This is a genomic window from Citrobacter sp. Cpo126 (assembly GCF_030332445.1).
GTDB lineage: Bacteria > Pseudomonadota > Gammaproteobacteria > Enterobacterales > Enterobacteriaceae > Citrobacter > Citrobacter portucalensis.
Genome location: NZ_JAOWHT010000037.1, coordinates 1 through 57,671, shown reverse-complemented (window position 1 = coordinate 57,671; position 57,671 = coordinate 1). Strand labels below are relative to the sequence as shown.

At 52.2% G+C, this 57,671-nt stretch carries 54 protein-coding genes (1 of these 54 running past the window's edge); 20 read left to right on the top strand and 34 right to left on the bottom strand.

What is annotated here, in order from left to right:
- On the bottom strand, positions 1 to 151 hold the start of the coding sequence (locus tag OGY17_RS16935; RefSeq protein ID WP_286607859.1) for a YidR family protein. Its footprint begins 1,076 nt before the window's first position; the window shows 151 of its 1,227 coding nt (coding positions 1–151); it begins with the start codon at positions 149 to 151; its stop codon lies off the left edge, out of view.
- Between the two features lie 99 nt (positions 152 to 250).
- Here OGY17_RS16935 and cbrA point away from each other — a divergent pair, with 99 nt between their 5' ends.
- Positions 251 to 1,396 (top strand): colicin M resistance lipid reductase CbrA, encoded by a 1,146-nt coding sequence (cbrA, locus tag OGY17_RS16930; protein WP_008786537.1) that lies wholly within the window; start codon positions 251 to 253, stop codon positions 1,394 to 1,396.
- Here the strand turns inward: cbrA and OGY17_RS16925 are convergent.
- The 8 genes from OGY17_RS16925 to dnaA form a co-directional block, all read right to left on the bottom strand.
- Complete coding sequence (locus OGY17_RS16925) at positions 1,385 to 2,512, bottom strand: DUF4056 domain-containing protein (RefSeq protein ID WP_286607857.1); 1,128 nt, start codon at positions 2,510 to 2,512, stop codon at positions 1,385 to 1,387. The genes cbrA and OGY17_RS16925 overlap by 12 nt on opposite strands.
- Positions 2,509 to 3,639: a BamA/TamA family outer membrane protein gene (locus OGY17_RS16920; protein ID WP_008786539.1), complete on the bottom strand. Its 1,131-nt coding sequence runs from the start codon at positions 3,637 to 3,639 to the stop codon at positions 2,509 to 2,511. Before OGY17_RS16920 ends, OGY17_RS16925 begins: the two co-directional genes overlap by 4 nt.
- Positions 3,636 to 4,646 (bottom strand): hypothetical protein, encoded by a 1,011-nt coding sequence (locus OGY17_RS16915; protein ID WP_020996043.1) that lies wholly within the window; start codon positions 4,644 to 4,646, stop codon positions 3,636 to 3,638. Before OGY17_RS16915 ends, OGY17_RS16920 begins: the two co-directional genes overlap by 4 nt.
- Before the next feature lie 171 nt (positions 4,647 to 4,817).
- A complete protein-coding gene (gene yidA / locus OGY17_RS16910) occupies positions 4,818 to 5,630 on the bottom strand; it encodes a sugar-phosphatase (RefSeq protein WP_008786541.1) in 813 nt (270 codons plus the stop codon).
- Positions 5,631 to 5,840: 210 nt separating this feature from the next.
- Positions 5,841 to 8,255, bottom strand: coding sequence for a DNA topoisomerase (ATP-hydrolyzing) subunit B (gyrB, locus tag OGY17_RS16905; RefSeq protein ID WP_071444540.1), 2,415 nt, complete (start codon positions 8,253 to 8,255; stop codon positions 5,841 to 5,843).
- A 28-nt stretch (positions 8,256 to 8,283) separates the two neighbouring features.
- Positions 8,284 to 9,357 carry a DNA replication/repair protein RecF gene (gene recF / locus OGY17_RS16900; protein ID WP_038635725.1) on the bottom strand — a complete coding sequence of 358 codons (1,074 nt, stop codon included), beginning with the start codon at positions 9,355 to 9,357 and terminating at the stop codon, positions 8,284 to 8,286.
- A complete protein-coding gene (gene dnaN, locus OGY17_RS16895; RefSeq protein ID WP_003023863.1) occupies positions 9,357 to 10,457 on the bottom strand; it encodes a DNA polymerase III subunit beta in 1,101 nt (366 codons plus the stop codon). The genes recF and dnaN overlap by 1 nt, the downstream gene beginning before the upstream one ends.
- A 4-nt stretch (positions 10,458 to 10,461) precedes the next feature.
- A complete protein-coding gene (dnaA, locus tag OGY17_RS16890; protein WP_003827078.1) occupies positions 10,462 to 11,865 on the bottom strand; it encodes a chromosomal replication initiator protein DnaA in 1,404 nt (467 codons plus the stop codon).
- Positions 11,866 to 12,087: 222 nt separating this feature from the next.
- On the opposite strand from dnaA, the gene OGY17_RS23360 reads away from it, so the two are divergent.
- The 10 genes from OGY17_RS23360 to OGY17_RS16845 all read left to right on the top strand — a co-directional run bounded on the left by OGY17_RS23360 (position 12,088) and on the right by OGY17_RS16845 (position 20,131).
- Positions 12,088 to 12,243, top strand: a complete 156-nt coding sequence (locus OGY17_RS23360) for a hypothetical protein (RefSeq protein WP_418657320.1) — start codon at positions 12,088 to 12,090, stop codon at positions 12,241 to 12,243.
- Between the two features lie 228 nt (positions 12,244 to 12,471).
- The gene (gene rpmH, locus OGY17_RS16885; RefSeq protein WP_003023858.1) at positions 12,472 to 12,612 is read left to right on the top strand and encodes a 50S ribosomal protein L34; all 141 of its coding nucleotides are present in this window, start codon (positions 12,472 to 12,474) and stop codon (positions 12,610 to 12,612) included.
- A gap of 17 nt (positions 12,613 to 12,629) precedes the next feature.
- Positions 12,630 to 12,989 carry a ribonuclease P protein component gene (rnpA, locus tag OGY17_RS16880; protein WP_003844432.1) on the top strand — a complete coding sequence of 120 codons (360 nt, stop codon included), beginning with the start codon at positions 12,630 to 12,632 and terminating at the stop codon, positions 12,987 to 12,989.
- On the top strand, positions 12,953 to 13,210 hold the full coding sequence (gene yidD, locus OGY17_RS16875) for a membrane protein insertion efficiency factor YidD (RefSeq protein WP_003023846.1): 258 nt from the start codon (positions 12,953 to 12,955) through the stop codon (positions 13,208 to 13,210). Before rnpA ends, yidD begins: the two co-directional genes overlap by 37 nt.
- Before the next feature lie 2 nt (positions 13,211 to 13,212).
- Entirely contained in the window at positions 13,213 to 14,859 is a 1,647-nt protein-coding gene (yidC, locus tag OGY17_RS16870; protein WP_003827058.1) for a membrane protein insertase YidC, read from the top strand.
- A 105-nt stretch (positions 14,860 to 14,964) separates the two neighbouring features.
- The gene (mnmE, locus tag OGY17_RS16865) at positions 14,965 to 16,329 is read left to right on the top strand and encodes a tRNA uridine-5-carboxymethylaminomethyl(34) synthesis GTPase MnmE (protein WP_032945460.1); all 1,365 of its coding nucleotides are present in this window, start codon (positions 14,965 to 14,967) and stop codon (positions 16,327 to 16,329) included.
- Between the two features lie 182 nt (positions 16,330 to 16,511).
- Positions 16,512 to 17,693, top strand: coding sequence for an MFS transporter (locus OGY17_RS16860; protein WP_048215234.1), 1,182 nt, complete (start codon positions 16,512 to 16,514; stop codon positions 17,691 to 17,693).
- On the top strand, positions 17,662 to 18,621 hold the full coding sequence (gene yidZ / locus OGY17_RS16855) for an HTH-type transcriptional regulator YidZ (RefSeq protein WP_003827051.1): 960 nt from the start codon (positions 17,662 to 17,664) through the stop codon (positions 18,619 to 18,621). The genes OGY17_RS16860 and yidZ overlap by 32 nt, the downstream gene beginning before the upstream one ends.
- A gap of 166 nt (positions 18,622 to 18,787) precedes the next feature.
- Positions 18,788 to 19,534, top strand: coding sequence for a 4'-phosphopantetheinyl transferase family protein (locus tag OGY17_RS16850; protein WP_060683000.1), 747 nt, complete (start codon positions 18,788 to 18,790; stop codon positions 19,532 to 19,534).
- A 30-nt stretch (positions 19,535 to 19,564) separates the two neighbouring features.
- Complete coding sequence (locus OGY17_RS16845) at positions 19,565 to 20,131, top strand: NADPH-dependent FMN reductase (protein WP_008786548.1); 567 nt, start codon at positions 19,565 to 19,567, stop codon at positions 20,129 to 20,131.
- 56 nt (positions 20,132 to 20,187) lie between these two features.
- Here the strand turns inward: OGY17_RS16845 and adeP are convergent, their stop codons facing one another.
- Positions 20,188 to 21,525, bottom strand: coding sequence for an adenine permease AdeP (gene adeP, locus OGY17_RS16840; RefSeq protein ID WP_003827042.1), 1,338 nt, complete (start codon positions 21,523 to 21,525; stop codon positions 20,188 to 20,190).
- A gap of 167 nt (positions 21,526 to 21,692) precedes the next feature.
- Between adeP and yieH the strand changes: the two genes are divergently transcribed.
- A complete protein-coding gene (yieH, locus tag OGY17_RS16835; RefSeq protein ID WP_003827040.1) occupies positions 21,693 to 22,358 on the top strand; it encodes a 6-phosphogluconate phosphatase in 666 nt (221 codons plus the stop codon).
- A 121-nt stretch (positions 22,359 to 22,479) separates the two neighbouring features.
- Here the strand turns inward: yieH and phoU are convergent, their stop codons facing one another.
- The 20 genes from phoU to asnC all read right to left on the bottom strand — a co-directional run bounded on the left by phoU (position 22,480) and on the right by asnC (position 42,992).
- On the bottom strand, positions 22,480 to 23,205 hold the full coding sequence (gene phoU / locus OGY17_RS16830) for a phosphate signaling complex protein PhoU (RefSeq protein ID WP_003023824.1): 726 nt from the start codon (positions 23,203 to 23,205) through the stop codon (positions 22,480 to 22,482).
- Between the two features lie 14 nt (positions 23,206 to 23,219).
- Complete coding sequence (pstB, locus tag OGY17_RS16825; RefSeq protein WP_003023821.1) at positions 23,220 to 23,993, bottom strand: phosphate ABC transporter ATP-binding protein PstB; 774 nt, start codon at positions 23,991 to 23,993, stop codon at positions 23,220 to 23,222.
- A gap of 46 nt (positions 23,994 to 24,039) precedes the next feature.
- A complete protein-coding gene (gene pstA / locus OGY17_RS16820; RefSeq protein ID WP_003827037.1) occupies positions 24,040 to 24,930 on the bottom strand; it encodes a phosphate ABC transporter permease PstA in 891 nt (296 codons plus the stop codon).
- Positions 24,930 to 25,889 (bottom strand): phosphate ABC transporter permease PstC, encoded by a 960-nt coding sequence (gene pstC, locus OGY17_RS16815; RefSeq protein WP_008786549.1) that lies wholly within the window; start codon positions 25,887 to 25,889, stop codon positions 24,930 to 24,932. Before pstC ends, pstA begins: the two co-directional genes overlap by 1 nt.
- Positions 25,890 to 26,032: 143 nt before the next feature.
- On the bottom strand, positions 26,033 to 27,073 hold the full coding sequence (gene pstS, locus OGY17_RS16810; protein WP_003827033.1) for a phosphate ABC transporter substrate-binding protein PstS: 1,041 nt from the start codon (positions 27,071 to 27,073) through the stop codon (positions 26,033 to 26,035).
- A gap of 334 nt (positions 27,074 to 27,407) precedes the next feature.
- The gene (gene glmS / locus OGY17_RS16805; protein ID WP_003827031.1) at positions 27,408 to 29,237 is read right to left on the bottom strand and encodes a glutamine--fructose-6-phosphate transaminase (isomerizing); all 1,830 of its coding nucleotides are present in this window, start codon (positions 29,235 to 29,237) and stop codon (positions 27,408 to 27,410) included.
- Between the two features lie 224 nt (positions 29,238 to 29,461).
- On the bottom strand, positions 29,462 to 30,832 hold the full coding sequence (gene glmU / locus OGY17_RS16800) for a bifunctional UDP-N-acetylglucosamine diphosphorylase/glucosamine-1-phosphate N-acetyltransferase GlmU (protein WP_008786550.1): 1,371 nt from the start codon (positions 30,830 to 30,832) through the stop codon (positions 29,462 to 29,464).
- 676 nt (positions 30,833 to 31,508) lie between these two features.
- Positions 31,509 to 31,928, bottom strand: coding sequence for a F0F1 ATP synthase subunit epsilon (locus tag OGY17_RS16795; protein ID WP_003023809.1), 420 nt, complete (start codon positions 31,926 to 31,928; stop codon positions 31,509 to 31,511).
- Between the two features lie 20 nt (positions 31,929 to 31,948).
- Complete coding sequence (gene atpD / locus OGY17_RS16790; protein WP_003023806.1) at positions 31,949 to 33,331, bottom strand: F0F1 ATP synthase subunit beta; 1,383 nt, start codon at positions 33,329 to 33,331, stop codon at positions 31,949 to 31,951.
- 26 nt (positions 33,332 to 33,357) lie between these two features.
- A complete protein-coding gene (gene atpG / locus OGY17_RS16785) occupies positions 33,358 to 34,221 on the bottom strand; it encodes a F0F1 ATP synthase subunit gamma (protein ID WP_008786551.1) in 864 nt (287 codons plus the stop codon).
- Positions 34,222 to 34,271: 50 nt separating this feature from the next.
- A complete protein-coding gene (gene atpA / locus OGY17_RS16780) occupies positions 34,272 to 35,813 on the bottom strand; it encodes a F0F1 ATP synthase subunit alpha (RefSeq protein ID WP_003827026.1) in 1,542 nt (513 codons plus the stop codon).
- A 12-nt stretch (positions 35,814 to 35,825) separates the two neighbouring features.
- A complete protein-coding gene (atpH, locus tag OGY17_RS16775) occupies positions 35,826 to 36,359 on the bottom strand; it encodes a F0F1 ATP synthase subunit delta (protein ID WP_003827024.1) in 534 nt (177 codons plus the stop codon).
- Positions 36,360 to 36,373: 14 nt separating this feature from the next.
- Complete coding sequence (gene atpF / locus OGY17_RS16770; protein ID WP_003827022.1) at positions 36,374 to 36,844, bottom strand: F0F1 ATP synthase subunit B; 471 nt, start codon at positions 36,842 to 36,844, stop codon at positions 36,374 to 36,376.
- 59 nt (positions 36,845 to 36,903) lie between these two features.
- Positions 36,904 to 37,143 carry a F0F1 ATP synthase subunit C gene (atpE, locus tag OGY17_RS16765; RefSeq protein ID WP_003023794.1) on the bottom strand — a complete coding sequence of 80 codons (240 nt, stop codon included), beginning with the start codon at positions 37,141 to 37,143 and terminating at the stop codon, positions 36,904 to 36,906.
- Positions 37,144 to 37,189: 46 nt separating this feature from the next.
- Positions 37,190 to 38,005 carry a F0F1 ATP synthase subunit A gene (gene atpB / locus OGY17_RS16760; protein ID WP_003023792.1) on the bottom strand — a complete coding sequence of 272 codons (816 nt, stop codon included), beginning with the start codon at positions 38,003 to 38,005 and terminating at the stop codon, positions 37,190 to 37,192.
- A gap of 7 nt (positions 38,006 to 38,012) precedes the next feature.
- On the bottom strand, positions 38,013 to 38,393 hold the full coding sequence (gene atpI, locus OGY17_RS16755; protein ID WP_003827019.1) for a F0F1 ATP synthase subunit I: 381 nt from the start codon (positions 38,391 to 38,393) through the stop codon (positions 38,013 to 38,015).
- A gap of 614 nt (positions 38,394 to 39,007) precedes the next feature.
- On the bottom strand, positions 39,008 to 39,631 hold the full coding sequence (gene rsmG / locus OGY17_RS16750) for a 16S rRNA (guanine(527)-N(7))-methyltransferase RsmG (RefSeq protein ID WP_191215301.1): 624 nt from the start codon (positions 39,629 to 39,631) through the stop codon (positions 39,008 to 39,010).
- A 102-nt stretch (positions 39,632 to 39,733) separates the two neighbouring features.
- Positions 39,734 to 41,623 carry a tRNA uridine-5-carboxymethylaminomethyl(34) synthesis enzyme MnmG gene (gene mnmG / locus OGY17_RS16745; protein WP_003827014.1) on the bottom strand — a complete coding sequence of 630 codons (1,890 nt, stop codon included), beginning with the start codon at positions 41,621 to 41,623 and terminating at the stop codon, positions 39,734 to 39,736.
- 372 nt (positions 41,624 to 41,995) lie between these two features.
- Positions 41,996 to 42,445: an FMN-binding protein MioC gene (gene mioC, locus OGY17_RS16740; RefSeq protein ID WP_111466311.1), complete on the bottom strand. Its 450-nt coding sequence runs from the start codon at positions 42,443 to 42,445 to the stop codon at positions 41,996 to 41,998.
- A gap of 88 nt (positions 42,446 to 42,533) precedes the next feature.
- On the bottom strand, positions 42,534 to 42,992 hold the full coding sequence (asnC, locus tag OGY17_RS16735; RefSeq protein WP_003023780.1) for a transcriptional regulator AsnC: 459 nt from the start codon (positions 42,990 to 42,992) through the stop codon (positions 42,534 to 42,536).
- Between the two features lie 151 nt (positions 42,993 to 43,143).
- Between asnC and asnA the strand changes: the two genes are divergently transcribed.
- Positions 43,144 to 44,136 (top strand): aspartate--ammonia ligase, encoded by a 993-nt coding sequence (asnA, locus tag OGY17_RS16730; RefSeq protein ID WP_204558705.1) that lies wholly within the window; start codon positions 43,144 to 43,146, stop codon positions 44,134 to 44,136.
- A gap of 3 nt (positions 44,137 to 44,139) precedes the next feature.
- Here asnA and viaA read toward each other — a convergent pair whose 3' ends face one another.
- Both viaA and ravA read right to left on the bottom strand, forming a co-directional pair.
- On the bottom strand, positions 44,140 to 45,591 hold the full coding sequence (gene viaA, locus OGY17_RS16725; RefSeq protein ID WP_008786554.1) for an ATPase RavA stimulator ViaA: 1,452 nt from the start codon (positions 45,589 to 45,591) through the stop codon (positions 44,140 to 44,142).
- A complete protein-coding gene (gene ravA / locus OGY17_RS16720; protein WP_191215299.1) occupies positions 45,585 to 47,081 on the bottom strand; it encodes an ATPase RavA in 1,497 nt (498 codons plus the stop codon). Before ravA ends, viaA begins: the two co-directional genes overlap by 7 nt.
- A gap of 329 nt (positions 47,082 to 47,410) precedes the next feature.
- Between ravA and kup the strand changes: the two genes are divergently transcribed.
- The 7 genes from kup (at position 47,411) to rbsR (ending at position 55,357) form a co-directional block, all read left to right on the top strand.
- Positions 47,411 to 49,279 carry a low affinity potassium transporter Kup gene (gene kup, locus OGY17_RS16715; RefSeq protein ID WP_003827003.1) on the top strand — a complete coding sequence of 623 codons (1,869 nt, stop codon included), beginning with the start codon at positions 47,411 to 47,413 and terminating at the stop codon, positions 49,277 to 49,279.
- A gap of 192 nt (positions 49,280 to 49,471) precedes the next feature.
- Positions 49,472 to 49,891, top strand: a complete 420-nt coding sequence (gene rbsD, locus OGY17_RS16710; protein WP_003827001.1) for a D-ribose pyranase — start codon at positions 49,472 to 49,474, stop codon at positions 49,889 to 49,891.
- A gap of 7 nt (positions 49,892 to 49,898) precedes the next feature.
- A complete protein-coding gene (gene rbsA / locus OGY17_RS16705) occupies positions 49,899 to 51,404 on the top strand; it encodes a ribose ABC transporter ATP-binding protein RbsA (RefSeq protein WP_003023764.1) in 1,506 nt (501 codons plus the stop codon).
- Positions 51,405 to 51,409: 5 nt separating this feature from the next.
- Positions 51,410 to 52,375 carry a ribose ABC transporter permease gene (gene rbsC / locus OGY17_RS16700; RefSeq protein WP_003826999.1) on the top strand — a complete coding sequence of 322 codons (966 nt, stop codon included), beginning with the start codon at positions 51,410 to 51,412 and terminating at the stop codon, positions 52,373 to 52,375.
- Positions 52,376 to 52,399: 24 nt separating this feature from the next.
- Complete coding sequence (gene rbsB, locus OGY17_RS16695; RefSeq protein ID WP_003023760.1) at positions 52,400 to 53,290, top strand: ribose ABC transporter substrate-binding protein RbsB; 891 nt, start codon at positions 52,400 to 52,402, stop codon at positions 53,288 to 53,290.
- A gap of 141 nt (positions 53,291 to 53,431) precedes the next feature.
- Entirely contained in the window at positions 53,432 to 54,361 is a 930-nt protein-coding gene (gene rbsK / locus OGY17_RS16690; protein WP_191215296.1) for a ribokinase, read from the top strand.
- Positions 54,362 to 54,364: 3 nt separating this feature from the next.
- Positions 54,365 to 55,357 (top strand): ribose operon transcriptional repressor RbsR, encoded by a 993-nt coding sequence (rbsR, locus tag OGY17_RS16685; protein ID WP_003023757.1) that lies wholly within the window; start codon positions 54,365 to 54,367, stop codon positions 55,355 to 55,357.
- On the opposite strand, the gene mdtD is transcribed toward rbsR, so the two are convergent.
- Complete coding sequence (mdtD, locus tag OGY17_RS16680) at positions 55,323 to 56,750, bottom strand: multidrug transporter subunit MdtD (protein ID WP_008786557.1); 1,428 nt, start codon at positions 56,748 to 56,750, stop codon at positions 55,323 to 55,325. The genes rbsR and mdtD overlap by 35 nt on opposite strands.
- A gap of 1 nt (position 56,751) precedes the next feature.
- Positions 56,752 to 57,456, bottom strand: a complete 705-nt coding sequence (locus tag OGY17_RS16675; protein WP_100271716.1) for a FadR/GntR family transcriptional regulator — start codon at positions 57,454 to 57,456, stop codon at positions 56,752 to 56,754.
- Positions 57,457 to 57,671 lie beyond the last annotated feature (215 nt).

Sequence of the window (57,671 nt, the reverse complement as noted above, 5' to 3'; positions counted from 1 at the left end):
CGCCAGTATGGATATTGACGCGCTCAATTGTTTCACCGGCAAAAGAGGCGCCGGAAGGGCGCACATCAAAGACCAGCCACTGGCTGTCCGGTGTCCAGGTATTGATATTGGTAAGCTGATGATTACGCGGCGTAAAGGTGATTTGCTTCATGAGATGCCCTGATACAAGACGATTAAAACAATCATACTTCACAAGCACTTCACTTTCAGGCTTTAGCGTATCGCCATCTTCATTTTTGCGGACAGAAAGATGGAACATTTTGACGTAGCGATTATCGGTTTAGGTCCGGCAGGCGCAGCGCTGGCGCGACAGTTGAGCGGAAAAATGCGCGTGATTGCGTTGGATAAAAAACGCCAGTGCGGCAACGAAGGTTTCACTAAACCCTGCGGCGGTCTGCTGGCCCCGGACGCCCAGCGTTCGTTTATCCGCGACGGGATAACCTTACCCGTTGATGTTATCGCCAACCCGCAGATTTTTAGCGTTAAAACGGTTGATGTTGCCGCTTCTTTGACGCGTAACTACCAGCGCAGCTACATTAATATCAACCGCCATGCTTTTGATTTATGGCTTAAATCTCTCATCCCTGATGATGTGCAGGTGTATCACGACAGCCTGTGTCGGAAAATCTGGCGCGAGGGCGATAAATGGCATGTTATCTTCCGCGCCGACGGTTGGGAGCAGCAGATCACTGCACGTTATCTGGTGGGGGCAGACGGTGCGAACTCACTGGTGCGCCGTCATCTCTATCCACAGCACCAAATCCGTAAATATGTCGCTATTCAACAATGGTTTGCGGAAAAGCATCCCGTACCGTTCTATTCCTGTATTTTTGATAACGATGCAACTGACTGTTATTCCTGGAGTATCAGCAAAGATGGCTATTTTATCTTTGGTGGCGCCTACCCCATGAAGGACGGACAGGCACGCTTTGACGCGCTGAAAGAGAAGCTGGAAGCGTTCCATTTCCAGTTCGGCAAACCGGTGAAAAGTGAAAAATGTACGGTGCTATTCCCCTCACGCTGGAAAGACTTCGTCTGCGGCGAGGACAACGCATTTTTGATTGGTGAAGCGGCCGGTTTTATCAGCGCCAGCTCGCTGGAAGGGATTAGCTATGCGCTGGACAGCGCGGAGATCCTCAAATCGGTACTGCTGCGGGATACGCCAGATATGAATCACGCTTACCGTAAAGCCACCCACAAGTTACGTCTCAAACTGTATGGCAAAATCCTGAAAAGCCGGGCCCTGACGTCGGCATTTTCCCGTAAATGGATTATGCGTAGCGGCGTTGCGCATATTCCCTTGGCAAAATCAGAAAACCGCCCGCCAGTGAAAGAAAAACGTGAGAGAAAACGTAGTAAGGCAATGACATTGTGGCGCGTTTTCTTAAGGGACTGAGTTCACCTCGCTGTCACGGCATTGTGCCACTGTAGCCAGCGCGGGAAAGTTGGCGACGGTGTACCAGGAACCTGGCGTAGGCAGCCGCTCCATTGTACGGCCAGGCCAAAGTTCGAGTTGTGCCAACGCATCAAGGGAATATTCTCGCCAGTGATGTGGCAACATCAGTCTCAATGGCGAGGCTTGTTCACCCGGTACCGGCGTCGGTAAACGCGAGTCACTCACATCATAGTTTCTGTGCAGAACCAAATATTTCTCTGGTACCCGACGCTTGCTGTTCCACCATTTGCCATCCAGCATATCAAACTGAAAGCGGGTGATTTTTTCCGGTTTTGCCCCCAATTGCATCAACGCCTGGCGCAGCGCGTTGTTCATCGCCGCATCGTACATTTCCGTTGTTGCCAGTTGCCCATTGAGGATCAGCGATACCGCAATTCTGGTACCCAACAAATTTGAGTAGAGATCTTCCGGGGAAAATGCAGAAACCTCCTCCGAAAATCCTGGAACAGACTCAAAACCATACCATTGCGCAATTTCATGCCAGGCAGCGAGCTGAAACGCCAGATGCGCGGCCATCCATGCCGCCAGCGCGTAACGATCAGCAGGCTCTGTGGGGGGTGTGAAAGCGTTAAATACGACATGCCGTTGCGCAAGCTCATCATCCAGACGCAGCGTAAATGATTGACCAAGCCGTGGAAGAAGATGGCTAAAGAGCCAGGCCGTCATGTCTGCGGTATCACGGACATGTGCGGTATCAATGAAGCCACCGCGAGCGGTATACACTATGCCGTTATTCTCATGCCCGATCCCTGCCAGATTCGCTAGCCCTAACAGTAGGCTATCGTTATAGCGGTGCTCGCCGATGCTATCGATCGTGACAACATTATCAAGTTCATAAAATGGCACTGGCATATGCAGTACCTGTGCGTGCAGGTCGTAGCCAAACGCGCAGCACGGACGTAATCCCTGAGGTGCAGGGAGGGGTGAAACTACCGGCCAGGCAGTACCCTGGGCCTTATTCTCTGTAGAAACGAGCTGCAAAGTTACAGGTATTGCCGCACGGGCTATCGCCGTTGCCAGCCATAAGAGCGCTATTAACACCACCTTATTGATCAAAATGCCTCTCCAACCTGAAAATAAAAACCGCTGCTCCCTTTGCCAATCCCGTAATCAAGACGCACATTCACCCGGGGCTTAAATTCAAAGCGGTAGCCCACACCGGCGGACGGTAACCAGCGTCCATCGTCCAGCGCATGAAAAGAGGGTCCCATCGTGCCCGCACCGAGCCAACCAACCACACCATGCCGCCAGTCAAGTTTCCGCCGATACTCCAGTTGCCCGCTGACGGCGTTTTTATCCCGATAGCGCCCTTCGTAATAACCGCGCATACGCTGATTGCTGCCAAGCAGCGGCATCATGCTCCACGGCACATCGCCCTGGGTAAACGCGCCGTCCATCTCCCAGGCAAGCACATTGTTCTCGTCCAGCGAGTGATAGCGGCTGTAGTGCAGTTGATATTCATCAAATCGCGTATCGCTTCCCACCTCTGGTGTGAATCGGGTATAGCGCACATCGGCATACTGTCCTTTACGCGGGTTGGGAACGAAATCACGATCGTCCCAGCTGAGTTCGACACTACTTCCGGAGCTGAGAACCGACGCCCCCTGCCCGGTATGCTCAATGTTGGGCGGATCGTTATCGTCCATTTGGGTAGCGTGCTGGGCGTTCAGCGACCAGCCAAGCCCCAGATAAACATTGGGTGCCAACTGGCGATACAACGTTGGACGCAACTCCAGAACCTGAGCGGTGTATTGCTGTTTTTGGTTATCTTTATCCCCAGCGCTAAAACCTTGCCCCCAGTAGTAGGTTGGAGTATCCGTTAATGCGCCATTGAGAAAAAATCGCCACCGATCGTCGGCAAAAAATGCGTAATTTTGCATCGTGATACCAAATGCGCCAGTTGAGCTAAAATAGCCGCTGAGCGTCAGCGTCGAGTTTTGGCTTACCGTATCATTCGGATCAGGGCGATACATCCCCACCACCGCTGTACCGATCCCTAACCCCAGCTCCGGGGTATAAAACGGTCCCGGCATTACGCCCCAGTCAATGCCTTTGCTGGCGTCAAAGCTATCACTGGCACCCAACTTATTTAGCCAACCGTCAACTTCGCCTCGGCTTGGCAACGCTGCCCGCACTGTACAGGAGAGCATGTTGAACAGCAGGAAGAGGGTAAGACGGCTCAAAAGCGATACTCTCCCGCCATGAAGAAACTGTTACGTTCAGCAAAGCCGATTTCGGTCGTGACGTTGAAGTTCCGGGTAATTTCATACTGTGCGCCCACCAGCACGTTCCAGGGGGATTGCAGATGCTGTTTAACGTCAAAGCGACCATTACCGTCTTTGTTGGCAATATCAACGAGTCTTTGCAGCGTTTCAGACGGCATGGTGAGGTCGTTAAGGCTACCGCTAAATTCTTGCTGCACGTCCTGGTACATACTGCCAACCCATAGATTCAACTTTCCGGATGGCAGGTGCAGCGCATCCACACTGGGGGTGGTAAAGCGATATCCGATGCGCGGAGAAAGAGTTAAGGCGTCAATACTCCCATCCAGAATATCGAACCGCGTCTGGGTGTAGTTGGCATCAAAAGCAGTAAACCAGTTGCCTACACCGCCGACCAACGTCGTCCCTACGCCGTAGGTGGTGCCTTTAAAATCGAGCTGAAACGCCAGATTCTGCAAACTGCTTGGTGTGCGGTCTTTAAGGGGGCCTTTTATCCCGACGCCTATTTGCGAAACGGAGTGGCCATCGGTATAGCCAATCAAGCCATAGACATTCATAAACGGCAGCAGCCAGGCATCCAGCTTCAGCGTTTCGGTTTTACTGCGTTCACGCGTATTGCCGACGCTAATTTTAAACGCGTTATCCAGTGAGCGGCCACCGAGGGAAAGACCGTTGAAGTTAATACTATCCACATTAATATTTTGTCGGATATTCATGTAGTTAATATTCACGCCAAACGGTGCCGGTAGTTCATATCCGCGCTTACGCGCTTCATCGCCTAAAAAGGGCAAAATGGTGTGGTTTTCGGCAGGTTTAACAGTCGTTTTTTCCGGTACAGGCGCAGACAGACCGTCATCCTGATAGCCAAAGAGAGGTGTAATAGTTGAGCTGGAATCCGTCGCGGCACTGGCATGAAAAACCAGACAGGAAGACGTTATCAACACCACGCGGATGCTTGTGTTTGTCATAAGAAAGTTTAGTAGCAGGCAGGAATTGCCCAGATATAAAAGAAGAAGGGAGAGTATAGAAGTTACGTACTATGTGGAGGTATTAATGTGCGGTTTCACATCTGATAATATAAATATATGTTTTATAACATCTTAATGTTATTGCCCAGCCGAGGCCAGGCATAATACGCATCAGGAAAGGACGTATTTCTCTATCGCCCAGGCGACGCCATCTTCAAGGTTAGATTTCGTTACGAAGTTGGCGATTTCTTTGACTGATGGAATAGCGTTATCCATAGCAACGCCCACCCCTGCGTATTCAATCATCGCGATGTCGTTTTCCTGATCGCCAATCGCCATCACCTCTTCGGCTTTAATGCCTAACGCATCAGCCAGCGATTTTACGCCCGTCCCTTTATTGACGCGTTTATCGAGGATTTCGAGGAAATACGGCGCACTTTTCAGCACGGTGTACTTCTCTTTTACTTCCGCAGGTAGACGAGAGATAGCTTTATCGAGGATCTCCGGCTCGTCAATCATCATCACTTTCAGGAACTGGGTTGCAGGATCCATTTTCTCGGCTTCACAAAACACCAGCGGAATGGTCGCGACAAACGATTCGTGCACCGTGTAGTAGCTGATATCACGGTTCGCGGTATACAGCGTATTGCGATCGAGGGCGTGGAAATGCGAGCCAACTTCCCGGGAGAGCTGCTCCAGGTAACGATAATCATCATAGCTCAGCGCGGTTTGCGCCACGGTACTGCCATCCCCTGCTTTCTGCACCAGCGCACCGTTGTAGGTAATGCAGTAGTCACCGGGTTGTTCCATATGTAATTCTTTCAGATAGCTGTGAACGCCGGCATACGGGCGTCCCGTGGTCAGCACCACATTCACGCCACGCGCGCGTGCCGCGGCAATCGCCGTTTTGACCGCTGGTGAAATGGTGTGATCGGGCAGCAGAAGTGTGCCATCCATGTCGATAGCAATAAGTTTGATAGCCATGAGTTCCCCGGATTAAATGAGTCCGTCCTCATGCTAACGCGATTCCGCTCAAAAAACAGCTACGAAAAGGGGGATAGAAAGGGGAATCGAGATTCCCCTTTTTGTAGATTGGTTGTCGTTTGTAGGTCTGATAAGCAATGCGCCATCAGGCACAATACAACGTCTTGCCGGATGGCGGCGTAAACCGCCTTATCCGGCCTACAGATTGGCTTAAATATCGATGTTCGCCGCTTTCAGGGCGTTTTCTTCGATAAATGCGCGACGCGGTTCAACGGCATCGCCCATCAGCGTGGTGAACAGCTGGTCGGCAGCAATCGCATCCTTCACGGTAACGCGCAGCATACGACGGCTTTCCGGATCCATGGTGGTTTCCCACAGCTGTTCCGGGTTCATCTCGCCCAGACCTTTATAACGCTGGATAGCGAGGCCACGACGAGACTCTTTCTGCAGCCATTCCAGTGCCTGCTCAAAGCTGGCAACCGGCTGGCGACGCTCGCCACGTTCGATAAACGCATCGTCTTCGATCAGCCCACGCAGCTTCTCGCCAAGCGTACAAATACGATGGTACTCGCCACCGGTCACAAATTCATGTTCCAATGGATAGTCAGTATCGACACCGTGGGTACGCACCCGGATCACCGGTTCGAACAGGTTCAGTTCAGCATCTTTACGCACGAAGCTATTCCAGGTGCTGCCGTGCATTTCGTTTTCATTAAGCACGTTAACCAACTGGGAAACCCAGGCCGTAACTTTCGCTTCATCAGCCAGATCGGCTTCTGGCAGCGTCGGTTGATAAACCAGCTCTTTCAGCAGCGCTTTCGGGAAACGACGTTCCATACGGCCAATCATTTTCTGTGTCGCGTTGTATTCAGAAACCAGTTTCTCTAACGACTCACCTGAAAGGGCTGGTGCGTTGGCATTGGTGTGCAGCGTTGCGCCATCCAGAGCGATAGAGATCTGATACTGATCCATCGCTTCGTCATCTTTAATGTATTGTTCCTGCTTGCCTTTTTTCACTTTGTACAGCGGTGGCTGTGCAATGTAAACGTGGCCGCGTTCAACGATTTCCGGCATCTGACGATAGAAGAAGGTCAACAGCAGCGTACGAATGTGCGAGCCATCGACGTCCGCATCGGTCATGATGATGATGCTGTGATAACGCAGTTTGTCCGGGTTGTACTCGTCTCGACCGATGCCACAGCCGAGCGCAGTGATCAGCGTCGCGACTTCCTGAGAGGAGAGCATCTTGTCAAAGCGCGCTTTCTCGACGTTGAGGATTTTACCCTTCAGCGGCAGAATCGCCTGGTTTTTACGGTTACGGCCCTGCTTCGCAGAACCGCCCGCGGAGTCCCCTTCCACAAGGTACAGTTCGGACAGCGCCGGGTCACGTTCCTGACAATCCGCCAGCTTGCCCGGCAGACCGGCTAAGTCGAGCGCGCCTTTACGACGGGTCATTTCACGCGCACGACGTGCAGCTTCACGAGCACGCGCAGCATCAATAATTTTGCCGACAACGATTTTCGCGTCAGACGGGTTTTCCAGCAGATATTCGCTCAGCAGTTCGTTCATCTGCTGTTCTACCGCCGATTTCACCTCAGAGGAGACCAGCTTGTCTTTGGTCTGTGAGGAGAACTTCGGATCCGGTACTTTCACGGAAACAACGGCAATCAGGCCTTCACGGGCATCGTCACCGGTAGCGCTGACTTTCGCTTTTTTGCTGTAGCCTTCTTTGTCCATGTAGGCGTTCAGGGTACGGGTCATCGCCGCACGGAAGCCTGCAAGGTGAGTACCGCCGTCACGCTGTGGAATGTTGTTGGTGAAGCAGTAGATGTTTTCCTGGAAACCATCGTTCCACTGCAGCGCAACTTCAACGCCGATACCGTCTTTTTCGGTGGAGAAGTAGAAGATATTCGGGTGGATCGGCGTTTTGTTTTTGTTGAGGTATTCAACAAACGCCTTGATGCCACCTTCGTAGTGGAAATGGTCTTCTTTGCCGTCACGCTTGTCGCGCAGACGAATAGAGACGCCGGAGTTCAGGAATGACAGCTCACGCAGACGTTTCGCCAGAATGTCGTATTCAAATTCAACAACATTGGTAAAGGTTTCGTGGCTTGGCCAGAAACGGACCTGAGTCCCGGTCAATTCTGTTTCGCCGGTTACTGCCAGCGGCGCCTGCGGCACACCGTGCACGTAAGTTTGCTGATGCACTTTGCCTTCACGACGAATCACCAGTTCCAGCTTCTGTGACAGGGCGTTAACGACGGAAACACCCACGCCGTGCAGACCGCCGGAAACTTTATAGGAGTTATCATCGAATTTACCGCCTGCGTGCAAAACGGTCATGATAACTTCCGCTGCCGAAACGCCCTCTTCCGGGTGAATACCGGTTGGGATACCACGGCCATCATCGGTAACGGACACGGAGTTGTCAGCGTGAATCGTTACCACGATATCTTTACAGTGACCCGCGAGCGCTTCGTCGATAGCGTTATCTACCACCTCGAATACCATGTGGTGCAGACCGGTGCCGTCATCCGTGTCGCCGATATACATACCCGGGCGCTTACGCACCGCATCCAGTCCTTTCAGGACTTTGATACTGGAGGAGTCATAAGAATTCGACATCAACGTTTCTCGCTCATTTTATCTTGGGTTAATCCGTTATTTTACCCTTTTCCACGGTAAACATCTTCGAATTTTCATCGGACATGTCTATAACGTGTTCAGCGCTGATTGCGCTGACAAAGACCTGAGATTGCGTGGCTTTTAAGCGGCTGGCCAGCAGTCCGCGACGCGCGTCATCCAGTTCAGAGGCAAAATCATCTATCAGGTACAGGCAGCGCCGCCCGCTTTCACGGGTCAGGAACTCCCCTTGCGCCAGACGTAAGGCGCACATCAGCAGCTTTAGCTGCCCACGCGACAACGTATCTTCCACCGGCGCACCGTCGGCGCGAATGCGGAAATCCGCCTTATGCGGGCCGTGCGCAGTGTAGGTCAACATGCGATCGCGTTCAAAACTGCGTTCCAGCACTTCGGCATAATCAGTCTCTTTCTCCCAGCCGCGCTGGAATGAGAAGGAGAGCGAAAACTCGGGAAGAAACTGCTGGCAGGTATCCGCCATATCCTGCGCGATACCGGCGCTGTACTCCGCGCGCCAGGTGCTGATTTGTTCCGCCAGCGGGATAAGTTCTCTATCCCACGGGCGCAGTTGCTCATAACGACTCACCTGGCGCAGTGCCGCATTACGCTGCTTGAGCAGTCGCTTCAGGTTGCTCCAGGCGGTGAAAAATCCGGCTTCATTGTGAAAGCATCCCCAGTCAAGAAATGCTCTTCTGTATTTGGGGCCGCCGTTGAGTAAAGTAAACCCCTCTGGCGTGATCAGCTGCATCGGCATCAGGTGTGCCAGTTCTGCGACCTTGTGCCCGTCAGTGCCGTCAATGCGCACTTTGCTGTCGCCCAGTTTGTCTTTCGTCAGGCCAATCGACGTCTCACGCTCTTCTCCCTGCAAACGTCCGTGTAAAACAAACGACTCCTGCTCGTGGCGAATCACGCGGCCAATCTGCAAACTGCGAAACGCCCGGCCATGGCCGAGCGTATAGATGGCTTCCAGGACGCTGGTTTTGCCGCTGCCGTTCGCGCCAACCAGGAAGTTAAAGCCAGGGGATAAAGCGAGATCCGCGCTTTCGATATTGCGAAAATCGCGGATCAACAGGCGGGTGAGCGACATTACAGTCTCATTGGCATAACAACATAGGCAGCCGACTGTGATGCGGCATCTTCAATCTGTACGCTCGATACGGAATCGGTCAGCAGAATACGCACGTTCTCGCACTTCAGCGCGTTCAGAACGTCCAGTACGTAGCTCACGTTAAAGCCGATTTCCAGTTCTGTACCAGGATAGGAGACATCCAGAATTTCTTCTGCTTCTTCCTGCTCCGGGTTGTTGGCGGTGATTTTGAGCTGGTTTTCGCTGACATACAGACGCACGCCGCGGAATTTCTCGTTCGAGAGGATCGCCGCACGCGCAAACGCCTGTTTGAGGATATCGCAACCGGCTTCCAGATGCTTGTCCGGATTCTTCGGCAATACGCGGCGATAATCCGGGAAACGGCCATCAACCAGCTTAGAGGTGAAGATGAAGTCACCAACGTGCGCACGAATGTTGTTGCTGCCAATCTGCACGCGCAGCGGGTTATCGCCGCCGTCGAGCATACGCATCAGTTCAATCACACCTTTACGCGGTACGATCACCGAATGGCTTGGCAACGGCTGACCAACAGGCATTGAACAAACCGCCAGGCGGTGACCGTCGGTCGCCACGGTACGCAGCTCTTCCCCTTCGGTTTCAAACAGCATGCCGTTTAAGTAGTAACGTACGTCCTGATGCGCCATCGAAAACTGCGTGGCTTCAATCAGGCGCTTCATCGTCGCCTGCGGCAGGGTGAATTCGACTTCGCTCTGCCAGTCGTCCAGATTCGGGAAGTCGGCGGCAGGCAGCGTAGACAGCGAGAAACGGCTGCGGCCAGAACGCACCAGCATACGGTCGCCTTCCAGTTGAACGGCAATTTCCGCGCCTTCCGGCAATCCACGGCAAATATCGAAGAATTTACGCGCCGGAACGGTGGTCGCGCCAGGTTCATGGGGCTGGATCAGCGCCACGCGCGCCACCATCTCCATTTCGAGATCGGTACCGGTCAGCGAAAGCGTGCCGTCAGCAACCTGCAGCAGCAGGTTTCCGAGAATAGGCAGTGTAGGACGTCCACCCAGCGGGCCGCTGACCTGCTGAAGCGGTTTTAATAAATGTTCACGTTCAACGGTAAATTTCATAGCGTCACGAAGATAATGTTCTGATTAAATTGGAGAAATCTTCTTTAATATCATGGCTTTCTTCACGCAACTGCTCAATCTTGCGGCAGGCATGAAGCACGGTAGTATGGTCACGCCCACCAAACGCGTCGCCAATTTCCGGCAGACTGTGGTTAGTGAGCTCTTTTGCCAGCGCCATCGCCATCTGGCGCGGGCGAGCTACCGAGCGAGATCGACGCTTAGAAAGCAGATCCGCAATTTTTATTTTGTAATACTCCGCCACCGTCTTCTGGATATTGTCGATGGTGACCAGCTTTTCCTGCAAAGCCAGCAGATCGCGCAGCGCTTCACGCACGAAATCGATAGTAATCGCCCGGCCGGTAAAATTGGCGTTGGCGATCACGCGGTTCAGTGCGCCTTCCAGCTCACGTACGTTAGAGCGTAGACGCTTGGCAATAAAGAACGCTACTTCACCCGGCAGACGAATGTCGTTTTCGTCGGCTTTTTTCATCAGGATCGCAACACGCGTTTCCAGTTCAGGCGGTTCGATCGCGACAGTCAGTCCCCAGCCAAAGCGGGATTTCAGACGATCTTCAACGCCGTTGATCTCCTTCGGATAGCGATCCGAGGTCAGGATGATCTGCTGATTGCCTTCCAGCAGGGCGTTAAAGGTGTGGAAAAACTCTTCCTGCGATCGCTCTTTATTCGCGAAGAATTGGATATCGTCAATCAGCAGCGCGTCAACGGAACGGTAGTAGCGTTTAAACTCTTCGATCGCGTTGTTTTGCAGGGCTTTGACCATATCCTGCACAAAACGCTCGGAGTGCATATACACCACTTTGGCATTTGGCTTACGCGCCATAATGCCGTTACCGACAGCGTGCAACAGGTGGGTTTTACCCAGACCCGTACCGCCATAAAGGAATAACGGATTGTAGGCGCCGCCAGGATTGTCCGCCACCTGACGTGCCGCCGCGCGCGCCAGTTGGTTAGATTTACCTTCAACGAAGTTATCAAACGTGTGTTTGACGTTGACGTTAGAACGATAGGTAGGTTCTGCCGGAGCCGGGACGTTATCCCAGCCTGGACGCGCCGCCGGAGCAGCACGTTGCGGTTGCACTTGCTGAGCCACATGGGCGGGCGCAACAACGTTGTTGACCGGCGTTTTCAGCGTTTGCGTGACGGGTTTAGTGCCGACTTCAAAGCGCAGCTGTGGGGCATCCGCTCCACAGAAATTATTGAGTAATCCATTAATATTATTAAGGTATTTATCCCTTACCCAATCGAGCACGAAACGGTTTGGCGCATACAAAGCCAGCGTGTTATCGCTCAGTTCCGCCTGCAACGGGCGTATCCACATACTGAACTCTGTGGCTGGTAACTCATCCTGCAATCGGGCAAGACACTGCTGCCAAAGCGAAAGTGACACGGCGGACTCCACTCGAACAAAAGTCGATAAATGACAAAGGCTGAAACATTCATGATTGTTGACGCACATCGACAAGACCCTATGCAAAGGGTGACGTGCGAATTGCTATCTGCAATTTTTACCCGATCAGGATCCATTGAAACGATCAGGACCGCGGATCATAGCGTAAACTGAGAAAGAGATCTTCTGTTTCTCACAGATTCTTCCCGATTTATCCACAGGATGATCCAGAATCGGCTAAGTGTAAACGATCCTGGAGAAGTGCTGCAGGTTTTAGCGCGCATATTGAAAAAATTAATGAGTAAAGATGCTTTACTGCTTAAACGATCTAATAAAGATCCCGTGCGATCCTTGCGCTTTATCCACCAGCCCGTATAATTCTTACCCCCAGCGAGTAACGGTCGCCTTACGGCGTCAACGCTGCCTGTTTTTTACGCGAAACCATGCGGAAAAAAGCGGGAAATAAGGAAAGAGAATTGACTCCGGAGTGTACAATTATTACAATCCGGCCTCTTTAATCACCCACACTGTGGCGTAAGTCGTTCGAAATTCGTTCGGGTATACGCAAAAGTCAGTGAATTTATTCAAGTTTAGGTAGAAATCGCCATGAAACGCACTTTTCAACCGTCTGTACTGAAGCGCAACCGTTCTCACGGCTTCCGTGCTCGTATGGCTAATAAAAATGGTCGTCAGGTTCTGGCACGTCGTCGTGCTAAAGGCCGTTCTCGTCTGACCGTTTCTAAGTAATAAAAGCTAGCCCCTGAGTGGTTAAGCTCGCATTTCCCAGGGAGTTACGTTTGTTAACTCCCACTCATTTCACATTCGTCTTCCAGCAGCCACAACGGGCTGGCACGCCGCAAATCACCATCCTCGGCCGCCTGAATTCGCTGGGGCATCCCCGTATCGGTCTTACAGTCGCCAAGAAAAATGTTAAACGTGCGCATGAACGCAATCGGATTAAACGTCTGACGCGTGAAAGCTTCCGTTTACGTCAGCACGAGCTTCCAGCAATGGATTTCGTGGTGGTGGCGAAAAAAGGGGTTGCTGACCTCGATAACCGTGCTCTCTCGGAAGCGTTGGAAAAATTATGGCGTCGCCATTGTCGCCTGGCTCGCGGGTCCTGATAGCCCTCATTCGGGTCTATCAACGCCTGATCAGTCCGCTGCTTGGGCCGCATTGCCGTTTCACTCCAACCTGTTCGAGCTACGGAATTGAGGCATTGCGCAGGTTTGGAGTGATAAAAGGCAGTTGGTTGACGGTGAAACGCGTATTAAAATGCCACCCTTTACACCCTGGTGGTGACGATCCCGTCCCGCCCGGACCATTTGATACCAGAGAACACTAACGATGGATTCGCAACGCAATCTTTTAGTCATCGCTTTGCTGTTCGTGTCTTTCATGATCTGGCAAGCCTGGGAGCAGGATAAAAACCCGCAACCTCAGGCCCAACAGACCACGCAGACAACGACCACCGCAGCGGGTAGCGCCGCAGACCAGGGCGTACCGGCCAGTGGCCAGGGGAAACTGATTACGGTTAAAACTGACGTGCTTGATCTGACCATCAACACCCGTGGTGGTGATGTGGAACAGGCTTCACTGCCAGCTTACCCGAAAGAACTCGGTTCTACCGAACCGTTCCAGTTACTGGAAACTACGCCACAGTTCATCTACCAGGCACAGAGTGGCCTGACAGGTCGTGACGGCCCGGATAACCCGGCTAACGGCCCACGTCCGCTGTACAACGTCGATAAAGACGCGTTTGTACTGGCTGACGGTCAGAACGAACTGCAGATCCCGATGACCTATACTGACGCAGCGGGTAACACATTCACTAAAACGTTTGTTCTTAAGCGTGGTGAATATGCTGTCAACGTTAACTACAGCGTGCAGAACGCCGGCGAAAAACCGCTGGAAATCTCCACCTTTGGTCAGCTGAAGCAATCCATCAATCTGCCATCTCATCGCGACACCGGTAGCAGCAACTTTGCGCTGCACACCTTCCGTGGCGCGGCGTACTCCACGCCGGATGAGAAGTATGAGAAATACAAATTCGACACCATTGCTGAAAACGAAAACCTGAACGTCAATGCTAAAGACGGCTGGGTCGCAATGCTGCAACAGTATTTCGCAACGGCATGGGTTCCGCGTAACGACGGCACCAACAACTTCTATACCGCTAACCTGGGTAACGGCATTGCCGCTATCGGCTATAAATCACAGCCGGTACTGGTACAGCCTGGCCAGACTGGCGCGATGACCAGCACCCTGTGGGTCGGCCCGGAAATTCAGGATAAAATGGCGGCCGTTGCACCGCACCTGGATCTGACCGTGGACTACGGCTGGTTGTGGTTCATTTCTCAGCCGCTGTTTAAACTGCTGAAGTGGATCCATAGCTTCCTGGGTAACTGGGGCTTCTCCATCATCGTTATCACCTTTATCGTTCGTGGCATCATGTACCCGCTGACCAAAGCGCAGTACACCTCCATGGCGAAGATGCGTATGCTGCAGCCGAAGATTCAGGCTATGCGTGAGCGTCTGGGCGATGACAAACAGCGTCAGAGCCAGGAAATGATGGCCCTGTACAAAGCTGAGAAGGTTAACCCGCTGGGCGGCTGCTTCCCGCTGATCATCCAGATGCCAATCTTCCTGGCGTTGTACTACATGCTGATGGGCTCCATTGAACTGCGTCATGCGCCATTCGCTCTGTGGATCCATGACCTGTCTGCACAGGACCCGTACTACATCCTGCCGATTCTGATGGGCGTGACGATGTTCTTCATTCAGAAGATGTCTCCGACCACTGTAACCGACCCGATGCAGCAGAAGATCATGACCTTTATGCCGGTCATCTTCACAGTGTTCTTCCTGTGGTTCCCGTCAGGTCTGGTGCTGTACTATATCGTCAGCAACCTGGTAACCATTATTCAGCAGCAGCTGATTTACCGTGGTCTGGAGAAACGTGGCCTGCATAGCCGCGAGAAGAAAAACTCCTGATTCGGTGTAGGCCGGATTAGGCGAAGCCGCCATCCGGCAAACGGAACATAAAGTAAAGGGCGGTCATTAGACCGCCTTTTTTATTGCATTAAGAAGAGACAAACCATGAGCCATAACGACACCATCGTCGCTCAAGCCACCCCACCGGGACGTGGTGGCGTGGGTATCCTGCGTATCTCCGGCCTGAAGGCGCGTGAGGTCGCAGAAACCGTACTGGGGAAACTGCCCAAACCGCGTTATGCCGATTATCTGCCGTTTAAAGACGCGGATGGCAGCGCGCTGGATCAGGGGATTGCCCTGTGGTTCCCCGGCCCAAACTCCTTTACCGGCGAAGACGTTTTAGAGCTTCAGGGCCACGGCGGTCCAGTGATTCTTGACCTGCTGCTCAAACGTATTCTGACCATTCCCGGGCTGCGCATTGCCAGACCGGGTGAATTCTCCGAGCGAGCGTTTCTCAATGATAAGCTCGATTTAGCCCAAGCCGAGGCGATTGCCGACCTGATCGATGCCAGCTCAGAGCAAGCCGCTCGCTCGGCGCTGAACTCGTTGCAGGGCGCATTTTCCGCACGGGTAAATCATCTTGTGGAAGCGCTCACTCACCTGCGCATCTATGTTGAAGCAGCGATCGACTTCCCGGATGAAGAAATCGACTTCCTGTCTGACGGCAAGATTGAAGCGCAACTCAACAGCGTTATCAGCGATCTTGATGCCGTGCGTGCGGAAGCGCGTCAGGGCAGCCTGCTGCGCGAAGGGATGAAGGTGGTGATTGCCGGGCGTCCAAACGCCGGGAAATCAAGCCTGCTGAACGCGCTGGCTGGCCGTGAGGCGGCCATTGTCACCGATATCGCCGGGACTACCCGCGACGTGCTGCGTGAGCATATTCACATCGACGGCATGCCGCTACACATCATCGACACCGCCGGTTTGCGCGATGCCAGCGACGAAGTTGAACGCATCGGTATCGAACGTGCCTGGCAGGAAATTGAACAGGCCGACCGCGTGCTGTTTATGGTTGATGGCACCACCACCGACGCCGTGGACCCGGCAGATATCTGGCCAGACTTTATTGCCCGTCTGCCAGCCAAACTGCCGATCACCGTGGTGCGTAACAAAGCGGATATTACCGGTGAGACGCTGGGCCTTAGCGAAGTAAATGGCCACTCACTGGTTCGCCTCTCTGCGCGTACCGGTGAAGGCGTTGACGTACTGCGTAATCATCTCAAACAGAGCATGGGCTTTGAAACCAATATGGAAGGCGGCTTCCTGGCCCGTCGTCGTCACCTGCAGGCGCTGGCAGAAGCTGCAGAGCATCTCGAGCAGGGTAAAGCCCAACTGCTCGGAGCATGGGCCGGAGAATTGCTGGCTGAGGAGCTACGCCTGGCGCAGCAGAACCTCAGTGAGATCACAGGAGAGTTTACCTCCGACGATCTGCTGGGACGGATCTTCTCCAGCTTCTGTATCGGTAAGTAACGTTGTGTTGCCCGGTGGCGTGATGCTAACCGGGCCTACAGGCCCCGTAGGCCGGATAAGGCGTTTACGCCGCCATCCGGCAACAACTATTTCCCATGTGGAAATCACTGTTGTCCAAATGGCAACTCGTGCAGTTGACTCTCTGACCGTATGCTTAGCGCCACATTTCTTATGAGGTCGCTATGACACGCTTTCTAATCTGCAGTTTCGCCCTGGTTCTTCTTTATCCTGCCGGTATTGATATGTATCTGGTGGGGCTGCCCCGTATTGCTGCCGATTTACAGGCCAGCGAGGCGCAACTGCATATCGCGTTTTCGGTATATCTGGCAGGAATGGCGACGGCGATGCTGTTCGCCGGTAAAATTGCCGACCAGTCAGGTCGCAAACCGGTCGCCATAGTCGGCGCACTCATCTTTATTTTCGCCTCTGCGCTATGTTCTTTCGCCGAAAGCGGTACGCCATTCCTCATAGGTCGTTTTATTCAGGGCGTAGGTGCGGGCTGTTGCTACGTGGTGGCTTTCGCTATCCTGCGCGATACGCTCGACGATCGCCGCCGGGCGAAGGTACTGTCGTTGTTGAACGGTATTACCTGTATCGTGCCGGTGCTGGCTCCGGTGATGGGGCATCTGATCATGCTCAAATACCCGTGGCAGAGCCTGTTCTACACGATGATGGGAATGGGTGTGGCTGTTTGCCTGCTGTCGGTGTTTGTCCTGCGAGAATCGCGCCCAGCAACGCTTATGGCGACGACGGAAAAGAGCCACACGACCGAATCACTGGTAAACCGCTTTTTCTTAAGCCGTCTGGCCATTACCACCCTCAGCGTGTCGGTGATCCTGACCTTCGTGAACACGTCTCCGGTGCTGCTGATGGAAGTGATGGGCTTCGACCGTGGTGAGTACGCCACCACGATGGCCATGACCGCAGGCATCAGTATGGCGGTCTCTTTCTCTACGCCATTTGCTCTGAGCGTATTTAAGCCTCGCGTTCTGATGCTGACCTCACAGGTGCTGTTTCTGTGTGCCGGCGTGGTGTTAACCCTTGCCACTTCACACGCAGTAACGCTTTTCGGGCTGACGTTAATCTGCGCCGGATTCTCGGTCGGCTTCGGTGTTGCGATGAGCCAGGCGCTTGGGCCGTTCTCGCTGCGCGCGGGCGTCGCCAGCTCGGCATTAGGTATTGCGCAGGTTTGCGGTTCCTCGCTGTGGATTTGGCTGGCGGCGGTTCTTGGCCTTGATGCGCTGAATATGCTGATCGGGATTCTGATTGGCTGTAGCATAGTGAGTATCATGCTGATTATCACTGTTGCACCTAACCGGTCCGCGCCAACTCATGAAGAAATCCCTCAGCAGTCTCGATCTTAATTTATTGCTCTGCCTGCAGCTGTTAATGCAGGAACGCAGCGTCACTAAAACCGCCAAACGGATGAACGTCACGCCGTCGGCGGTCAGTAAGTCGCTGTCGAAGCTGCGGACCTGGTTTGATGATCCCTTGTTTGTGAACACCCCGCTGGGACTATCGCCGACGCCGCTGATGGTCAGCATGGAGCAGAGCCTTGCTGAATGGATGCAGATGGGCAATCAGTTGCTCGATAAGCCGCACCATGAGTCTCCACGCGGGCTGAAGTTTGATCTGGCGGCCGAAACGCCGTTAGTGATGATCATGTTCAATGCGCTCTCCCAGCAGATTTATCAGCGCTATCCCCAGGCAACAATCAAAATACGCAACTGGGACTATGACTCGCTGGATGCCATTATTCGCGGTGAAGTGGATATTGGCTTTACCGGGCGCGAAAGTCATCCGCGTTCGCGCGAACTGCTGAGTTTGTTGCCATTGTCGATCGACCATGAAGTGCTGTTTTCCGATCTGCCCTGCGTCTGGCTACGTGAAGATCATCCCGCACTGCAGGAAGAGTGGAATCTGGACACCTTTCTGCGCTATCCGCACATCAGCATTAGCTGGGAACAAAGCGATACATGGGCGCTGGATGAAGTCCTGCAAGAAATGGGACGCGCACGCAATATCGCGTTATGTCTGCCCGGTTTTGAGCAATCGCTGTTTATGGCCGCGCAGCCGGATCACGCGCTGATAGCCACCGCACCGGTCTATTGCCAGCGTTATAACCAACTCCACCAGCTTCCACTCGTTGCACGGCCGATGCCATTTGATACGGCGCAACTGGAAAAAATGCGCGTACCGTTCACTCTTCTTTGGCATAAACGCAACAGCCACAATCCTAAGATCGTCTGGCTAAAAGACACGATCAAGGCGCTTTATCGCGATATCTCCTGACGATCCTTCATTTTGGTGTTGCTAAATCGACCATTCTGGCAACAGAAATGTAAATATCGCGTAATGTCTCCCATTTTCGCTTAGTTTTTGGGCAGCAAAGCCTGCCCGGAAGCCGTGTAAATGTTACTCTGGTAATAATCACGGACCATTAATCACGGAGCGACAAATGGCGACACATTTTGCCAGAGGGATTCTTACGGAGGGACACCTGGTTTCAGCTCGCCTCCCTTCTCCATGTCATATCGAAGCAAGAGATCTACCCGCTCATCGCCGGACACGTTTCCTGGCTTCCCGAAGTCTTCTCGCTGAACTGATGTTTATGCTTTACGGCACCAGCACGCTGCCCGAAATTGTTACTCAGGCCAAAGGTAAGCCCGTTTTTCGCGATAAGAACCTGCCGGGTTTTTCGATTTCCTATGCCGGGAATATCGTCGGCGTTGTGCTAACAACTGAAGGAACGTGCGGCCTGGATATGGAACTTCAGCGGGCCACCCGCGGGTTCCACAATCCAAATTCAGTGGAAACGTGGCGCTTCTCCAGTAACGAAAACCTGTGGATCAATAACCAAAACGACCCCAACGAAGCACGCGCGCAGCTCATTACATTGCGCCAGAGCGTACTCAAACTCACTGGCGATGTGTGCAATGACGATCCGCGCGAGCTCCAGCTTTTACCCGGCGCAGGGCGCCTGAAATGTGCCCATGTGGCGCAGGTTGAAGCCATTTGCGATGCGGAAGATGTACTGGTGTGGTCAGTTGCGGTTACGCCAACCATTGAAAAACTCAAGGTTTGGGAGTTTGATGGTAAACAGGACTGGAAAAGTTTGCCTGATATCCAGACTCGCGCCAATGAGCCAACGGGTCGTCTGATCCGGTTCTCTCAATTATGTGCAGCGAAGAGCCATACGCTTTGATTTAACCTTCATGATGAAACAGGAGTCACCATGTCTGAAACATTGAATGTTGTTACGTTACTGGGAAGTCTGCGCAAAGGTTCGTTTAATGGAATGGTTGCCCGTACGCTGCCCAAGGTTGCTCCAGCGGGAATGGAAGTGAACGCGCTGCCGTCGATTGGTGATATCCCTCTGTACGATGCCGACCTCCAACAGGAAGAGGGTTTTCCGGCCAGCGTAGAAGCACTGGCTGAGCAAATCAGAAAGGCTGACGGTGTCGTCATCGTCACACCTGAATATAACTATTCTGTTCCGGGCGGACTGAAGAACGCCATCGACTGGCTGTCCCGCCTGCCCGATCAGCCATTATCGGGTAAGCCGGTGCTGATCCAGACCAGTTCTATGGGCGCTATTGGCGGCGCGCGCTGCCAGTATCATCTGCGTCAGATCCTGGTATTCCTCGACGCCATGGTAATGAACAAGCCGGAATTTATGGGCGGCGTCATTCAGAACAAAGTAGACCCGCAGACAGGTGAAGTGATCGACCAAAGCACGCTGGACCATCTGACCGGTCAACTGACCGCATTTGGCGACTACATTCAGCGCGTGAAAGCGTAAAAGAAAAAGCCCGGCGATATGCCGGGCTTGTTGATATATGGGCAAATAAACAGCGATTAGTGCGCGTCGATAAACACAATCTTCAGCACAAACAGCAGCGCGACAATGATGACGCACGGGCTGAGATCGCGGAAACGTCCGGTACCAATCTTCATCACGCAGTAAGAAATAAAGCCCAGCGCAATACCTTCGGTAATTGAGAAGCTAAAGGGCATCATCACGGCGGTAATAAACGCCGGAACCGCTTCTGTCAGGTCATCCCACTTCACGCGCGACAGGCTTGATGTCATCAGGACGCCAACGTAAATCAGCGCACCAGCGGCTGCATAACCCGGTACCATCCCCGCCAGCGGCGACAGGAAGATAACCAGCAGGAACAGCAGGCCAACGACCACGGCGGTCAGACCGGTACGTCCACCGACCGAAACCCCGGAAGAAGATTCGATATACGCAGTAACGGAAGAAGTCCCGATAAACGCCCCGGTAACCGACGACACGCTATCCACATACAGCGCTTGCTTCATGCGCGGGAACTTGCCCTTCGCATCCGCCAGACCGGCTTTATCCGTAACGCCAATCAGCGTACCGGAGGAGTCGAACAGGTTAACCAGCATGAACGAGAAAATCACACCCGCCAGGCCAATGTTAAACGAACCGGCCAGGTCGACATGTCCGATAACGGACATCACGCTCGGTGGTGCAGAAACGATACCGTTGTAATGAACATCGCCAAGCATCCAGCCCAGCAGCGTGGTTACGATGATAGAAATCAGCACTGCCGCGTGAATGTTACGTGACGCCAGAATCGCGATGATAAAGAAGCCCAGGATACCGAGCAGTACGCTGTGGGACGTCAGGTTACCGATAGACACCAGCGTGTCTTTGTTGGCGACGATAACACCGGCGTTTTTCAGCCCCATCATGCCGATGAACAGACCAATACCGCTGGTGATCCCCACACGCAGGCTAACCGGGATATTGGCAATCATCCAGTAACGAACGCGGAAAATCGTCAGCAGCAGCAGACCAACAGCGCCCCAGAAGATAGCGCCCATACCAATCTGCCATGACAGCCCCATCGCGCCAACGACCACGAAAGCGAAGAATGCGTTCAGGCCCATAGCAGGCGCAAGTGCGACCGGCAGGTTGGCAAACAGGCCCATCAGGATGCTACCAAATGCAGCAATAAGGCAGGTGGTAACAAAGACAGCGCTGGTATCCATGCCAGCCACGCCAAGAATTTGCGGGTTAACAAAAACGATATACACCATCGTCAGGAAGGTCGTTAAACCGGCGATCACTTCGGTCCGTGCCGTCGTGCCATGTTCGCGCAGTTTGAACACGCGTTCCAGCATCCCCTGGCCAGAAGCCTGGGTTGTGTGTTGTTGACTCATTATCAATTTCCGAACAAGGAGGGAAAATTCGTCGCTATCCTATACCAAAATGCGACAATAGGGTTGGGTTATGAGCAACTTTTTTCATTGATTTTGCTTATACGGCAACGATTGCGTCGCCCAATAATGCATTACGAAAACGTTAAACTTGTTAAAACGGAAATGACATGTCCCAGATAGAAGCCGTATTTTTTGACTGTGACGGTACCCTTGTCGACAGTGAAGTGATTTGTTCTCGCGCGTATGTCAGCATGTTCCAGGCGTTTGGCATTACGCTCGATCTTGAAGAAATTTTCAAACGCTTCAAGGGGGTAAAGCTGTACGAGATCATCGACATTATCAACGAAGAGCACGGTGTCGAACTGGCAAAAGCCGATTTAGAACCGGTTTACCGCGCTGAGGTCGCACGTCTGTTCGATACGGAACTGGAGGTGATTGCCGGTGCCAATGCGCTACTGGACAGCATGGCCGTACCAATGTGTGTGGTCTCTAACGGTCCAGTCAGCAAAATGCAGCATTCGCTGGGTAAGCTGGGCATGTTGCACCATTTCCCTGATTTACTGTTCAGCGGCTACGATATTCAGCGTTGGAAGCCCGATCCGGCCCTGATGTTCCATGCGGCGAAAGCGATGGACGTTAACGTTGAGAACTGCATTCTGGTTGATGATTCCAGCGCAGGTGCGCAGGCGGGGATTGCCGCCGGGATGGAAGTGTTCTACTTCTGCGCCGATCCGCATAACAAACCGATCGATCATCCAAAAGTGACGACGTTTACCGATCTGGCACAGTTGCCGGAATTGTGGAAAGCGCGGGGTTGGAATATCGTCGAATAAACAGTAGGCCCGATAAGCAAAGCGCCATCAGGCGAATGGCGCAGAATGCCGGATGCGGCGTAACACCTTATCCGGCCTACAATAGCGACGCCGGGGGATCCCGGCGCACGCAACAAGCTGCTTATTCCTTCGGATCTTTGCCCGCCAGCAGCTTATCCAGCTCATCCCCGCCCACGTGACGGAAGTCTTGTCCCTTCACGAAGTAGAAGATGTATTCGCAGATATTCTGGCAGCGGTCACCGATACGTTCGATGGAACGTGCGCAGAACAGCGCGGTCAGCACGCTTGGAATGGTACGTGGGTCTTCCATCATATAAGTCATCAGCTGACGCACGATGCCTTCATATTCCTGGTCAACTTTCTTATCTTCGCGATAAATACGCACTGCTTCGTCCAGATCCATACGCGCAAACGCATCCAGCACGTCATGCAGCATTTGTACGGTGTGGCGGCCCAGTGATTCCAGGCTTACCAGCAGCGGCTGGTGCTGTTGCGAGAACTTCTCCAGCGCGGTACGGCAAATTTTGTCCGCCACGTCGCCAATACGTTCCAGCTCAGCGATGGTTTTGATAATCGCCATCACCAGACGCAGGTCGCTCGCTGTCGGTTGACGCTTGGCGATGATACGCACGCAGGCTTCGTCGATCGCCACTTCCATCATGTTGACGTTCTTATCGCCTTCAATGACGCGTTTTGCCAGCTCGCTGTCCTGGTTGTGCATCGCCGTGATTGCATCAGAAAGCTGCTGCTCGACCATGCCGCCCATGGTCATCACCTGGGTACGGATGCTTTCCAGCTCTGCATTGAACTGGCCGGAAATATGTTTATTAAGGTTAAGGTTATCCACAACAAGCTCCTGAATCAGCCGTAACGACCGGTGATGTAATCTTCAGTTTGTTTCTTCGCGGGCTTGGTGAACAGATCGTCCGTGTTGCTGAACTCAATCAACTCGCCCAGGTACATAAATGCCGTGTGATCGGAACAACGCGCAGCCTGCTGCATGTTGTGGGTAACGATAACGACGGTGTAATCCTCTTTCAGCTCAGTGATCAGCTCTTCGATACGCCCGGTAGAAATAGGGTCGAGCGCTGAACATGGCTCATCAAGCAGAAGCACTTCCGGGCGAATGGCGATACCACGCGCAATACACAGACGCTGCTGCTGACCACCCGAGAGAGAGTACCCGCTCTGGTGTAATTTATCTTTGGTTTCGTTCCACAATGCGGCCTTGGTCAATGCCCACTGCACACGCTCGTCCATATCCGCACGCGAGAGTTTCTCAAACAGACGTACGCCAAAAGCAATGTTGTCGTAGATGGACATCGGGAACGGCGTCGGCTTCTGGAATACCATGCCCACTTTGGCACGCAGCAGAGCGATATCCTGGGTATTGGTGAGAATATTGTCGCCATCCAGCAGGATTTCACCTTCCGCACGCTGCTCCGGGTACAGTTCAAACATTTTGTTGAACGTACGCAGCAGCGTTGATTTACCACAGCCTGACGGCCCGATAAACGCCGTTACCTGGTTTTTAGCAATATCCAGGTTGATGTTCTTCAGGGCATGGAATTTGCCATAGTAGAAGTTCAAATCACGAACCTGAATCTTACCCGGGGCAGTATCAACCATACTCATTTCAATCTCTTCCTCATCCGGCGCCGCATCAGCCACGCCGTAAAAATTAACCGTGTTTCTTCTTCGCGAAAATGACGCGCGCCAGAATGTTCAGCAGCAGTACGCACAAGGTAATAATCAGTACCCCGGCCCAGGCCAGTTGCTGCCACTCAGCAAACGGGCTCATCGCAAACTTAAAGATAGTGACCGGCAGGTTGGCAATAGGCTGCATCATGTCGGTGCTCCAGAACTGATTGGAGAGCGACGTAAACAGCAGCGGAGCCGTTTCACCTGCGATACGAGCAATCGCTAACAGAACGCCTGTAATGATCCCCGAGACAGACGCCTTCAGGGTGATCGCAGAAATCATCTTCCATTTCGGCGTACCCAGTGCATAGGCAGCTTCACGCAGGCTATCCGGCACCAGCTTGAGCATGTTCTCCGTGGTACGGATAACAATGGGCACCTGCAGCAGCGCCAGCGCGATAACGCCCGCCCAGCCAGAGAAGTGCTCCATTTTTGCTACCACGATGGTGTAAACGAACAGACCGACCACGATTGATGGCGCAGACAGCAGAATGTCATTGATAAAGCGGATAACCTCAGCCAGCCAGGACTTACGTCCGTACTCTGCCAGGTAGATACCCGCCATAATGCCAAGCGGAGTACCAAACACGGTCGCCCACAGAATTAACAGTCCGCTACCGGCCAGGGCGTTCGCCAGACCACCACCCGCTGTATTCGGCGGAGGCGTCATTTCGGTGAACAGCGCCAGCGACATACCGTCAATACCACGGGTGATCGTGGACATCAGGATCCAAATGAGCCAGAACAGACCGAACGCCATGGTCGCCATAGAGAGCGTCAGCGCGATGCGGTTCTTCAGACGGCGACGTGCCTGCATTTTACGGCGGGACTCCGCCAGCGCAGTGGTGTTTTGCATTTCAAGCGTAGCCATTAGCGTGCCCCCTCGTTCTTCGCAAGGCGCATGATCATGAACTTAGACGCCGCCAGTACGATGAAGGTGATCACAAACAGAATCAGACCCAGTTCCATCAACGCAGCAACGTGCAGCCCCGATTCCGCTTCGGCAAATTCATTCGCCAGCGCAGAGGTAATACTGTTGCCCGGCATGTACAGCGAGGCGCTATCGAGCTGGTAGGTGTTACCAATGATAAAGGTCACTGCCATGGTTTCACCCAGCGCGCGGCCCAGACCCAGCATCACACCACCGATCACACCATTTTTGGTGAACGGCAGGACGATACGCCAGATAACTTCCCAGGTGGTACAGCCGATGCCGTAGGCTGACTCTTTCATAAGCACCGGCGTTTGTTCGAACACATCACGCATAACCGCAGCAATGTACGGAATGATCATGATAGCGAGTATCACACCAGCCGCCAGAATACCGATACCAAACGCCGGGCCAGCAAACAGTGCGCCAACAAACGGAATGTTGGAAAGGATGTTTCCGACCGGCTCCTGGAAGTACGTCGCAAACAGCGGGGCAAAGATAAACAGGCCCCACATGCCGTATACGATACTCGGAATTGCTGCCAGCAGTTCAATAGCGATACCCAACGGGCGACGCAGCCAGCCAGGTGCAAGTTCAGTCAGGAACAGCGCAATGCCGAAACTCACCGGAACGGCAATCAGCAATGCAATAAATGAGGTGACCAGCGTACCGTAAATAGGTACCAGCGCGCCGTAGATATCGTTCGGCGCATCCCAGTCTTTGGTCCACAAAAAGGAGAAACCAAATTTCTGAATGCTTGGCCAGGAGGAGATAACCAGAGAGACAATAATGCCACCCAACATCAATAGCACAATCAGCGCAGCCAGTTTTACCAGCGCGCTGAATATCATGTCACCCTTTTTACCCGGTGGGTTAAAAGCAGGCTTGGTTGCAGCCATAAATCACTCTTTAAGTTAAACGCGTTTACGAAATTGCCCTGCCGGATGGCGCTACGCTTATCCGGCCTACAAATTGGGCCTACAGTCGGAACTGTAGGGCGGATAAGCGTAGCGCCATCCGCCAACTCGTTAAAGATATTCTATTAGTACAGCGCTTTACCGCTGCTGTCTTTCACGTTGGTCTTCCATGCAGCACGAATCTGCTCAACCACGCTGTCCGGCAGGCTGGCGTAATCCAGGTCATTAGCCTGTTTGCCACCATTTTTGTATGCCCAGTCGAAGAATTTCAGCACTTCAACGCCCTGCTCAGGCTTCTTCTGCTCTTTATGGACCAGGATGAAGGTGGTGGAAGTGATTGGCCACGCATCGTCACCTTTCTGGTTAGTCAGATCCTGAGCGAAAGTTTTGCTCCAGTCAGCGCCTTTAGCGGCGTTGGCAAAGTTTTCTTCGGTCGGGCTTACCGGTTTACCATCAGCAGAGACCAGCTTGGTGTACGCCAGGTTGTTCTGCTTAGCGTAAGCGTACTCAACGTAACCGATAGAGCCCGGCAGACGCTGGACGAACGCGGCGATACCGTCGTTACCTTTACCGCCCAGACCGGTCGGCCAGTTAACGGTAGAGCCGGAACCAATTTTAGATTTCCACTCTTCGTTCACTTTCGCCAGGTAGCTAGTGAAGACGAAGGACGTACCGGAACCGTCAGCACGACGCACAACGGCGATATTCTGCGAAGGCAGCTTCAGACCCGGGTTCAGTTTGGTGATGGCTTCATCATCCCACTTCTTAATTTTACCGAGGTAGATGTCGCCGAGCGTTTTACCGTCCAGCACCAGCTCGCCGGATTTTAGGCCAGGGATGTTGACTGCCAGTACCACACCACCGATAACGGTCGGGAACTGGAACAGGCCTTCTTGTGCCAGTTTCTCGTCAGACAGCGGTGCATCAGAAGCGCCGAAATCAACGGTATTGGCCGTAATTTGTTTTACACCACCGGAGGAGCCGATACCCTGGTAGTTTACTTTGCTACCGGTCTCTTTCTGATAGGTATCTGCCCATTTGGCATACACTGGCGCAGGGAAGGTTGCACCTGCACCTGTCAGGCTCGCTGCTGCAAACGCAGAGAACGCGCTCATGGATAAGGTCGCGGCGACAACAGTTGCGACAGTGGTACGCATAACTTTCATAATGTCTCCTGCACGGTTTTCGTAAATCGTTGTTTGAGTTGCTACTGTGAGCAAAATAGGACAAACAGGTGACAGTTAAATGTACGAAATATGACAGTTTTATGACAATGAAAAATACGGGAAGTTATTTATCTAAAAATTCATTTAAAACAAAATGTTATCTATTACCATGACAATAACATTTCGCTAAAATTTTCTTTTTATGACACTGCAAACAGTAGCTGAAGATGACGGTTTGTCACATAAAACAGGCGGGATAATTGATTAAAAACAGAACAAGTTTAAAAAAATGCCCCGCTTATAGCAGGGCATTTTCAGTTCAGTTAGGTACGGATTACTCTACGGTAACCGACTTCGCCAGGTTACGCGGCTGATCCACGTCGGTGCCTTTAATCAGCGCCACATGATACGCCAGCAGCTGCAGCGGAACGGTATAGAAGATCGGTGCAATCACCTCTTCCACATGCGGCATCTCAATGATGTGCATGTTTTCGCTGCTGGTAAAGCCAGCATCCTGGTCAGCAAAGACGTACAGCTGACCACCACGGGCGCGAACTTCTTCAATGTTGGACTTCAGTTTTTCCAGCAGTTCGTTGTTCGGCGCAACCACGATAACTGGCATATCGGCATCAATCAGCGCCAGCGGACCGTGTTTCAGTTCGCCTGCGGCATAAGCTTCAGCGTGAATATAAGAGATCTCTTTCAGCTTCAGCGCGCCTTCCAGCGCAATCGGGTACTGATCGCCGCGGCCCAGGAACAGCGCATGGTGTTTATCAGAGAATCCTTCAGCCAGAGCGGCAATGCGTTTGTCCTGAGACAGCATCTGCTCAATACGGCTCGGCAGCGCCTGCAGACCGTGAACGATTTCCTGCTCAATAGCCACATCCAGGCCTTTCAGACGAGACAGTTTCGCCACCAGCATCAGCAGAACGGTCAGCTGAGTGGTAAATGCTTTCGTGGAGGCCACGCCGATTTCGGTACCGGCATTGGTCATCATCGCCAGGTCGGATTCGCGCACCAGAGAAGAGCCCGGTACGTTACAAATAGCCAGCGAACCCAGATAGCCCAACTCTTTGGATAAGCGCAGACCCGCCAGGGTATCTGCCGTTTCACCAGACTGGGAAAGGGTGATCATCAGGCTGTTACGACGCACAGCGGATTTGCGATAGCGGAATTCGGAAGCAATTTCGACATCACAAGGAATGCCAGCCAGCGATTCAAACCAGTAGCGGGACACCATACCGGAGTTGTACGACGTACCGCAGGCGATAATCTGGATATGCTCAACCTGAGACAGCAGCTCGTTGGCATGCGAACCCAGCTCGCTTAAATCCACTTCACCGTGGCTGATACGGCCGGTCAGCGTGTTTTTAATTGCGTTCGGCTGTTCGTAGATCTCTTTCTGCATGTAGTGGCGATAAATACCTTTTTCGCCCGCATCGTATTGCAGATTAGATTCGATATCCTGACGTTTCACTTCCGCGCCAGACTTGTCGAAAATAGAGACCGAACGACGGGTTACTTCCGCGATGTCGCCCTCTTCCAGGAAGATGAAGCGACGGGTTACCGGCAGCAGTGCCAGCTGATCGGAAGCGATAAAGTTCTCACCCATACCCAGACCAATCACCAGCGGGCTGCCAGAACGGGCCGCCAGCAGGGTTTCCGGGTTACGGGTATCCATGATCACCGTGCCGTAGGCACCGCGCAGCTGCGGAATAGTACGCAGCACGGCTTCACGTAACGTACCACCCTGTTCCAGCTCCCAGTGCACCAGGTGAGCAATCACTTCGGTGTCGGTTTCAGAAACAAAGGTGTAGCCACGCGTTTTCAACAGCTCACGCAGTGGTTCATGGTTTTCAATGATGCCGTTATGCACCACAACAATGTGTTCAGAAACATGGGGATGCGCGTTCGCTTCTGAAGGTTCACCGTGTGTCGCCCAGCGGGTGTGAGCAATACCAGTACCACCATGCAGCGGATGTTCTTCCGCAGCAGCAGTCAGCATCTGCACTTTACCCAGACGACGCAGACGGGTCATGTTGCCTTCAGCATCGACAACGGCCAGACCAGCAGAGTCATAACCACGATATTCCAGACGACGTAAACCTTCGAGAAGGATTTCAGCTACATCACGCTGCGCGATAGCGCCAACAATTCCACACATATTTTTTGATTCCGAATTTAGGCATTAGCCTGTCGTTGTCGGTCAACCTGATACCCGTATTTCGGGCGCCCCGAGCCTTGTAGAGAGTGGGGTTATTTTTATAGGTACTGCTTGTTGAGCGGAGGATTATATTATCCCCTCATCTCTTGTCTGCCTGATGGCGCTCACGCTTATCAGGCCTACAGAACGTCACCGCACGTAGGCCGCCATCCGGCAAAAATAAATTACTTCTTCTTCACCGGACGCTGCCAGCCCTGTTTATGGACCTGAGGTACACGGCTTAATACCAATTCGTTATCGGCGACATTACGCGTTACGGTGGTTCCTGCGGCAATCGTCGCACCTTTACCCACGGTGACAGGTGCCACCAGCTGAGTATCAGAACCCACAAACACATCATCACCAATAATGGTTTTAAACTTATTGGCACCATCGTAGTTGCAGGTGATCGTACCCGCGCCGATATTCACGTTATCGCCAATTTCCGCATCGCCCAGATAGGTCAAATGACCAGCTTTAGAGCCTTTACCCAGACGCGCTTTTTTCATTTCGACGAAGTTACCCACGTGTGCACCTTCCTGCAGCTCAGCACCCGGGCGCAGACGCGCGAATGGACCGATGGTGCATGCGGCTTCCAGATGGGCATCTTCCACCACACTGTACGGGCTAAGCTCACAACCCTCACCAATCACGCTGTTTTTGATGATGCAGCCAGCACCAATCTTGACGCGATCCCCAACGGTTACGTTACCTTCAATGATAACGTTAGTATCAATTTCAACATCGCGCCCGTGAATCAGCGTACCGCGAAGATCAAAACGTGCAGGATCGCGCAGCATCACGCCCGCCAGCAGCAGTTTTTCTGCCTGCTCGGACTGATACACACGTTCCAGACGGGATAACTGAAGGCGGTTATTTACCCCTTCCGTTTCACTGATTCGTGCCGGATGTACTGCCGCAATTTCACGTCCTTCCTGATACGCCATCGCGATGATATCGGTGATGTAGTATTCACCCTGCACGTTGTTGTTGGTCAGTTTAGACAGCCAACGCTTCATGTCAGCGCCGTTGGCAATCAGAATACCAGTGTTGATTTCCTGGATTTGACGCTGCTCGTCGGTTGCATCTTTATGCTCAACAATGCCAGTAACTTTGCCGTTATCACGGGTAATACGCCCATAGCCGGATGGGTCGTCCAGTTTTACCGTTAACAAACCGATACCACCCTGCGGTTTGGCTTCACGCAGGCGACGTAAGGTATCGGTAGAGATCAGCGGCACATCTCCATAGAGCATTAAAATGTCTTCGTCATCACTAAAGAATGGCGCCGCCTGCTGCATTGCATGGCCGGTACCCAACTGCTCAGCCTGCAGAACCCAATTCAGATTGCCATCTTTCAGCGTTTGCTTAAGAAGATCGCCACCGTGTCCGTAGACAAGGTGTACATGAGTCGCACCTAATTCATTAGCTGCATCAATGACATGCTGAACCATCGGCTTTCCTGCGAGGGTGTGCAGCACTTTAGGAAGATCGGAATACATACGCGTGCCTTTGCCTGCGGCAAGGATCACAACGCTCATAGCATTATTCAACATACACGTCCTGACTGTAATTTGAGAACGAATTTATACCGTTTCACATTGAAAATACTACATTTTTTTCAGCGTGAAATGGACCGAAGATAAAACGTTCAACAGGGGGTATTCCCCATCTGATAACTCACTATTTTCGTCTATATCTGCGTCTTTTGTCTCCCAAAAACCAGGAGTCTGCTCTTATTAAAGCCTTAGGTTAATGTTTTTGCTATTTTTTTACCGCATGAATAAAGCATTACATCAGCATAGTACGATTTTATTTATGTGATTCAGTGAGAAGCAGAAAAACGGGTTGGGAAAATTGAGGGGAGGAATGATAGAGAACAAATGATACAGCGAAGGAGGGGGGGATTTAATGACGATGACGCTAGCTGATAAACCGCATTAAGCTTCGCGCCACAGAGCAGGCGGGGAAAGACTAAAAACTCATATTGCTGAACAGGGCGATGATTTTGTTGATCAATTTCATGTTGGTATCTCTTTTTTTATCTGAGTTCATTATGTGACACACATCACATAAAAAAGAGTCTACGCCTCATTTTTTAACCAATCAATATTTTTATAATCTAAATCACGAAATAATAAAACTGCTTTTTATTTACATATTTCCTGTAACCAAGCCATAAAAAAAGCCAGCCTGGAAACCAGACTGGCCTTTGTGCTTTTCAAGCCGGTGTTACATCGCTTTTTTGGTCAACTCGATAACGCGCAGTTTCGCGATCGCTTTGGCCAGTTCCGCAGATGCCTGAGCGTAATCCACGTCACCATGAGAGCTCTTAATGTGCTCTTCAGCCTTACGCTTCGCTTCCAGGGCTCTCGCTTCATCGAGATCCTGTCCGCGAATCGCGGTATCAGCCAGTACGGTCACGCTGCCAGGCTGCACTTCGAGAATGCCGCCGGACAGATAGATAAACTCTTCATGACCGAACTGTTTAACGATGCGGATCATACCAGGCTTAATGGCGGTGAGCAGCGGGGCGTGACCCGGGAAAATACCCAGTTCACCTTCACTACCCGTTACCTGGATTTTCTCGACCAGACCAGAGAACATTTGTTGCTCTGCGCTGACGACGTCCAGGTGGTAAGTCATTGCCATATCACCCTCCGATTAAGGCGTTAAAGTTTTTTGGCTTTTTCCACGGCTTCGTCGATAGAACCAACCATGTAGAACGCCTGCTCTGGCAGGTGGTCGTATTCGCCTTCCATGATGCCTTTAAAGCCACGGATGGTGTCTTTCAGGGAAACGTATTTACCCGGAGAACCGGTGAATACTTCCGCAACGAAGAACGGCTGGGACAGGAAGCGCTGGATCTTACGCGCACGTGCTACCACCAGTTTATCTTCTTCAGACAGTTCATCCATACCCAGGATGGCGATGATGTCTTTCAGTTCCTGATAACGCTGCAGCAGGGACTGTACGCCACGCGCGGTGTCGTAGTGTTCCTGACCAACAACCAGCGGATCCAACTGACGGCTGGTGGAGTCCAGCGGGTCAACTGCCGGGTAGATACCCAGAGAAGCGATCTGACGGCTCAGTACCACGGTTGCATCCAGGTGAGCAAAGGTGGTTGCTGGGGATGGGTCAGTCAAGTCATCCGCAGGTACGTATACCGCCTGAACGGAGGTGATAGAACCGGTTTTGGTAGAGGTGATACGTTCCTGAAGAACACCCATCTCTTCCGCCAGGGTCGGCTGGTAGCCTACCGCTGATGGCATACGACCCAGCAGTGCAGATACTTCTGTACCGGCCAGGGTGTAACGGTAGATGTTATCAACGAACAGCAGAACGTCACGACCTTCGTCACGGAACTTCTCAGCCATGGTCAGACCGGTCAGTGCAACGCGCAGACGGTTTCCCGGCGGCTCGTTCATCTGGCCATATACCAGGGACACTTTGTCCAGTACGTTGGAGTCGGTCATTTCGTGGTAGAAGTCGTTACCCTCACGAGTACGTTCACCTACGCCCGCAAACACGGAGTAACCGGAGTGTTCGATCGCGATGTTACGGATCAGCTCCATCATGTTTACGGTTTTACCTACACCCGCACCACCGAACAGACCGACTTTACCGCCCTTAGCGAACGGACACATCAGGTCGATAACTTTGATGCCGGTTTCCAGCAGTTCCTGAGAGCTGGACAGCTCTTCGTAGGAAGGTGCTGCGCGGTGGATAGCCCAACGCTCTTCTTCACCGATATCGCCTTTCATGTCGATCGGGTGACCCAGGACGTTCATGATACGACCCAGGGTTGCTTTACCTACCGGGACTTCGATCGGGTGTTCGAGGTCTTTAACTTCCAGACCACGACGCAGACCGTCGGAAGAACCCATGGCGATGGTACGTACGATACCGCCGCCGAGCTGCTGCTGAACTTCCAGCACCAGGCTCTCTTTACCATTCATAACCTCAAGAGCATCGTACACGCGCGGTACGGCATCCTGAGGGAATTCGACGTCAACCACGGCGCCGATTACCTGGACAATTTTTCCAGTAGCCATCTTGAATCCTCTACGAATTAACCTGGTTATACCGCGGATGCACCACCGACGATTTCGGTGAGTTCCTGAGTAATGCTGGCCTGACGAGCTTTGTTGTATACCAACTGCAGCTCTTTAATCAGGCTGCCGCCATTGTCGGTCGCGGCTTTCATCGCCACCATACGTGCGGCCTGCTCGCTGGCCAGGTTTTCTACCACGCCCTGATAAACCTGAGATTCAACGTAACGACGCAGCAGGGTATCCAGCAGCGGTTTCGGGTCTGGTTCATACAGGTAATCCCAGGCTTTTTGTTTTAACTCTTCATCTTCTGATGCCGGTAACGGCAGCAGTTGAGTGAGGGTCGGAACCTGAGACATGGTGTTAATAAATTTGTTGCTGACAACGTACAGTCTGTCCAGACGACCTTCATCGTAGGCCTGCAGCATCACTTTAACCGGACCGATCAGTTCGGACAGGGAAGGGTTATCCCCCATGCCGGTTACCTGAGCGATCACGTTTCCGCCAACGGAGTTAAAGAAAGACACGCCCTTAGAGCCGATCATTGCGATATCGCACTGAACGCCTTTATCGGACCATGTTTTCATATCCGCCAGCAGCTTTTTGAACAGGTTAATGTTCAAGCCACCGCACAGACCACGGTCGGTCGACACCACCAGGTAGCCCACGCGTTTAACGTCGCGTTCTTCCAGGTAAGGGTGCTTATATTCCAGATTACCATTCGCAAGGTGACCAATCACTTTGCGCATGGTCTCTGCATAAGGACGGCTGGCCGCCATGCGATCCTGCGATTTACGCATTTTGGAAGCGGCGACCATCTCCATCGCTTTAGTGATCTTCTGCGTGTTCTGGACGCTTGCGATCTTACTACGTATCTCTTTTGCGCCGGCCATGAGCTTCTCCTCAATGCCTTGCGGTCCGCCCTAAAGCAGACCGCCAGACGTTACCAGGACTGGGTTGCCTTGAAGGAATCGAGGATAGCTTTCAGCTTGCCTTCGATTTCATCGTTATAGCCACCGGACTGGTTGATCTCTTGCATCAGCGGAGCGTGGTCACGGTCAACGTAAGCCAGCAGAGCGGCTTCGAAGCTACCGATTTTCGCCAGTTCCACATCTTCGAGGTAACCGCGTTCAGCCGCAAACAGCACCACACCCTGCTGTGCAACAGACATTGGCGCATACTGTTTCTGCTTCAGCAGTTCAGTTACTTTCTGACCATGGCTCAGCTGCTTACGAGTAGCTTCATCCAGGTCGGAAGCGAACTGAGAAAACGCTGCCAGTTCACGATACTGTGCCAGAGCGGTACGAATACCACCGGACAGTTTCTTGATGATCTTGGTCTGTGCTGCACCACCAACACGAGATACGGAGATACCCGGGTTAACTGCCGGACGAATACCGGAGTTAAACAGGTTGGTTTCCAGGAAGATCTGACCATCGGTAATGGAAATTACGTTGGTCGGAACGAACGCAGAAACGTCACCCGCCTGGGTTTCGATAATCGGCAGAGCGGTCAGGGAGCCGGTTTTACCTTTAACTTCACCATTGGTGAACTTCTCAACGTATTCCGCGTTTACGCGGGATGCGCGTTCCAGCAGACGGGAGTGGAGGTAAAATACGTCGCCCGGGAATGCTTCACGTCCTGGCGGACGACGCAGCAGCAGGGAAACCTGACGGTAAGCAACAGCCTGTTTAGACAGGTCATCGTAAACGATCAGTGCATCTTCACCGCGGTCACGGAAGTATTCGCCCATTGCGCAACCGGCATATGGTGCCAGGTATTGCAGTGCAGCAGATTCAGACGCGGTCGCCACAACAACGATGGTGTTGGACAGTGCGCCGTGTTCTTCCAGTTTACGAACCACGTTGGAAATGGTGGACGCTTTCTGGCCGATAGCCACGTACACACATTTGATGCCGGAATCACGCTGGTTGATGATGGCATCGATTGCCATCGCAGTTTTACCTGTCTGACGGTCACCGATGATCAGCTCACGCTGGCCACGACCGATTGGGATCATGGCATCAACAGATTTATAACCGGTCTGTACTGGCTGATCGACGGACTGACGTTCGATTACGCCTGGTGCGATAACTTCGATTGGCGAGAAGCCATCGTTATCAACCGGACCTTTACCGTCAATCGGGGAACCCAGAGTGTTCACCACACGACCCAGCAGGCCACGGCCAACCGGAACTTCCAGAATACGACCCGTACACTTAACCTTCATGCCTTCGGCGAGGTCAGCGTATGGACCCATCACAACAGCACCTACGGAGTCGCGCTCCAGGTTCAGTGCGATAGCGTAACGGTTACCCGGCAGGGAAATCATCTCACCCTGCATACAATCGGCCAGGCCGTGAATGCGGATAACACCGTCACTTACAGAAACAATAGTACCTTCGTTATGAGCTTCGCTCACAACACTGAACTGAGCAATGCGCTGCTTGATCAGTTCGCTGATTTCGGTGGAATTCAGTTGCATGCTCCAGTCCCCTTAAGACTGCAAGACGTCTGCAAGGCGCTCAAGACGGCCGCGTACGCTGCCATCAATGACCATATCACCCGCTCGGATGATTACGCCTGCCATTACAGACTTATCGATTTTGCAATTCAGCTTAACTTTGCGTGACAGACGTTTTTCCATCGCAGCACTAATCTTCGTAAGCTGTTCATCACTCAGTGCATTGGCAGAAGTGACTTCTACCTCAGAGATAGCCTCACTGGCTGCACGCAGGTGAATAAACTGCTCAAGAACATCCGGGAGCGCATTCAGACGGTTATTTTCAGCCATAACCCTAATCAGGTTTTGGCCGCTTTCGTCCAGCTGCTCACCGCACACGGCGATAAACGACTCAGCGAGCGTTTCCGGCGCCAGCGCGCCAGAGAGAAGCTCTGCCATTTGTTCGTTTTTTGTCACCTCAGCGGCGAACGTCAACATATCCTGCCAACGGTCAATGCTTTGGTGCTCAACGGCAAAGTCAAAAGCTGCTTTGGCGTAGGGGCGAGCTACCGTAATAAATTCAGACATCAGCCCCTCCCTCCTTACAGTTCAGCGACAAGTTTGTCCACGATGTCGCTATTAGCAGCTTCATCCACGGAACGTTCGATGATCTTCTCGGCGCCAGCAACAGCCAGGATAGCAACTTGCTTACGCAGCTCTTCGCGAGCACGTTTACGCTCGGCGTCAATTTCCGCCTGCGCCTGTGCCACGATTTTAGTACGTTCCTGCTCTGCTTCAGTTTTAGCTTCGTCCAGGATCTGAGCACGGCGTTTGTTCGCCTGCTCGATGATTACCTGAGCTTCCGCCTTCGCTTTTTTCAGCTGGTCGGTCGCGCTGGCCTTTGCAAGGTCAAGATCCTTATGTGCTCGTTCTGCAGAAGCAAGGCCGTCAGCAATTTCTTTTTGACGTTTTTCGATGGCAGCCATTAATGGCGGCCATACGTACTTCATGCAGAACAGAACGAACAGGACAAACGCGATGGCCTGGCCGAGGATTGTTGCGTTAAGATTCACAGCACAATGCCTCTATCTAGTTAACGTTCTGATATTGCTCTTAATTCAAGCAACGCTTACTACGCGACAGCAAACATCACGTACAGACCCAGACCTACAGCGATCATTGGGATTGCATCCACCAGACCCATAACGATAAAGAACTGAGTACGCAGCAGAGGAATCAGATCCGGTTGACGCGCTGCGCCTTCCAGGAATTTACCCCCGAGGATGCCGATACCGATCGCAGCACCGATTGCCGCCAGACCCATCATCACAGCGGCAGCAATGTACAGCAGATCCATATTCAGGTTTTCCATGACAGTCTCCAGTTTGTTTCAGTTAAAACGTAGTAGTGTTGGTAAATTAATGCTCTTCAGATGCCATCGACAGATAGACAATCGTCAGAACCATAAATATGAAGGCTTGCAGCGTGATAATCAGTATGTGGAAAATGGCCCAAGGCACATTCAGGATCCACTGTGACCACCACGGCAACAGACCAGCAATCAGAATGAAAATCAGCTCACCGGCATACATGTTGCCGAACAGTCGCAGACCAAGAGAGATTGGTTTGGACAGCAGGCTTACCCCTTCAAGGATTAAGTTGACAGGGATGAACGCCCAGTGATTGAACGGCTGCAGCGTCAACTCTTTCGCGAAGCCACCGATGCCTTTCATTTTGATGCTGTAGAACAGAATGAGGATAAATACGCCCAGCGCCATCGACAGGGTGATGTTCACGTCAGCAGACGGAACCACACGCAGAGCCGGTAGGCCAAAGATATGCTCACCGATGTACGGCAGCAGGTCGATAGGCAGCAAATCCATCAAGTTCATCAGGAATACCCAGACGAAAATCGTCAGGGCCAGCGGAGCAATCAGCTTGCTTTTGCCATGGTACATGTCTTTCACGCTACCATGCACAAAGCCGATTACCAGCTCAATCGCGGTCTGAAATTTACCTGGTACGCCGCTGGTCGCCTTTTTGGCTACGCTACGGAACATAAGCAGGAACAACAGACCCAGAACCACCGAGAAGAAAATGGAGTCAATATTGAGCGTCCAGAAGGTGGCTGGGGGGTTGTGCGGATCCACCAGCGAGAATGTACGTAGGTCCAACTGAAGGTTATTCAGATGGTGTCCTATGTAATCCTGCGGCGTCATATTTTCTGAAGCCATGATGCCTTTACCCTTTGTTGTTAATTACAGCCGGCGCCAGTATCTGAACCACCAGCACCAAAACCCACGTAACGATCAGCGGCATGAATACCGCTTTCAAAACAGCCAACGCCACCACCAACAACACCAGCATCGCTAACACCTTGAAGGCTTCGCCGAAAGCGAACGACCAGGCTACTCGGCCCTTCGCTGGTGTATGTACCTGGTGACGCCAGGCAAATATCATAAACAACACATTAGGCAGTAACACTGCCAATCCTCCACACAACGCGGAGATGCCCCAGAAAGGGTCTTTGAGGCTAAACAGCAATCCACTTGCTATTACAACCAGAAGCTGTGTGAGCAAAAGCTTACGAGCAACGTTTCGACTCAAGAGCGACATAGACATCACGTTTTTACTCCTGCTCCCTTCGAGGTATGCCGCGTGTCGTATAAAACGTTCTTTATGGCTTAGAGTCAAGCATCAAAAAGCGGACAAATTATACGGTGCGCCTTCGTGATTTCAAACAATAAGTAGCTAAAAAGTGAATAAATGTTTAAATATTTTTCGCTGCCCCACATTTATTACTTTTAGGCAAACTGTGAACGATCATGCAAAACTGCAAATGCCGCGAAAACACTGGCGTCAAAGCGTGCACCAGATCACATATTGAACATATTCACCTTCGCATAATTTATTTACGTGGCAATTGATGCCTTTTCATCTTTTTGATATTTAAGCGTAAAAATAGCCACTATTTCAAAAACAACGCCTAACAACAAAAAAACCGCTCATTGACATTTATAATAAAAAATTAACACGAGCGGTGATTCTTACGTTCTATTTTTAGCAGACTGATATTTTCACAGCTGACTTGTTTCGCTTTTAACAAAAAACGGTACGTTATAGTTATGATGCAAAACCGTAAGACACTAGTGAAATGTAACGACATTTAACCACACTATTACCTATGACTTTTAACACCTGAAAAGCCGTTTTTTCTCTATTTTTTTTGATAAAAATTAAATTTTGTTTGGCTTAATAACCACCAAATGACGTTCACCATCCAACTGCGGAACGCGTAATTTTTCGACGGACTCAACGCTGAATTCTGCTGACAGCGAATCAATTTCATCTGCAGGCAACTGCCCTTTTAGCGCATAAAAACGCCCATTCTGGCCCGGCAAATGGTGACACCAGCTCACCATATCATTGAGTGAAGCGAAAGCACGGCTAATCACCCCATCAAACGGCGGTTCTGAAGGAAATTCTTCAACCCTACTTTGCACAGGAGTGATGTTAGTAAGCGCAAGCTCATGCTGCACCTGACGCAAGAAACGAACGCGTTTTCCCAGGCTATCGAGCAGTGTGAAATGCGCTTCTGGACGCACTATAGAAAGCGGAATTCCCGGCAGGCCCGGTCCCGTACCTACATCGATAAAACGCTCACCCTTCAGATACGGTGCAACGACAATGCTGTCCAGAATATGGCGCACCAGCATTTCGTTTGGATCCCGCACCGACGTCAGGTTGTAGGCTTTGTTCCATTTGTGCAGCATATCGACATACGCAATCAGCTGATTTTTCTGGTGATCGGTAAGAGAAATACCGGCATCAGCCAGCAGACGAGAGAGTTTGTTGAGCACGGTCGTTACCTGTTAATAATCAAATGCCCGATGCGCTTTCGCTTATCGGGCCAACAAATTTGTACGGCGGGCAAGCGAAGCGCTCCCGCCAAAATAGTGTTATCAAGCGCTGCGGCGCAGCATACCTTGTTTTTTCAACCATACCAGCAGAATGGAGATGGCGGCAGGCGTTATGCCGGAAATACGCGATGCCTGACCGATCGAAACGGGTTTGTGATCGTTCAGCTTAGCGATAACTTCATTCGACAAGCCAGAGACCTGACGATAATCCAGCGTTGCAGGCAACAGGGTGTTTTCATTGCGCTGTTGTCTTTCTATTTCTTCCAGCTGACGGGCAATATACCCTTCGTATTTCACCTGAATCTCAACCTGCTCTGCGGCCTGAGCATCATCAAGCGCGGGTGCGAACGCAGATAAAGAGGTCAACTGAGCATAGGTCATATCCGGGCGACGCAGCAGATCTTCACCGCTCGCTTCACGTGACAGAGGTGTAGCCAGGTGAGCATTCACTTCTGCTGCGGACTCCGCTAACGGATTCACCCAGGTTGATTTAAGACGTTGGCGTTCCTGTTCGATACGCTCCAGTTTCTCGTTGAAGCGAGCCCAGCGCTCATCGTCCACCAGACCCAGTTCACGACCAATTTCGGTCAGACGCAGGTCGGCGTTATCTTCACGCAGCATCAGACGATATTCAGCGCGAGATGTGAACATACGGTACGGTTCTTTGGTACCCAGCGTACACAGGTCGTCCACCAGCACGCCAAGATAAGCCTGATCGCGACGCGGTGCCCACCCCTCTTTTTCGGCAGACAAGCGTGCGGCGTTCAGACCTGCCAGCATGCCTTGTGCGGCGGCTTCTTCATAACCGGTTGTACCGTTAATCTGGCCCGCAAAGAACAGACCCTGGATGAATTTGCTTTCCAGAGTAGGTTTCAGGTCACGCGGATCGAAGAAATCATACTCAATCGCGTAGCCTGGGCGGACGATTCTGGCATTTTCCATCCCCTGCATGGAGCGGACAATTTGCATCTGCACATCGAACGGCAGGCTGGTGGAGATGCCATTCGGGTAAATTTCGTTAGAGGTCAGTCCTTCCGGTTCGAGGAAGATCTGATGCTGGTTACGATCGGCAAAGCGCATTACTTTGTCTTCGATCGACGGGCAGTAGCGTGGGCCAATACCTTCGATCACGCCAGCGTACATTGGGCTACGATCGAGGTTATTGCGGATCACGTCATGGGTTTTCTCATTGGTATGCGTGATGTAACACGGCATCTGGCGCGGATGTTGAGAAGCATCGCCCAGGAATGAGAAGACCGGCATCGGGTTATCGCTGTTTTGCTGGCCGAGCACGCTGAAATCAATCGTGCGCGCATCGATACGCGGCGGTGTACCGGTTTTCAGGCGGCTGACGCGCAGCGGCAGTTCACGCAGACGGCGTGACAGCGGGATGGACGGCGGATCGCCAGCGCGACCACCGCTGTAGTTATCCAGACCAATATGAATTTTGCCGTCGAGGAAAGTCCCCACGGTTAATACGACCGCTTTGGCACGGAACTTCAGTCCCATTTGGGTTACGGCACCCACAACACGATCGTTTTCGACAATCAGATCTTCAACCGCCTGTTGGAAGATCATCAGATTGGGTTGATTCTCAAGTGCAGTGCGTACCGCCTGGCGATAGAGCACACGATCGGCCTGAGCTCGGGTAGCGCGAACGGCTGGCCCTTTGCTTGCGTTTAGTATCCTAAACTGGATACCCGCGTGGTCGATCGCTTTTGCCATCAACCCACCAAGCGCATCCACTTCTTTTACCAGGTGTCCCTTCCCAATACCGCCGATCGCCGGGTTGCAGCTCATCTGCCCCAGAGTGTCGATATTGTGTGTCAAAAGCAGAGTCTGTTGACCCATTCGCGCCGCGGCCATTGCGGCCTCGGTGCCTGCATGACCCCCGCCAATGATGATGACGTCAAAAGGATCCTGATAAAACATGGTGATTGCCTCGCATAACGCGGTGTGAAAATGGATTGAAGCCCGGGCCGTGGATTCTACTCAACTTTAGTCGATCGAGAAAGACCTGGGATCCTGGGTATTAAAAAGAAGATCTTTTTATTTAGAGATCTGTTTTATTGTGATCTCTTATTAGGATCGCACCTTTCTGTGGATAAGGACGATCCTTTAAGTAAGATCAACAGGTTGCTGAGGATCATTAGCTGTGAATGATCGGTGATCCTGGTCCGTATAAGCTGGGATCAGAATGAAGGGTTATACACAACTCAAAAACTGAACAGCGGTTGTTCTTGGGATAACTACCGGTTGATCCAAGCTTTTAACCAGAGTTATCCACATAAAAAAGTACGATCTTTACAAATCTCTGAGCAACGGATGCCACGATCCCAGCCAAATTTCAGCCGGATCTTCCGGAATCTCATGTTCCAGCACGTTGATCCTGAGCGTTTCACCGATCTGTTTTGCCCCACAGGCCTTCAATTCTGCTTCCAGCTTGTCGATTGCGCCGCAAAAGGTGTCATATTCACGACTGCCGATCCCGATTGCGCCAAAGCGTACGTGTGACAGGTCCGGCTTTTGCTCACGTAACGCATCATATAAAGGCTGCAGGTTGTCAGGAATGTCTCCCGCACCGTGGGTGGAGCTGATAATCAGCCAGATCCCGTCAGTCGGAACCTCTTCAAGCATTGGCCCATGCAGTATTTCGCTGGAAAAACCGGCGTCGTCCAGCTTTTCAGCCAGATGCTCTGCTACATATTCCGCACTGCCAAGCGTACTACCGCTGATAAGAGTGATGTCTGCCATGATCGCCCACCTTTATAAAGAGGGCGTATTGTACGCTGTGAGCGAGCTGGGATCTACCTGTGGAAAACCAGGGTATTAAAAAAAGCGATCACGGCTTGATGGTACGCATGATCGGGTTTTGCAGGACGATCAGCGTTTCAGTGGACTGAATTTCGTCAATTGTTTGGATCTTGTTGATAAGTACCTGCTGCAATGCGTCGATCGACTTGCACATCACCTTAATAAAGATGCTGTAGTGCCCGGTGGTGTAATATGCTTCGGTCACTTCATCGAGGCTTTCCAGTCTGGCCAGCGCTGACGGATAGTCTTTCGCACTTTTCAGGATGATGCCGATAAAGCAGCCGACGTCATAACCCAATTGTTTGGGACTAACATCAATCCGCGCGCCGGTAATGATCCCCGCCTGCTTCATCTTTTCTACGCGAACGTGAATTGTTCCTGGGCTGACGCCGAACTGTTTGGCTAATTCTGCGTAGGCGGTACGAGCATTTTCCATTAAGGCGTCAAGAATGCCGCGGTCCAGATTGTCGATCTGATAATTTTCCATAGGTTTTTCTTATGTAGATTAATGATTCCCTCTATTTTAGACGTAATTTTTAACGAATCAAAATCGAAGTCGGCTTTTTGTTTGTTGATTATTGAATATTACCTCCATTCTGTTGCTTAATCATAGGCAACAGGACACAGGAGTACACATAATGAAAACCGCTTACATTGCCAAACAACGTCAAATTAGCTTCGTAAAATCTCATTTTTCTCGCCAGCTGGAAGAGCGTTTAGGCCTGATCGAAGTTCAGGCGCCGATCCTCAGCCGCGTTGGAGATGGCACGCAGGATAACTTGTCGGGCTGTGAAAAAGCGGTGCAGGTGAAGGTTAAAGCATTGCCAGACGCTCAATTCGAAGTGGTTCATTCACTGGCGAAGTGGAAGCGTCAAACGTTAGGACAACACGACTTTAGCGCAGGCGAGGGGCTGTACACGCACATGAAAGCCCTGCGTCCCGATGAAGATCGCCTCTCCCCGCTGCACTCAGTGTACGTTGACCAGTGGGACTGGGAGCGCGTGATGGGCGACGGTGAGCGTCAATTCTCCACTCTGAAAAGCACGGTAGAGGCTATCTGGGCGGGAATTAAGGCCACCGAAGCTGCGGTTAGCAAAGAGTTTGGTCTGGTACCGTTCCTGCCAGAGCAGATCCACTTTGTTCATAGCCAGGAGCTGTTATCTCGATATCCGGATCTTGATGCAAAAGGTCGTGAACGTGCGATCGCTAAAGAGCTGGGTGCGGTATTCCTGGTGGGGATCGGCGGTAAGCTCAGTGACGGTCACCGTCATGACGTACGTGCGCCGGATTATGATGACTGGAGTTCAGCGTCCGAGCTGGGTCATGCCGGTCTGAACGGTGATATTCTGGTCTGGAACCCGGTTCTGGAAGATGCGTTTGAGCTGTCTTCTATGGGGATCCGTGTGGATGCTGACGCCCTGAAACACCAGCTGTCTCTGACCGGTGATGAAGATCGCCTGAGTCTGGAGTGGCACCAGGCGCTGCTGCGCGGTGAAATGCCGCAGACAATTGGTGGCGGCATTGGGCAGTCGCGTCTGACCATGCTGTTGCTGCAATTACCGCACATTGGTCAGGTTCAGTGTGGCGTATGGCCGGCCCAGGTACGTGAAAGCGTCGCTTCTCTGCTGTAACAATTAACGCCGCCAGCGTCTGAGCAGGCGGCTTCGCATCCCGGTATCAAAGCGCCAGATATGATCGAAAATGCGCATGATGCCGGGTTTGCCATGTGCTGACATCGCCACCGCGTGAAAACGGTGCTGGTGCACCCGCTGTAATTCACCCACTTTATTGACGACCTCATCGGGCAATCGCTGAGCGATAAAATCTGAGATCACCACCGCATCGGCATCAAACCATTCCCGACCCTGCATGCGCTCAATTATGGCGCGAAAACAGCTGGCAATATCAGTGCCACCACGAAAGCGCTGACTTAAAAAGCGGATAGCCTGTTCGATGCCCTCCGGACCGGAAAGCTCATAGCGCACCACTTCTGTTGAAAACAGCATAATGAAACAGCGCCGGTTATCGGCAAGGGCAACGCGCATTAGCGCCAGACAAAAGGCTTTCGCACACTGCTCATTAAATCCGCCCATCGATCCCGAGGTATCAACGCAGACGATAAAAGGCCCGCGCGGCTGCTCGTCAAAATCCTGATGCACCACCGGACGTTCCGTTACTTTCTCACGCCATGCTTCGCCGTGCAGGCGGTAGGTGAGCAGTTGCTTTTCCACCAGCCGTCGGTAGAACTCGTATTCCAGTTCGGTAATGCCCAGCGTGGCCAGCTCTGGCGGTAGCAGGCGCAGGATATCGTCACTTTGCTGGATGCCATCCACCTGCTCCGGGACAGTTGCCGGTTCGCGCACCAGGGTACGGAAGGTTTCCATTGGCGCATCTTTACGCGGCACGGATTTCGCCTCTCTGGAACGACCTAACTGCTCGGCCAGGCGCTGGAGTTCGGGTTGTTGCGTCAGAAATTCGCCGTATTTCACCATCAACTGATAATCACCGCGCTTGATTTGGCCCGCGCTCATGTCCCACAACCGGCCTGCTGCGTTGTCATTTTCTGCCAGTACAGGTTCCAGTTGTCCGCTAAGGGTCATACGTTCCTGTACTTCACTGAGCAAATGCTCGCGCTCTTCTTCCAGTAGTTGCTGATTCAGCGTTGTGGTTTGCACCACCAGGCTCAGGCGCCAGCGCTGGAGAAAAAGCGTATGTAGGGCAGGCGTAAAGGTGCTGTTGTCATTGACCAGTTGCTGCGCTTGCCCGGCCCACGGCGAATGGAGGCGGTGCAATAGCGATAATATTTGCGGTAGCTGAACGATAAACTGCGCATGAGAGAGGAGCTGGCTTTGTTGATAGCACATAACCTCCTCCATCAGCTCCGGCGGTACATGGGTATCTTTGAGGCGGCTACGCAATGATTCACGCCAGCGGGGAATGTCGTCAGTGATCGCTTTTTTAAGGCGAGGAAATTTTTTAAAAAATACCACCATCTTTGGGGAAGCCAGCAGGGCGACGATCATCTCTTCGATCATCGCCTCTTCGCTGACTGCCAGCATGATATTGAGCGTATCAAGGGTCAGCATTGTTGCGCCTGGCGGATTTGTGCCCCGACATCCTGCAGGCTGGCCTCAATGCGGCCTAACCAGTCGCTATGAATAAACAGACATTTTTGCTGTTCGCTGAATGCGCTGTGCTGCTGATGCCACTCGTTATCGAGCGCCTCAAGCTCCTGTTTTATCTCTGCGGGCATACTCTCTTGCGAAGCACCCGGCAGCGCCAGGCGAGAACCTTGTAAACTGACATCGCGTACAACCAGATGCTGTGCGCTATCGACTTCCATATTCAGCGTTTGGGCAAAGCCGATTCCGTTTAGTTTTCCGCGGATCTCACCGCCTTTTGTTAGCCACAGTTCCAGCGCGCCACGTTCGAAAGCTATATGGATAACCTCCATATCATGCAGTTTTAAAGGCTTTTGCAGCAGTAATGTCACGACAGAAGACGAGGCTTCTGGCGGTAAATCATAATGAGGACGACGGCTGAACATTCCGCCCTGGCGGATCACCGTGAACGCCGTTTTGTCGCTTTGCTGCTGCTGGAGCTGAATGCGGCGCTGCACAATGCTGCCCAGGCGCGTCAGCATGGCTTGCTGTTGCCAGGCGTGTCCGGTCATCAATATTTCAAGCTGTTGTTGCATCAGATTCAGGCTTTGTGCGTCGTACCACAGGCAATCTTTCAGCAGGATCAGGTCGATAGGTACTACCGCATCGCGTCCGCTAAAGAAAGCGCTGGCCTGGAGTAAGCGGATCGCTTTTTTCCAGCGACGATCGGACACATAAGGAGCATTCGGTAACACGTCCAACTGTTGGCGCAGCGTGAAAATGAGCTCAAACACGCGATCGGGAAGCTTGATGGCACCAATGTCTTTTTGCCACTGGTGATACTCTTCATCCGTCACCTGCAATGATGCCGGGACCGGATTGTCGCTTTCATCCTGCTGACTTAACAGCATGGAGCGGAAATTGGCCTTGTCCTGAACTTTATCCAGCCACAGACGAATCAGCATACGGTCGTACAGCGCTTCCAGGCTGCTGTCTGTTTCAGGCAGTTCGTTGGAAGCCGCCACCAGCAGACGCATCGGAATTTTTTCTTCATACGCGCCGTTACGGAAGTGACGTTCGTTAATGGCGGTCAACAGGGTGTTAAGGATTGCCGGGCCTGCTTTCCAGATTTCATCGAGAAAAACGATTTCAGCTTCAGGAAGATAGCCCGCCGTTAAGCGTTCATAGCGACCTTCGTCTTTTAACGCTTGAATGGACAGCGGACCAAACACCTCTTCGGGCGTAGAGAAGCGCGTCATCAGGTATTCAAAAGCGCGTGCGTTTTGGAAGGCAAACTTCAGTCGGCGGGCAATTAAGCTTTTTGCGATCCCCGGGGGGCCTAATAAGAAAACGCTCTCGCCGCTGAGTGCTGCCAGCAGACACAGACGAATGGCGTGGCTACGTTCATAAAGTCCCTTTTCCAGCGCATTGCTCAGACGGGAAATTCTTTCCGCTAATAAATGTGGGTGAGCCATAATGAAGTGGCGTCCTTTCGCCAAATGTACTGCATAAACTGCGAGTATAGATGCTTCACACCATTGCAGTAATAGACTGAAGGTGCGCTTATTTTTCTTTGAGCCAGATTAATCTGGTCTCATTTAGGGGTACGATTTTGTGATTAATCGTGCATACTGTGCGCCTTTTTGTGGGCCAAGGGACGACGCACACATTTCTTATATATACACCAAATCAATCAAGCTGCACCAAGGCGGCAATGGAGTTTTCTTCTGGGATGGGGGGAATAACGAATGCAGCCCACACGGAGTGGCTTGAAAGATGATGTGTATAAACGAAAGACGAGTCTATGAGCACTGATAATAAACAATCATTGTCTGCGATTACCCTTGCGGCCATTGGGGTTGTCTACGGTGATATTGGTACCAGCCCACTTTATACGCTTCGTGAATGTTTGTCCGGCCAGTTTGGTTTTGGCGTTGAACGTGATGCCGTATTTGGTTTTCTCTCGCTGATTTTCTGGCTGCTGATCTTTGTTGTCTCCATTAAATACCTGACGTTTGTCATGCGCGCAGATAACGCCGGAGAAGGCGGGATCCTGACGCTGATGTCATTGGCCGGGCGTAATACCTCGGCGCGAACAACCTCCATGCTGGTCATTATGGGATTGATAGGCGGCAGCTTCTTCTATGGTGAAGTGGTGATTACGCCAGCCATTTCGGTGATGTCTGCAATTGAAGGTCTGGAGATAGTTGCCCCGCAACTGGATACCTGGATTGTTCCGCTCTCTATAATTGTGCTAACCCTACTGTTTTTGATTCAAAAACACGGTACCGGCATGGTCGGTAAGCTGTTTGCGCCGATTATGCTGCTATGGTTCCTGACGCTCGCGGTATTAGGTGTGCGCAGTATTATTGGCAATCCGGAAGTGCTGCAGGCGCTCAATCCGTATTGGGCGGTGCATTTCTTCCTCGAATTCAAAACGCTGTCCTTTATCGCGCTGGGTGCGGTGGTGCTGTCGATTACCGGTGTTGAAGCGCTGTATGCGGATATGGGCCACTTCGGTAAATTGCCGATTCGTCTGGCATGGTTCTCCGTGGTATTGCCTTCACTGGTGCTGAACTATTTTGGGCAGGGCGCGTTGCTGTTAAAGCATCCTGAAGCGATCAAAAACCCGTTTTTCCTGCTGGCGCCGGACTGGGCATTAATTCCATTGTTGATCCTCGCCGCGCTGGCAACGGTCATCGCCTCTCAGGCGGTTATCTCCGGCGTCTTCTCGCTGACGCGTCAGGCCGTACGTCTGGGGTATTTATCGCCGATGCGTATCATCCATACCTCGGAAATGGAATCGGGCCAGATCTACATTCCTTTCGTTAACTGGATGCTCTATTTTGCGGTAGTTATCGTGATAGTGAGCTTTGAACACTCCAGTAACCTTGCCGCGGCGTATGGGATTGCGGTAACGGGGACGATGGTACTGACTTCAATTCTGTCGACCACCGTGGCGCGCAAAAACTGGCACTGGAATAAATACTTCGTCTTCCTGATCCTGGTGGCGTTCTTGTGCGTCGATGTTCCGCTGTTCTCCGCGAACCTCGATAAGCTTATTTCCGGTGGTTGGCTGCCTCTGACGCTGGGTCTGGTGATGTTCACCATCATGACCACCTGGAAAAGCGAACGCTTCCGTCTGCTGCGTCGCATGCATGAACACGGTAACTCTCTGGAGGCGATGATTGCTTCTCTGGAGAAATCGCCACCGGTACGCGTGCCGGGAACGGCGGTGTATATGTCCCGCGCATTAAACGTCATCCCGTTTGCACTTCTGCACAACCTCAAGCATAACAAGGTGCTGCATGAGCGCGTTATTCTGCTGACGTTGCGTACGGAAGATGCGCCATACGTGCACAACGTGCGTAGGGTGCAGATTGAGCAGTTATCGCCCACCTTCTGGCGCGTGGTGGCCAGCTACGGCTGGCGCGAAACGCCGAACGTGGAGGAAGTGTTCCATCGCTGCGGCCTGGAAGGCTTAAGCTGTCGGATGATGGAAACGTCCTTCTTCATGTCGCATGAGTCGTTGATTGTAGGCAAGCGGCCATGGTACCTGCGTCTGCGCGGCAAGCTGTATCTGCTGCTACAGCGCAACGCGCTGCGCGCGCCGGACCAGTTTGAAATCCCACCGAACCGGGTTATTGAGCTTGGTACTCAGGTAGAGATTTAATCTCATCGACGCCCTCTTTCATCGCGAAAGGGGGCGTTTTGTTTTGCCCCTCTCAGTTTTCATTTCATCAAATGATAATCCTTGCGAAACGTTTCGATGGCGATCACATTTTCGTAACGTCGCGGTGGTTTTCTGTCCACTCTTCGCACTACACTTATCTCCAGCGAAACGTTTCGCTAGTGGGGAAAGAAAATGAAGAAAGGCACGGTACTCAACTCTGAAATTTCAACGGTGATCTCCCGTCTGGGGCATACCGATACGCTGGTGGTGTGTGATGCAGGTTTACCCATCCCGAACAGCACAACGCGTATTGATATGGCATTAACCCAGGGCGTACCTTCTTTTATGCAGGTACTGGATGTGGTCACACGTGAAATGCAGGTCGAGGCGGCCATTCTCGCGTCGGAAATTAAACAACATAATCCGCAACTCCACGAAACGTTGCTCAGCCACATTGAGCAACTGCAACAACACCAGGGAAACACCATAGAAATTCGTTACACCACGCATGAACAATTCAAAAAACAAACCGCAGACAGTCAGGCGGTAATTCGCAGCGGAGAATGTTCTCCGTATGCGAATATCATTCTCTGTGCTGGCGTCACGTTCTGAGGCCATCATGAACGCATTACTGCAACTCAAAGGGATCGATAAAGCGTTCCCGGGCGTAAAAGCGCTATCCGGCGCCGCGCTGAATGTCTACCCTGGCCGCGTGATGGCGCTGGTGGGCGAAAACGGCGCGGGCAAATCCACCATGATGAAAGTGCTGACCGGGATCTATACCCGTGATGCCGGTTCTTTATTGTGGCTGGGGAAAGAGACCACCTTTAACGGCCCGAAATCCTCCCAGGAAGCCGGAATCGGTATCATCCACCAGGAGCTGAACCTGATCCCGCAACTCACTATCGCCGAGAACATTTTTCTTGGCCGCGAGTTTGTGAATCGCTTTGGCAAAATTGACTGGAAGAAGATGTACGCCGAAGCCGATCTGCTGCTCGCCAAACTGAATCTGCGCTTTAAAAGCGACAGACTGGTTGGTGAGCTGTCGATTGGCGATCAGCAGATGGTCGAAATTGCCAAAGTGCTTAGCTTTGAATCGAAGGTCATCATTATGGATGAACCGACGGATGCCCTCACCGATACCGAAACCGAATCCCTGTTCCGCGTCATCCGCGAACTGAAATCCCAGGGACGCGGTATTGTCTATATTTCTCACCGTATGAAAGAGATCTTCGAGATTTGCGATGACGTAACCGTCTTCCGCGACGGGCAGTTTATTGCCGAACGTGAAGTTGCCTCGCTGACAGAAGACTCGCTGATTGAAATGATGGTGGGACGTAAGCTGGAAGATCAGTACCCGCGCCTGGAAAAAGCGCCGGGTGATATTCGCCTGAAGGTCGATAACCTGTGCGGTCCTGGCGTAAACGATGTTTCGTTCACGCTGCGTAAAGGCGAGATCCTTGGCGTATCCGGGCTGATGGGGGCCGGACGTACCGAACTGATGAAAGTATTGTACGGCGCATTGCCGCGCACCAGCGGTTACGTCACGCTTGATGGCCATGAAGTGGTTACCCGTTCGCCGCAGGATGGGTTGGCTAACGGCATCGTCTATATTTCTGAAGACCGTAAACGCGATGGCTTAGTGCTGGGCATGTCGGTGAAAGAGAACATGTCACTGACCGCGCTGCGTTATTTCAGCCGCGCCGGTGGAAGCCTTAAACATAAAGATGAGCAGCAGGCGGTGGGTGATTTTATTCGTCTGTTCAATGTTAAAACACCATCAATGGAACAGGCTATCGGCCTGCTTTCCGGTGGTAACCAGCAGAAAGTGGCGATTGCGCGCGGTCTGATGACCCGGCCAAAAGTGCTGATCCTTGATGAACCAACGCGCGGCGTTGACGTTGGGGCCAAGAAAGAAATCTATCAGCTTATCAACCAGTTTAAGGCTGACGGGCTGAGCATCATTCTGGTCTCCTCTGAGATGCCAGAAGTATTGGGCATGAGCGATCGAATTATCGTTATGCATGAAGGGCATCTCGGCGGTGAGTTCACTCGCGAGCAGGCCACTCAGGAAGTATTAATGGCTGCCGCTGTGGGCAAGCTTAATCGCGTGAATCAGGAGTAAAAAAGATGACTACCCAGGCTGTTTCTGGTCGCCGTTATTTCACTAAAGCATGGCTTCTGGAGCAAAAGTCGCTCATCGCTCTGTTAGTGCTGATCGCGATTGTTTCCACCATGAGCCCTAACTTTTTTACCGTTAATAACCTGTTCAACATTCTCCAGCAAACGTCGGTGAACGCCATCATGGCCGTTGGCATGACGCTGGTCATCCTGACGTCGGGTATCGATCTGTCCGTCGGTTCCTTGCTGGCGCTTACCGGCGCGGTTGCGGCTTCAATTGTAGGGATTGAGGTCAATGCGCTGGTGGCTGTTGCTGCAGCCCTGGCGCTCGGCGCTGCCATTGGCGCAGTCACCGGGGTGATTGTTGCGAAAGGCCGGGTGCAGGCGTTTATTGCAACGCTGGTGATGATGCTGCTGCTGCGCGGCGTGACCATGGTGTACACCAACGGCAGTCCGGTTAATACCGGGTTTACTGACAATGCCGATCTGTTTGGCTGGTTTGGTATTGGTCGTCCGTTAGGCATCCCTACGCCAGTGTGGATCATGGGGATTGTCTTCCTCGCGGCGTGGTACATGCTGCACCACACTCGTCTGGGCCGTTATATCTACGCGCTGGGCGGTAACGAAGCGGCAACGCGTTTGTCCGGTATCAGCGTCAGTAAAATCAAAATTATCGTTTACTCACTGTGCGGTCTGCTGGCATCGCTGGCGGGCATCATTGAAGTCGCGCGCCTCTCCTCTGCGCAACCAACAGCAGGTACTGGCTATGAGCTGGATGCTATCGCAGCGGTGGTGTTAGGCGGTACCAGCCTGGCGGGTGGTAAAGGACGTATTGTTGGGACGCTGATCGGCGCATTGATTCTTGGTTTCCTCAATAATGGTTTGAATTTGTTAGGTGTATCCTCCTATTACCAGATGATCGTCAAAGCGGTGGTGATTTTGCTGGCGGTACTGGTAGACAACAAAAAGCAGTAACAACGATTACAGGACATCTTAAATATGAACATGAAAAAACTGGCTACCCTGGTTTCTGCTGTTGCGCTGAGCGCCACCGTGAGCGCGAATGCGATGGCGAAAGATACCATTGCGCTGGTGGTCTCCACCCTCAACAACCCGTTCTTTGTTTCTCTGAAGGATGGGGCGCAAAAAGAGGCGGATAAGCTGGGTTACAACCTGGTGATTCTGGACTCGCAGAACAATCCGGCGAAAGAGCTGGCTAACGTTCAGGACTTAACGGTTCGTGGAACTAAAATTCTGCTGATCAACCCGACTGACTCTGATGCCGTTGGTAATGCTGTGAAGATGGCTAACCAGGCAAAAATTCCGGTTATTACCCTTGACCGTGTTGCCTCCAAAGGCGAAGTGGTAAGCCACATCGCGTCTGATAACGTGTTGGGTGGCAAAATTGCGGGTGATTACATCGCGAAGAAAGCAGGTGAAGGCGCGAAAGTTATCGAACTGCAAGGGATTGCCGGAACTTCAGCGGCGCGTGAGCGTGGCGAAGGTTTCCAGCAGGCCGTTGCGGCACACAAATTTAACGTACTGGCCAGCCAGCCGGCAGACTTCGACCGCACCAAAGGTCTGAACGTCATGCAGAACCTGCTGACCGCGCATCCTGATGTGCAGGCCGTATTTGCCCAGAACGATGAAATGGCGCTGGGTGCGCTGCGCGCACTGCAAACCGCGGGTAAATCTGATGTGATGGTGGTTGGATTTGACGGCACTCCAGATGGCGAAAAAGCAGTAAATGATGGCAAACTGGCTGCGACCATTGCTCAGTTGCCGGATCAGATCGGCGCGAAAGGCGTTGAGACTGCAGATAAAGTTCTGAAAGGCGAGAAGGTTCAGGCTAAATATCCGGTTGACCTGAAGCTGGTCATCAAGCAGTAATACCGATTCAGGTCGCTCGCGGCCTGATGGAGACATAAATACGCTATCCCCGTATCTGGTTTCGGGGATGAAAGCGTAAAAAGAAAAGCAGGGCACGCGCCACCCTAACCCGGTGGCGCACTTTGACTTGGAACACCAAATATGAAAACCGCAGGCAACCTCGTTGTTCTTGGCAGTATCAATGCCGATCACATCCTTAACCTTAACTCTTTCCCGACACCTGGTGAAACCGTAACAGGTAGCCATTATCAGGTCGCATTTGGCGGTAAAGGCGCGAATCAGGCTGTTGCTGCGGGTCGTAGTGGCGCGAATATCGCATTCATTGCCTGTACGGGCGATGATGATATTGGCGAAAGTGTGCGTAAACAGTTAGCCAAAGACAACATCGATATTGCGCCGATTAGCGTAATTTCGGGGGAATCGACCGGTGTGGCACTGATTTTTGTGAATGGTGAAGGTGAGAACGTTATCGGCATTCACGCCGGTGCAAACGCAGCTCTTTCGCCAGCGCTGGTGGAAGCACAGAGCGATCGCATTGCGCAGGCCTCCGCCTTACTGATGCAGTTAGAATCGCCGATCGAAAGCGTACTGACTGCAGCAAAGATTGCACATCAAAATAAGACCATGGTCGCCCTGAACCCGGCACCGGCTCGTGAACTTTCTGATGAACTGCTGGCGCTGGTGGATATTATTACCCCGAATGAAACCGAGGCTGAAAAGCTGACGGGGATCCGGGTCGAAAATGATGAAGACGCGGCCAAAGCGGCGCAGGCATTGCACGCTAAAGGTATCCATACTGTACTGATTACTTTAGGTAGTCGCGGTGTGTGGGCCAGCGTTAATGGTGAAGGTCAGCGTGTGCCCGGTTTTAAAGTGGAAGCCGTTGATACTATTGCCGCTGGAGACACCTTTAATGGCGCGTTAATTACAGCGTTGCTGGAAGAGACTCCGCTGCCTGAAGCGATCCGCTTTGCGCATGCCGCTGCGGCGATTGCGGTTACCCGTAAAGGCGCACAGCCTTCCGTTCCGTGGCGCGAAGAAATAGAAGCGTTTTTAAGTCAACAGAGGTAACGCTTGGCTACAATGAAGGACGTCGCCCGCCTGGCGGGTGTTTCCACGTCGACGGTTTCTCACGTCATTAATAAAGATCGCTTTGTCAGTGAGTCCGTCACTGACAAAGTAGAAGCTGCAATTAAAGCGCTTAACTACGCGCCCTCCGCGCTGGCGCGTAGCCTCAAGCTAAACCAGACCCGCACGATTGGCATGTTAATCACTGCCAGTACCAATCCCTTCTATTCTGAACTAGTGCGCGGCGTTGAACGTAGCTGTTTTGAGCGCGGCTACAGCCTGGTGCTGTGCAATACCGAAGGCGATGAACAGCGCATGAACCGTAACCTGGAAACCCTGATGCAAAAACGTGTGGACGGCTTGTTGCTGCTCTGCACCGAAACACATCAGCCTTCCAGAGAGATAATGCAGCGTTATCCTTCTATACCGACCGTGATGATGGACTGGTCGCCTTTTGATGGTGAAAGCGATCTGATTCAGGATAACTCCTTGCTGGGCGGGGATTTAGCCACACAACATCTTATCGAAAAAGGTTTTACGCGCATTGCCTGCATCACCGGGCCGCTGGATAAAACCCCGGCGCGTTTGCGTCTGGAAGGATATCGGGCAGCAATGAAGCGGGCAGGGTTGCCTGTCCCGGAAGGCTACGAGATTACCGGTGACTTTGAGTTCGGCGGCGGCTTTGAAGCTATGCAAACGTTGCTGTCGCATAAACAGCGACCGCAGGCCGTTTTTACCGGCAATGATGCAATGGCAGTTGGCGCGTATCAGGCTCTGTACCAGTCAGGATTGCGCATTCCGCAGGATATGGCTGTGGTGGGTTACGATGATATCGAGCTGGCGCGCTATATGACGCCGCCCCTGACGACCATCCACCAACCAAAAGATGAATTGGGCGAACTGGCCATCGATGTATTAATTCACCGGATGGCGCAGCCCGCATTACAGCAACAGCGTTTGCAGCTTACTCCTGTTCTGATGGAGCGGGGGTCGGTTTAGGTTTGTGCCGATCTTTGATCAGGTTACGTCCATCTTTGGCTTTTAGCAGCATGAACATCAGCGCGGATATTACCGTTATAGCGCCCATCGTCATAAAGGTGTAGTGGAACTGCTCGACCGTATTGGTTCCTTCCATACCTTCATAGATACGCAGAACGGCGGCGCTGATGGCAACCCCTAAACTGATTGATAACTGCTGAGTAACAGCCAATACGCTGTTGCCGCTGCTGGCATTTTCATCGGTCAGATCCGCCAGAGTGATGGTATTCATTGAAGTAAACTGGGTGGACATCGCCATACCTAAAATGAACAACGGCAGGATTAGCATCCAGATCGGCATGGCAGGAGATTGCAAAGCGAACTGCGCAATCATCAGGCCGATAAATACCGTAACACCCACCAATGTGGTCCTGTAGCCGAGTTTGCGCAGAACCTGAGTCACCATGGATTTTGCCAGAATTGAACCCAACGCTGTTGGCGCCATCATGCAGCCGGCTATCAGAGCCGGATATCCAAATCCTACCTGCAACATCAGCGGCATTAAGAAGGGCACACAGCCTGTACCCAGGCGAGTGGCGAGGTTTCCGGCGATCCCAACAGAAAAGGTCCGAGTCTTAAATATCGGAAGCGATATCAGCGGCGTTGGGTGGCGACGCGCATGGCGAATATAGGCGAGTAGTAACAACACACTGGCAAGAATAATACCGAGTGCGACCCAGGTCTCGACAAGCTTCTCACCGAACAATTCAACGCCGCTGGAAAACAACACCAGGCTCAAACCAAACAGAAAGAAACCGGTCATATCAAAACCGCGGCGTGGCGTGGTGAAGTTCGGCATATATTTGCGGGCATAGAAGATACCGGCAATGCCAATTGGAATATTAATCAGGAAGATCCAGTGCCAACTGGCCCATGTAACCAGTACACCGCCCAATACCGGACCTAAAATCGGCCCCACAAGTCCTGGCATGGTGACGAAGTTAAGCACTGGAAGCAGTTCGCTGCGGGGGTAAGCACGCAATAACGCCAGACGGGCAACGGGCATCATCATGGCGCCACCGATCCCCTGAATGACACGGAAAATCACCAGCTCGCTTAAGGAACTGGACAGCGCACAGGCCAGCGATCCCAATGTAAACAGGCTAACGGCAATCATAAAGACGCGTCGGGTACCAAATCGGTCTGCCAGCCAACCACTTACCGGGATCAGCATCGCGACAGTCAGGGTATAGCTGATAATGGCCGACTGCATGGCGAGTGGAGAGCGGTTAAGACTATGTGCTATTGCGGGTAGGGCGGTATTGAGGATCGTGGCGTCTAGTGCCTGCATAAAAAAGGCCATGGCTGCTATCCACGGTAGCCCGGCCATACTGCGAGATTTCTTTTCTGACATATTATTTATCCGGTAGCACGTTCGGTGCTATCAGCAATGCCTGACAGGCAGCAAAGGCGCGATCGCCATCGTTATCATCTATTGCATCGACAATGGCCTGGTGCAAATCCAGTTTCACCACATCGTTATAGGTAATAGAGGTAAAGTAGGTCTGGTAAACCGAATGGAACAGAGATGCAAAGGATATAAGGAACGGATTCGCACTCATTTCATAGATGTGCTCATGCCAGGCGATATCAACCTCAATCCAGCGTTCGCGTCTGAAGTTTCTTTTCAGCTCGACCATCTCTTCCATCAGCGTGTTGAGGTGCGCTTTCTGTTCAACCGTACCTATGGTCGCTGCCAGTAAGCACGCCTGAGGCTCCAGGCTGATACGCATCACCAGAAAATGTTTAATGACCTGCGGGAAATTATCTTCTGTCATCCACCAGGTGAGCAGCTCCTGGTCAAGGAAGTTCCAGTTTGCTTGCGGCATGACGCGTGTACCAATACGTGGGCGCGGTAATACCATACCTTTTGCCGTTAATGTTTTTACTGCCTCTCTTACCGCGGTGCGACTCACGCCAAACTGATCGCCTAGCTCTATTTCGCCAGGCAATATCGCACCCGGTGCGTATTCACCTTTTAATATTCGCTGAGCCAGCTTTTCGGCCAGAACGTAGGACAAGTTTTTCTGTGCGGCTAGCTGTTGGGCATTTAACGGCATGAATGTTCTTCCTTACTCTTTTTCTTATTCATTAGTATGCCACCTGGAAGTGTGATTGCGGCTGCAAAAACGGCAATTTGCTTATTTTATGGCATGTTAATGGTTGTTTTGGTGAAAAAACACGCACTCGGAAAGTTATTTTAAATTTCCCCTTGTCAGCCTGAAATAACTCCCTATAATGCGCCTCCACTGACACGGAACAACGGATTACAAGC

Bases quoted from the DNA above. Each gene is read 5' to 3' on its own strand.
- dnaN (WP_003023863.1), bottom strand. From the start codon at position 10,457: ATGAAATTTACCGTTGAACGTGAACATTTATTAAAACCGCTTCAGCAG.
- OGY17_RS16860 (WP_048215234.1), top strand. From the start codon at position 16,512: ATGACACGCTTTCTAATCTGCAGTTTCGCCCTGGTTCTTCTTTATCCT.
- yidZ (WP_003827051.1), top strand. From the start codon at position 17,662: ATGAAGAAATCCCTCAGCAGTCTCGATCTTAATTTATTGCTCTGCCTG.
- pstA (WP_003827037.1), bottom strand. From the start codon at position 24,930: ATGGCTACGCTTGAAATGCAAAACACCACTGCGCTGGCGGAGTCCCGC.
- rbsD (WP_003827001.1), top strand. From the start codon at position 49,472: ATGAAGAAAGGCACGGTACTCAACTCTGAAATTTCAACGGTGATCTCC.
- atpA (WP_003827026.1), bottom strand. From the start codon at position 35,813: ATGCAACTGAATTCCACCGAAATCAGCGAACTGATCAAGCAGCGCATT.
- atpH (WP_003827024.1), bottom strand. From the start codon at position 36,359: ATGTCTGAATTTATTACGGTAGCTCGCCCCTACGCCAAAGCAGCTTTT.
- atpI (WP_003827019.1), bottom strand. From the start codon at position 38,393: ATGTCTATGTCGCTCTTGAGTCGAAACGTTGCTCGTAAGCTTTTGCTC.
- asnA (WP_204558705.1), top strand. From the start codon at position 43,144: ATGAAAACCGCTTACATTGCCAAACAACGTCAAATTAGCTTCGTAAAA.
- adeP (WP_003827042.1), bottom strand. From the start codon at position 21,525: ATGAGTCAACAACACACAACCCAGGCTTCTGGCCAGGGGATGCTGGAA.
- atpE (WP_003023794.1), bottom strand. From the start codon at position 37,143: ATGGAAAACCTGAATATGGATCTGCTGTACATTGCTGCCGCTGTGATG.
- mdtD (WP_008786557.1), bottom strand. From the start codon at position 56,750: ATGTCAGAAAAGAAATCTCGCAGTATGGCCGGGCTACCGTGGATAGCA.
- yidD (WP_003023846.1), top strand. From the start codon at position 12,953: ATGGCGTCGCCATTGTCGCCTGGCTCGCGGGTCCTGATAGCCCTCATT.
- ravA (WP_191215299.1), bottom strand. From the start codon at position 47,081: ATGGCTCACCCACATTTATTAGCGGAAAGAATTTCCCGTCTGAGCAAT.
- pstC (WP_008786549.1), bottom strand. From the start codon at position 25,889: ATGGCTGCAACCAAGCCTGCTTTTAACCCACCGGGTAAAAAGGGTGAC.
- rbsB (WP_003023760.1), top strand. From the start codon at position 52,400: ATGAACATGAAAAAACTGGCTACCCTGGTTTCTGCTGTTGCGCTGAGC.
- yidC (WP_003827058.1), top strand. From the start codon at position 13,213: ATGGATTCGCAACGCAATCTTTTAGTCATCGCTTTGCTGTTCGTGTCT.
- OGY17_RS16915 (WP_020996043.1), bottom strand. From the start codon at position 4,646: ATGACAAACACAAGCATCCGCGTGGTGTTGATAACGTCTTCCTGTCTG.
- mnmG (WP_003827014.1), bottom strand. From the start codon at position 41,623: ATGTTTTATCAGGATCCTTTTGACGTCATCATCATTGGCGGGGGTCAT.
- kup (WP_003827003.1), top strand. From the start codon at position 47,411: ATGAGCACTGATAATAAACAATCATTGTCTGCGATTACCCTTGCGGCC.
- yieH (WP_003827040.1), top strand. From the start codon at position 21,693: ATGTCCCAGATAGAAGCCGTATTTTTTGACTGTGACGGTACCCTTGTC.
- OGY17_RS16675 (WP_100271716.1), bottom strand. From the start codon at position 57,456: ATGCCGTTAAATGCCCAACAGCTAGCCGCACAGAAAAACTTGTCCTAC.
- recF (WP_038635725.1), bottom strand. From the start codon at position 9,357: ATGTCGCTCACCCGCCTGTTGATCCGCGATTTTCGCAATATCGAAAGC.
- viaA (WP_008786554.1), bottom strand. From the start codon at position 45,591: ATGCTGACCCTTGATACGCTCAATATCATGCTGGCAGTCAGCGAAGAG.
- rbsC (WP_003826999.1), top strand. From the start codon at position 51,410: ATGACTACCCAGGCTGTTTCTGGTCGCCGTTATTTCACTAAAGCATGG.
- glmU (WP_008786550.1), bottom strand. From the start codon at position 30,832: ATGTTGAATAATGCTATGAGCGTTGTGATCCTTGCCGCAGGCAAAGGC.
- OGY17_RS23360 (WP_418657320.1), top strand. From the start codon at position 12,088: ATGATCCAGAATCGGCTAAGTGTAAACGATCCTGGAGAAGTGCTGCAG.
- asnC (WP_003023780.1), bottom strand. From the start codon at position 42,992: ATGGAAAATTATCAGATCGACAATCTGGACCGCGGCATTCTTGACGCC.
- mioC (WP_111466311.1), bottom strand. From the start codon at position 42,445: ATGGCAGACATCACTCTTATCAGCGGTAGTACGCTTGGCAGTGCGGAA.
- rbsK (WP_191215296.1), top strand. From the start codon at position 53,432: ATGAAAACCGCAGGCAACCTCGTTGTTCTTGGCAGTATCAATGCCGAT.
- yidA (WP_008786541.1), bottom strand. From the start codon at position 5,630: ATGGCTATCAAACTTATTGCTATCGACATGGATGGCACACTTCTGCTG.
- atpD (WP_003023806.1), bottom strand. From the start codon at position 33,331: ATGGCTACTGGAAAAATTGTCCAGGTAATCGGCGCCGTGGTTGACGTC.
- mnmE (WP_032945460.1), top strand. From the start codon at position 14,965: ATGAGCCATAACGACACCATCGTCGCTCAAGCCACCCCACCGGGACGT.
- gyrB (WP_071444540.1), bottom strand. From the start codon at position 8,255: ATGTCGAATTCTTATGACTCCTCCAGTATCAAAGTCCTGAAAGGACTG.
- cbrA (WP_008786537.1), top strand. From the start codon at position 251: ATGGAACATTTTGACGTAGCGATTATCGGTTTAGGTCCGGCAGGCGCA.
- atpG (WP_008786551.1), bottom strand. From the start codon at position 34,221: ATGGCCGGCGCAAAAGAGATACGTAGTAAGATCGCAAGCGTCCAGAAC.
- rbsA (WP_003023764.1), top strand. From the start codon at position 49,899: ATGAACGCATTACTGCAACTCAAAGGGATCGATAAAGCGTTCCCGGGC.
- OGY17_RS16850 (WP_060683000.1), top strand. From the start codon at position 18,788: ATGGCGACACATTTTGCCAGAGGGATTCTTACGGAGGGACACCTGGTT.
- rpmH (WP_003023858.1), top strand. From the start codon at position 12,472: ATGAAACGCACTTTTCAACCGTCTGTACTGAAGCGCAACCGTTCTCAC.
- atpB (WP_003023792.1), bottom strand. From the start codon at position 38,005: ATGGCTTCAGAAAATATGACGCCGCAGGATTACATAGGACACCATCTG.
- OGY17_RS16845 (WP_008786548.1), top strand. From the start codon at position 19,565: ATGTCTGAAACATTGAATGTTGTTACGTTACTGGGAAGTCTGCGCAAA.
- glmS (WP_003827031.1), bottom strand. From the start codon at position 29,237: ATGTGTGGAATTGTTGGCGCTATCGCGCAGCGTGATGTAGCTGAAATC.
- OGY17_RS16795 (WP_003023809.1), bottom strand. From the start codon at position 31,928: ATGGCAATGACTTACCACCTGGACGTCGTCAGCGCAGAGCAACAAATG.
- pstS (WP_003827033.1), bottom strand. From the start codon at position 27,073: ATGAAAGTTATGCGTACCACTGTCGCAACTGTTGTCGCCGCGACCTTA.
- pstB (WP_003023821.1), bottom strand. From the start codon at position 23,993: ATGAGTATGGTTGATACTGCCCCGGGTAAGATTCAGGTTCGTGATTTG.